We start from the raw sequence: 57,671 nt of genomic DNA on the forward strand, positions 1-57,671 counted from the left end.
GCGCGTGCCGCTCTGCGAGCGCCAACTCGGCGCGCCGAAAACGCGCCGGTTCCGTGGACAGCACGAGGAAGCCACCGTCGCTGCGCGCGAGCGCGGCGATGCGTTCTTCGAGCATGCGCGCCTCGTCCATCGCGTCGTCCAGTATGGGCGTCGTGATGGGAGAGAGGTGGTTCGGTGTGTGCGTCTGTGTCCCACTCGAGGTGAGCGAGAGGCGCGACGCCGGCGTTACGTACGCACGGTCCTCCTCACTCCACACCAGCGGCAGCCCAAGTTCCTCCAGCATGCGATCGAGATGCGGGCGCCCTGGCAATCGCTCGGCATCCGGGTAGCGGGCGGCGATGCGCTGGCGGACGTGGTCGGCGTCGATCTTCCGAACGCCGAGCAGTGCGCCGGCGCCAAGCGCCAGCGCGCGGGATGCGGCGAGCCCGCGCCGGTAGACTTCCTGGCGCGGCGTCGCGGCAGCGTGTTCAGATGCACCAACCACCAGCCGCAACAGTCAATCCGCCGACGGCGGTTCGAAACCAGGCGGGACGGGAATGGCTTGCAGCTCCTCTACCGCTCGTTGCGGTGGAAGTGGCGGGTCGGCGTCTGCAAGTTCGTCGGCCTTGGCGCCGAGCTGCTCCACCCAGCTGCGAATAGCTGCTGGGTCTGCGAGCGATTCCCCGTCGCCGCCGGGTACAGCGGTGCTCACGATTGCCAGCAGGCGGTCACCGCGCTGGAGTCGGTAGCGACACGTCGACTCTCGCGAGCCCTCCAGTTCCAACGCCGCCCAGAGGATCGCGCTCGCGGTCCGTAGCTGGTCGGCCTCGGTCGGCGAGGTGGTCCCGCGCGCCCTGGATCAGCGCACGCGCCACTTCACTATGCGTGGCGACGCCACCGAGTTGGCCGAGAACGATCGCGACGTCGTCGCGCAGCGTCGTCACCGACGGCTTCTTCCCCCAGCGGGTACGCGCCCGCGACACGACGTCGGCCACCTGCGTGCGGCTCAATCCCAGCGCCTCGGCCACGTCGCGTTGCGATGGCCACATGTCCTCGATCGTGGCGTCCGGGGGAGCATCGAGCCCCATCAGCAGGCGCAGGACGCGCTGGTCCGGATTGGCGAGGCGACTGCTGAGGATGTCCTTCTGCAGCAGCGCGATCGACAGGAGGGCGGGCTCTACTGCCTCACGCCCTCCCCCCGCTTCGTCATCGTCAGCCGCAATCGGCAGGAGCCCGCCGGCCGGCGTGTCAGCCAACCCTCGCTCGGCAAAGGCACGAGCGGCTGCATCGGTCAGCCGCCTTATCTCCCGCATGGTGGCGACACCGATCCCCGCGTGCAGGTAGAGCCGAGTCCGCGGCATGTCCACCAGGTCGCTCACGCTGCGCGCCTAACCGTTCCAAGGCATTGAGCACGCGCGGGGACAGCCCAAGTACCGAAAGCGGAGCGTGACGGTCCGCGGTAGCCAACGAAGCGAAGGCGTCGGCTTCTCCCCCTTCTGTCGAGGAATCGCCCGTGCTCGTCGGCTCGTCGATGGCGCTGAAGATCTCGCGCCACGCCGTTCGCATTGCTTCCGCGGTGTCGAATCGCCGCTTGGGGTCACGCCCTAAGGCTTTGCTGAAGAAACGACTCAGCCCGTCCCGAACGGCCGGGTCGAGACGGTCCACCGCCAGTGTCGGCTTGACGTCGGCGTCGAGTGTCATCGGGTGCTGACGGCCGTCGCCCCACACCGGGAGCGTTCCCGTTGCCATCTCATGCAGCGTCACCGCCGCCGAATAGCGCTCAGCGGCGGCGTCCCAACGGCGCGGGCGCCGTTCTTCAAGGAAGGGATCGAGGTAGCCCGGTGTCCCGGCTCGTATGTTGTCGGCAGGCGTGCTGCTCAGCGAGAAGTCGAAGAGGCGCAGCGTGAGCTTGCGCGAGGGCGTCGTGGCAACGCCGATGTTGTCAGGCTTGAGGTCGCGATGCGGGATCGCCTGTTGTTCCAGCCAGTCCACGACCGCCAGCAGCTCATCCCCGAAGCGCTGTAGCAATTCGAGCGTGAGCGCCCCCTCCATGCGGAGGCGATAGGCAAGCGTCTGCTCGCCAGCCATCTCCAGGAACAGTGCCCACAGGCCCGAGACCTCGACGACGTCCAGCAATTCGACCACATGCTGATGACGAAGCCGGCGGAGGATTTCCCCTTCCTGCTTGATGCGGTCGTTGAGCGATTCCTCGCGGGCGATCTTCAGGACGCCGATTCGTCCATCGCGCTCCACCTGCAACGCGAGCGCCGTGGAGCCCGAGCCGAGCCGTCGCTTCACGACGAATCCACCCTGCAGCTCGGCGCCTTGTTCCGCATCCATCGGGTGAACCCATCGGCCTGCATCGGCGGCGGCGCTCGCTTCCTGCGCCAGTGCCCCGATGATGCGCTCCGATTCCGCAAGGAACTCGCTAGCGCTAGGACGACCCCCGAGGTCCGGATCGGTGGCGAGCTGGATGAGCGCATCGAGGTCCTGGTCGACGCCATCCAGCGCCGAGGCGACGTGCAATCCCTTCCCGTCGCGGATGCGCTGCAGCAGCTCCTCCGGCGTCTGCGCCGGCGCGCGCCCCGTGAGGATGTGGAAGGCGATCGCACCTAACGAGAATACGTCGAGCAGTGCCGCATCCGGTCGCCCGCCGCCGCGAAGCTCCGGGGGCCAGATAGACCGCATTTGCGTCACGGCCACCGAGGCCCCACCTGGATGAAGTCGTGCCACGTCAGTGTCGAGCCGTCTGCCGTTCCTTCGGCGAGCGACCCGACCTGCCAGTTGAAGATCTTGACGGTCGGCGCTTCGCCATCGGGGTCGACGACGAGAACCGCGCTGGGCGTGAGCGTTCGGTGATGCAGCCCGTGCGCGTGAGCCCAGGTGAGCGCATCGGCGAGTTCGCGAACGAGACGCAGTCGCTGGCGCAGGTCCAGCGCTGGAGCGCGACGAAGGAGGAATGCGTCCAGCCGCTCGGAGGGGACCGGGTGCTCGAAGACGATCGCCGGCCCGCGCTCCGTCTCCTCAAATGAATAGGCCCTGAGGATCCCCGGATGGATGTCGGCGCGATCGAGCAGGCGGAACTCGCGGAGTGCCGCTTCACGGCGCGCCTTGCGTCCGGTGTCAGGACCGGATGCCGGCCACGGGTACACCCTGACGCGACGATGGCTTCCCGCGACCTTGGTGTGCTCGGCGACGTAGTCCTGATAGATGGCGGTGTCTTCGATGAGCTGTGCGAGCTTCCACTGCCCCGCCGCGAATTCTCGCTGGACCGGGCGGATGTTCAACTCATCCATCGCGCGAAGCACGGCGCCGATGTGCTTCCAGTCCATCCGCGGTCGAAGGACGTCGTCGGCGCAACTCGCGATGAAGGCGTTGAGGTCGCGGTCGGGCCTTGCGGCGCCGAGCGCACGAGACGCAGTACCGGCCGGGCCGGTGAACTCCGCCTTCGCATCGCGATTGCTGAGGAAGACCAGCTCCTCCACATACGGAGCGCCCTTTCCCTTCAGCGCGCGCGTCGACTTCAGCAGTCCCGCCAGACGTTTCGCCTTTCTGGATGCGAGGAAGAGCGGGTTCTCATCGACTGTCTGCCTGCCATCGGGCCACGACCATCGCCAGGCCCCGGAGTCAGCGCGGACGGTGCCCGGCGCGCTCTTGATCTCGATGAGGAGGAGTCGCGTCGGCGTGAGGATCAGCGTATCGACTTCGCTGACCGCGCCATCCTGGGCGACGAACTCGAAGTTGGACCAGCCGCGAAACGAATCCGACTCCGGGAGGCGATCGCGGATGTGGGCGATCGCCTCGGCTTCCCAGGGGAAGGCCGATTCGGAGACGGTGGTCCAGCGGGGGGAGGGCATCGAGATGTGATGGTCCTACCTAGTAGATGGGTCAATCTACGGCGCGGAGGTGACGCTGGCAGTGTGTGGCGGGAAAGCGACAGGACCGACAGGCGCACGCTCCGCGCCCTTGCTGGACGCTCGGTGACACCGGCTGCACTATCTTCGGTTCCTGGGCGCGGCAAGAATGGAGCGACATCATGCGAATGCTGATGCGTCAGCACGGCGTTCCAGATGCCGCATCGCCGACGAGCCCCACGATGTGGCCGCGTCGATTCGTCCCGCGACCACAAGAGCCGCCGAGACCCGACCACCCATGGCGTCGATGGCGTCGCACTGGACGTGCCCGGTCGTCCCGATCGCACTCGTTTCCCACTACGACGTCGCAACTCGAACGGAGAAAAGGCAATGTCCCACGCTATCCACGAAGTGATCGAGCCGCTCTCGGCGCATCTGCGGAAAGCCTACCCCAACAAGAGCCTCGAGCACGCATTCCAGCGCTGGTATGCGGAGATGCGCTTCGGCAAGAGCGGTCATGCCAACGTGACGCATCACTTCGTGGACGGGCCCGGGGACCTAGGAATCGACTATGTCGTCGAGACTCAGACCGGATTTGTCGTGCTTCAGGCGAAGTTCAGCCAGACAAGTCTCGACGTTGCCGTGCCCATGCACTGGTACAAGAACTTTGAAGCAGCTATGGATCACCTCGTGTACGCGACTGACGACGATGCGTTCGAGCGGTGGTTGAACGGCAGCAACAAGATGGCGACGCGCGACCTGTACCGGCGTATTCGGGATGCCTACGCGCAGAGGAGGCAGGTGCGCTTCGTGTTCCTGACCACGCGACCGAGAGGCCGTGGTACAGAGGAGCGCTATCGTATCGAGGCGCGCGAAGAGGTGGCCTACCTCTGGTCACTGCACCAGGAGGGGCTGGTCGCGCCGTTTGAGGAGCTGAACCTTGATCTCAGGAAGGTGCAGATTCACAAGACGCAGACCGGGAGGCTTCTGACAGCAGAAGTTCGCATCCGGGAGATCTTGTTGGCGATGCATGGTAGCAGAGCAGAGGGAGGCGCGCCTGATCGACTGTTCGACCAGAATGTGAGGTCCTATCTGGGCAGCTCCGCTCCGAACCGTGGGATCGTGGCGTCCTACAAAGGTGATCCCGACAGTTTCTTTGCCAAGCACAATGGCATCTATCTCATCGCACCCACGGTGACGAAGTTCTCGGGCCGGTCACGGTGGCACCTGCGCTATCCAAGCGTAATCAATGGCGCACAGACACTTTGGTCTCTCTACACGTCCGTGAATCGGGATGACCTGAACAACGCAAGTGTCCTTGTGCGAGTGCTGGAGACAACCAACAGGAAGAGCCGCGACGCGATCATTGCGGCCACAAACACCCAGAATGCAATGCAGACGTCAGCACTGCTCGCGCATCATGAGAGTCTTCCCGAGGTGGCACGTCGGCTCGATGGGTGCGCAATCTTTCTCGAACGGCAGCAGAAGTCCTGGGTCAACCAGTACAGAAGTGCGCTGGTGGACACCGGCCGGTCAAGGTGAAGGAGATCATTCAGTGGTCTCGCGCCGCAGCGTCACGCAAGGAACTCCGGAGCCTGCGGGCGAAGGTGGCGCAGTACATGCTCAGGGAAAGCGCTGACGATGCGCTACACCCGCTCGTCAGGAGCCACGCGGGTGTGGAGGCGGCGAGGCTGTTTGTGTGCGTGGCAGCTGGGCTGCTCGCGAGGCGCGTTCCGGGACGACTTCGGGCTGGCGGAGGGCTCGGACTCTCGTCCAGGGAGGCTGCGCGAATGCAGAAGGAGGCGCAGGTCGCCTCGCTCCTCCTCGTTCACTTGTTCTCGCAGGCCATCGGCTTCAGCGAGACGTCGCGACAATCGATGGTGCATGTTCTGTCGGAGCGATATGAAATGGAGATCCCGGATGCTCTCCTCATCGAGGTTCGAGATGCGATGCGCATCGCCAGAAGAGCGCAGGTCCGCTCCGATCTTGACTTTTCCAATTTCTTCAAGAGCGACGAACGCGTGGAGGCATTGGCCCGAGTCCTCTCGACCGCGCCGCGCAGGAAGCGCATGCGCGACGCATTGGCGAGGTGGTGTCGCCGCGATTGAGCCACGGGCGGGCACCGCAGTGTCCCGCACCGTTCGTCTCACAGCTCAGCTACTGAAAGAGATCGTCGTTGAAGCCATTCGATCAAACCAGCAGTAGGACGCGACGTAGAGACCAAGGCCAAGCTCTTCGCCCTAGCAGCGCGGACTGGAACGGAAGTGAAAGTCTATCGTAAGGGTCTCGGCGAGATCGTGATGCGAGGTGCCCGTTAACGCGACGCGACGATCCAGCATCTGCGTGTGGGACGATTGGCGAGTGTAGAGGTTAGCCCGGGTTGTGTACGGCGCGTTCTGCCCGTAGTAGTGTCATCTTCCGATCTCTTCCCGCGCCGCCGGTGTGCGACTACACCGATCGCCACCTCGCGAACGATCCGCGGGACGGGCGATGTCACGCACGACCACTGATTGACCAGCTTCTGGCCTCGCAGCGCACCCCGCTCTACTCGTGAACGTCGGTCAACTCGCGGCGACGGTTCCGCGGGCGCTTTAATGGGGCCGAGGGCGGACACATCACGGAATTCCCTGCGTGGCGTTAGGAAGAGTTGGGTGCAGCCGCATCGTCGCGTGGGACGGGAGGAGTACAAGGTGGCTCAGGCGCGTCCCGTGTGGGGATGCTCTTGACGATCACAAACGCACTCGCTGAGAGGTATCGATGATTCCTGACCCCTATGAAAAGGACGTAGCGCTGCCAGTGCGGGTGTTCGAGGACGGTACCGTGGAGTTCTTTTACGGTGGCCCACTGCCGGTCCTGAAGAAGGAATGCATTGGCGTGTTGCGCATTCCGCAGTACGCGATGGCCGACTCCATTCACCTTACTGCGCTAACCAGCGAGGCAGGGCGCGAGATACTCCCTGCGGGCGAGCGTTTACGCGTCACACTGTCCTGCCAACCCGACGGCCAGCGCTCGTACTCTCACGACGGCGGAATGGAATACGTCGAAGACCGCGGAGCGAGCTTCACGTGGATCAAGCTGCTATCGCCCGTGAGGCTGAGGATTTCTCTCGGGAAACGGGCGAGTCTTGAACCGTGCCGGGTGCTCCTCGAGAGTATTGCGACGGAAGCGGGAAGCCTCAATCAGGCTTTGACCATGCTGTCCGAGGTTCTAGAGCCCACGAGGTTGTCGCGGGGCGGCAATGCGTTTCGACGAATTCTCAAGGAAGGAAAGGGCCCACGAGGCGTTCGTTGGCACCCACTCGAGCAGCTTCGCGCCGCAGCGGAGGCAGAGCATGAGGAGTACTGGCTTGGGGAGCTCAAGAAGAATGGCGTGCCGATCAGGTACTAGTTGTGCCGCGTTCCCAGAAACGTGCATGCGTCCACCTGCGTTCACTCGCCGTCGACGCTGCAGAATTTGGTGATCTTCGTGTCGCGGCCGGCCGCGTGACAGCGTCAACTTGACGCAAGGAGCGCAGCTCCCACTGCATCTCCTCTACAAACGCAAGAATCCTCTCGTCGGTTGTCATGCTGGCTGGTCCAGATTGACCGAGGCCGGCGGGTGACCCTTGTGGCAGTCAGGTCCGCGCCACAATCGCTCCGGCGCATGGGTGCGCACCAGCCTCTCCCGCGCGCCGCGAGCGTCACGCTGCCCACAGCATCAGGAAGCGCTCCATGCTGACCACCGTCGACTCCTTCCGCCGGCGTGTTGCCCGCGACATGCCAGCCCTCGTCTCAGACCTGCAGCAACTCACGGGTCGCTATGGCGAGGCAGAGGCAGACGCTTGGCGCAATTCGCTGGGGAAGATGAGTCGCGTCTTTCAGGCCGACTCGTTCAAGCCGCTCCATCTCTACTTCGGCAGCAAGGGACACCTCGCGCTCGAGTACCAGCTCCCCGCGTCATCCTCCTGGTGCGATGTGGTGCTGCTGGGTGCGCACAAGTCGAAACCGGCCGCCGTCATCGTCGAGCTGAAGGACTGGCAGACGCGCGGCGACCAACCGGGACACTACGAGGGCCTCGTCTTGCGGCAGGGATCGCTCGAGTTGCACCCGTCCGATCAGGTGCGCGGCTACACCGAGTACTGTCGACGCTTCCACTCGGCGGTGCAGGACCATGCTGCCGACGTGCACGGGTGCGTCCTGTTCACCCGTGACCAATGGACCTCCGCCTACACATCGGAACCCAACGCTCGACTCGCGCGGGACTACCCCCTCTTCACGATGGCGGACGAGGACGTCGAGGAGGCGTTCCCGGAGTACTTCCGCCAGCGGCTGACGGAATCGCATGAGTCTTTCGCGAGGTCGTTTGAGCACGGCAAGTACCGCCAGAAGCGAGGCTTCGTCGCGCAGATTGGGGAGCAGCTGCTCGATCCCGCTACAAGTCCATTCGAACTGCTCGATGGCCAGCGCAAGGCATTCGCCGAATGCAACGGGCTCATTGGTGAAGCCTTTCACCGTGGTCGGAAGAAGACGCCGCAGAAGCGGGTCGTGATCGTGAAGGGTCCGCCAGGATCAGGGAAGTCGGTGATCGCGGCACGGCTGTGGGCAACGCTCGTCACCGATCCGAAGCTCCCAGAAGGCGACGTCGTCCTCGGCAGACCACGGCAAGCCAGAACCGCAACTGGTCGTGGTTGATCGAGAAGGCCACGAAAGACAAGGGTGCGCGAGGAGTGGTGCAGAAGGCCACCGGCTACACTCCCATCGACACGCAAACCCTCGGCAAGCTCCGCAAGAAGCGCGGCAAGGCGTGGCTAGGTGATGCCGCGAAATGGCGTGCCAATGTCAAGACGCTGCGGGCGCTCGGTGTCCCCTTCCGCGACGGTTCGGAGGATAGCACCCATCTCGTCTCCATCGTCGACGAGGCACACGCGCTCATCAATCCGGAGCACAAGGAGGGCCGCGGCCAGTACGGGTTCGTCGTGACCCTCGGGCCGCAGGCGTATCACGTGATCCGCAGCTCGATGCTCAGCGTCTTCCTGCTCGATCCTCTTCAGGGCTTTCGCTCCCGCGAGAACACCACCATCGAGGATCTGCGCACGTGGTCTCGAGAACTCTGCGGCGAGGATCCGCTCGAGGTGAGCCTGGAGGGAATGCAGTTCCGTTGTGCGGGTTCAGCGGAGTATGTGCGGTGGGTGGAGTCGCTCCTCGCTGGAGCGCCGACCGCGGAGAACGCGAACCTGGCAAGATCCTGGCACAGCGCGACGCCACGCGCACGAGCTAACGAGGGCAAGCGCGCAAAATCGGGGCGCATGGAGGTGACTCTCTTCGACGAACCCGAGTCGTGAGAGGCCTCTCTTCGGGCGAGAGTCAGGGAAGGCAGCAGTGTTCGCCTACTCTCCAGCTACTCGAGACCATGGAAGACCAAGGACGCCAATTCGCCGCACGATCTTGAGGCGAGCGAAATGGACTTTCGTGAGCGGTATAAGCGCGACGGCAAGTCTCGGTTCTGGTCGCGCATCTGGAACTACGTGCCAAAGGGCGACTACTCATGGTTCGTTGCCTCGCATCCCGCCAGCCAGGTCGCGCAGGACCCACTCTGCGAGGTGGGGTGCCCGTACGTGGTTCGCGGCTTCGACTTCGACTACGTGGGAATCGCCTGGCTCGACGACCTCGTGTGGCGCCGCGATCGCTGGGTGGTGAATCCGGCCAAGGTGCATGAGACGGGTTTCTCCGCGGTAACCAACGCGGCACAGAGGGAAGCGCGGCGCGGCGTCGAGGGCGAGAAGACCGCCGAGTTGATGGAGCGCGTAGGGCAGGCGTACCGGATCCTGTTCACGCGCGCGCTAAAGGGAGTCGCGCTTTGGATTCCGGATGCGGAGACGCGCGAACACGTCAGGTCGTCGATCGCATGATGGCTACCACCGAGTTCGATGCGCCGAAAAGCTTGCGCCTTGAGTCGATTCGCAAGGCGCGACGCATCAGGCTTCGCGAGCCTCACATATCGACGCTCACCGAGTTTGTCGAACAAGTGCGCGAGGAGCGCGAGTGCGTCGACCTCGTTCCGTATTTCGATCCTGCCGATGGCGGAATCGAAGCGGAGTGTTTGTTCCTCCTGGAGGCCCCTGGGCCACAGGCCGTCGCGAGCGGCTTCGTCTCGCGAAACAACCCGGACGAATCTGCAAAGAACTGGCATCAAGCGAACGCGCTCGCGAAGCTGCGGCGCACCCGCACTGCATCGTGGAGCATCATCCCGTGGTACATTGGCGATGGAGGCCGAATCAGGACACCGCGCCCGGCCGACATCGATGAGGGCTGGTCGTACCTGCAGGTGCTACTCGAGCTACTTCCACGACTGCGCCTGATTGCGTTGGTGGGCAGGCATGCCCAAGCCATGCACCCGCGGTTAGTGGCACTGCGCCTGCCGATGGTCGTTCATGCACACGCCGCATCGAGCCCGCAGTTCGTCAATCGGCAACCGGTAATCAGACATCCTGAACGCTTCAGTTCGAAATCGCGATCATGCTCGACCGCCTGAGGACAACATGACGCCGGGGATGAGTGACTGGTCGCTCTCGGCGTCGATGGATGTGAAGACGGATGGCTCGTCGTCCAAAGCGATGGAGATGCCCTCTCGGTCCGTATTGAGTCGACGCTGGCCGATATACTCGCTGCGAGCCCGGCCGGCGCCGTAATCGCCATCGACATTCCGATTGGCCTCCCGACATCGGGAGCGCGAAGATGTGATGTGGAGGCGCGTAAGTTGCTCGGGCGCATTCGAGGGAGCTCGGTCTTTCCGGCGCCGGTGCGCGCGACGCTGGGCGCCCGCACGTACGCCGATGCCTGCACCAGGCATCGGCGAGTTGACGGACGTGCGATCAGCCAACAGTGCTACGCCTTGCTCCCAAAGATCGAGGAGGTCGACGCGACGCTTCTGGCCCTGCCGGAGCCACAAAGATCAGTGAAGGAGATCCATCCAGAGGTGTCATTCGCGATCTGGAATGGTGGAATCCCCATGATGGACCCGAAGCGCACGCTTCGAGGCAGGACCGCACGTACAGCGATCATCGACCAGCACTGGCCGACGGCGAGACGCGACGCCAAAGCACAGCTACCGCGGAGGGGATGGGCTGCAGACGACCTGAATGATGCCCTCGCGGCAATGTGGACCGCCGAGCGAATCGCGGCCGGAACGGCGCTCTGCCTACCAGAGTCTCCGCAGGTTGATGAGGTGGGGCTTCGAATGGAGATGGCCTAATACGGGCCAGCGCCATCCCACTGTTCGCGCCTAGGCCAACTGGCGATGAGGCGAGTGTTCGGCGTCCGGGGGATCGTCGTAGGCTTGCTGATGGGTGGTTCGTGCCGGGGGTCTCGGCGGCGGTTAACGAGCCGGAGTTCGGGCGTCGTACTGCGCGAGAATCCAGTCGAGCACCTCCAGAAATCGTGCGAGTCGATCCCCGGCTCCAACTCCGCCAGCCGACGGCACTTCGCGTCAGCGCGAATCGACTGCCCCGTCGCTTCCTTGACCCGACGCACCAACTCGGCGATCATCTCCTCGCGATCGAACGGAGGCGTCATGACCGCGAACTGAAACTGTACATAGCCAGCCGCGTACCCCGTTCGCACCGCGACGGTGAATTGGCCGTGGCGTCCGTGGTCATACTGGACATAGAACGAACCATCGCGCGTGCCGCGCCCCCACCAGAGGCGGACGTTGGGACGCCTGGTCCATGAGAGAATCGCTCGCGCAACACGCGCCTCCGCCGGGTTGCTTCGGGCGTCCAGCACCTCCAGGAATCTCGCCTCGTCCCACTCGCGCCCGGACGACCCCGTCCCCTTCCGCTGCTCCGCTTCCGCCGTTTGCCCGATCACGCGCGGCACCAGCGATTGTACGCCTCCTCCCATGTACTGCTTGATCTCCACGCCGAGTACTTCGGCCGGATCCATCTGTTCATTCAGGAACTCGATGATCCGGCGCAACTCGACGGGAATGTCATCGGCCACGAAGACCATCCTGAGGCGGCCAGCCTGGAGATTGGTCTTCGCGCGACTCCAGAACGCCTCCGCTTCCATCTCTCCCTGCAGGAACTCGCGAAGCACCGTCGAAGGTTCGCCGCCCGCACGGCTGACCGTCGCCTCGAACTCCGCCTGCAGTCGCTCCGCTGGCCAGAACGCGACCGCATTCGCGGCGTAGTCCAGCATCTGCCCAACTACCTCGCGCCGGATGCGCGTGTCGGAGCTGCGCTTCACCTCGACGAGCGTCGGCACTGCGTCCTGATCGAGGAACATGTGATCCAGCGACCACCGGACCGCCGCGTTCTCTCCGTCCGGGATCCCGAGCTCCCGTTTCACCAAGAGCCAACGGCGCGGTCGCTCGGCGTCGACCTGATGCCCCGCGAGGAGGGCGGGGTAGCGCTCCAGCAGGAGCTGGAGGACGTCCTCCGAGTCGTACGGCGACTCGCTCAGCGCGAGGAGACTCCCATCGGGTTGGACGATGAAGATGCCGGCGGTCATGTTGGATCCCCCGTCTCGTTGACGCGCGGTCTCAGGGAGTTCCCACGCGCCAACTCCACCGGATGCCGCACCGCATTCGACTCGATCTTCTGCTCCACGGCCTCCAGCAGGTCGATCTCCGCCCCATTACAGAACAGCAGCAGCGAGATCGCCACGTCCGCCACCTCTTGCGCCACGCGCTCCTGCCCCGGCGACGTCCGCACGAACTCGTCCGATCGAGCCCCCTCGACCCACCGCAGCTCCGCCGCCAGCTCCCCCGACTCGCTCACCACCGCCATCGCCAGGTTCTTCGGCGTGTGGAACTGTGCCCAGTCGCGCTCCTCGGTGAACTGGCGCAGGCGATCGCGGATCTGCTCGAGCCGATCAGTCGTCATGACAATCTGTGGAAGTTGGTGTGGGAGGGCGCTCGTGGATCGGTGCCACTCTCCATTTCTCGGAGCACGCTGGTGATCTGCTCCTCGGCGACGCGCGTCCTGCCGATCGGGCCTCCCGCGGCGCCACCTCCCTTGTCCATCCGTATGCACTACGCGGTGGCCCCGCGGCGGCAAGGCGATCAACCTACTACTCGCTCCAGTAGCTGGATCCGCCCCTCCTCCCCCAGACGGAAGCCCTCCACTTCGTTGCGACTGCTTCTTCCACCAAGCCTCCTTCCGCGCTGTCCCAAGGCTCTTGCATCCCCTCGGCCGCCTGGACTTTCCACCAGCGCTTTAGGATTGCACCGACCTTGTTGATGGCACGCGCCTTCGACACTCCGAAGTGCCCGAGGGCAACGTCCATGTAGCCATGGGCATCGTCGGAATCGAGTGCGGCCGTAACCACGAACCGCTCAGGCGAGGGGACCCACGTCAGTCTATACTGCTCCGGCCATGACATGCCCGGACCCGAGTCCGCCCAGTTGATGGTCAGCAGGATCTTCGACATGAGCGTGAAACGGCGCTCATCCGGGATCTCCAGGTCGCGGGTATTCCTGAGTTGTCCTTCTTCATCGACAAAGTCCCAGGAGAGTTTCGGCCCCTCTACGAGGCCGTGAATGAGTACACCGGCAGCCACGTCGATGCGGCGAATGCCGAAGTCTCCACCCGAGTAGTCTCCCGCCAGCTTGTCCACGAGCGGACGGATGGGGTCCTCTTCCTCCGGATCCGACGCACCCTCCACGAAGTACCGGTCAATGATCGCCTGTGCCTCGGGAGGAAATGGCGTGAAACGAAGGGTCTTGCTCATGGCGCACCTATCGTGGGAGGAATCGATCGTTCCGTTGCTGCGGCGCGAGGTCCCATCGCAATCGCGGTTCGCCTCGCTAGCGGAGGCCCGTCACCGTCTCGACATCAGGCGGACGGAGGACAACAACACCCACTTCCCCTGCAGCTTCGCCAGCCAACCACCGGCGGTCTGGGCGACCGACGGCGCTAGCACGCGAGTCGTGCGAATTCTCCGGTAAGCGCATTGAGTGGTCCTGCAAGAAGCGAGAGCCCCGCCGGGCTCCTCCCCCGAACCCTGCACCGGGACCCGTTTCACGGGCGCAGGTCAAACTCTCTCTTTGGCGCACCTACTCCCGAAGGCGTAGCACCTTCTTCGCCGGCAGCGCGTCGAAATCGTCGAGTGAGAGCAGTGCCCGGATCGTCGCAAGTCCGACGCGAGGTGGTTCAGTCCGAGTAGACACCCTGCCAGTCATATGGGCCGGTGAGGTAGTCGTCCACGAAGAAGACCAGAAGCGCCTTCCGTCCATCGGAATGCGAGATCTCACCCACGACCGGCACGCCGGGTGGCACGACTACGTTGTCTCCCCAGAATGCCTGATCGCCGTCGAGGGCACTCGCCAGGGTGCGACGCCAGTGCGCCATCACTCGCTCCTGTGTGGCACGGCCCTCAAACGTCTGCGTCGCGACCATGACGAGGTGGTCGAGGTCCGGCGCAAAGACGAGGCTCTTACCTGAGCACAAGCACTCGTTGACGACGTCGCAATTGTCGTCGACAAATGCGCCGAGTGCAGTCAGGCTCTCGTGCTCCTTGATGACGCCAGTCTCCCAGGCGGCGTCAACTGCCGCATCGATGAGGGGTTGAATCTCGTCGTCTTGCGCGACGGCAACGAATCTGCGCGAGTGCTCCATAGTCGGATATGTGGACGTGGGTGCGGGAATACGACGCTGAGGGCAACTCGGTGTAGTGGGCTGACACGTATCTCGCCTAACCACGCGCGTGAGAGATCCTTGAGTCTGACAGCAAGGCGCTGCGGTCAATTAGGCAGCGCTCCGCGAGCACCACATCGGACCGGACGTGTCGTCCGTCAACTCGTCCTCCCGGTCATACGGCCGCCCGTACCACCGATGGGTTCCATCGCGCGATATGATTCTCACGCAGCGTCGCCTGATGCTGCCGCTGTTGTCGATCGACGCCTCCCACGTGACCTCGACTATCTGCAGGGCCGGCCAATTCCGCATGACGCCGTCGCAGGACCTTGCGCGGCGCTTCCTCCAGCTCCTCGAGATCCAGCGAGCCCTCCTCCTCCTCGATCGCGAGGGCCTCGTCGTCGAACTCGACGACCTCTTCAGCGTCTTCCGAGATGAGCCCGAGCGCGAACGCGCTCTTCCGCGCCTCCAGGGCCTCCTCTCGAGCGAGCGGTTGGCACACCTCCCAGTCCTCCAGTAGTGCCTCTAGTCTTTCGCTAAGCTCGTGATCGCTGCTCGACAGAATGCGTCTCGTGAAGGCCTTGGCGACGGGTCGCCCGGTTCGCTACGCACTCGCCACCGCACCGGCGACCACATTATCACGGAGCACTGACACCGTCTGCAGAGTCGCGCTCACTTCAACTTCAACGGTCGTCGGAGCTCGCTCGGAACATCAGTCTTCATTTTCCACCACACAGTGATCGGCTTATCGCCCTCCCACCGCTCGAATTCCAGTTCTCCCATATACGCGAATGGCTGTGTTACCCCGTTCACTTTTCCCGTCTGACGCACGAAGAGATGAACACCAATCCCCAGCTTCGCATGCTCCGCCAGCTCCCTTCCTGACCGACTGTCCCTTGAAGTCCGATTCTGACTCTGCCATCGAAACTCTGTGGGCGACAAGAAGGCGTCCTCATACTGATGGTCCTTCTGCATCGTCGTCTTGTCGAGCGTCACGAACAGGATGATCAACCTGGTCTCGTTATCACCCCTGACTGCGACTCCATCCCCTTGAAGTCGAACCCAAACAACTTTGGCACCTCGGCTCGCTTGTACTTCTCCCACAAGTGCGGCCCCGTCTTCTCGTCCGAACTCCATGGCGATAGGCGATAGCCGTTGTCTTCCTTGGTGAAGACTGCCTCCTGCTTCGTTCCCGGCTGTCCGGCCCGCGGACCGAACCACCGGCGCAAGAGATCGCTGAGGACATTCGTGTCGGAATCCACGCGGTGCATGACGTTCACCGCGATCTTCACGAAATTGGCCTGGTATTCCTCGCCGTCGGCCATCACGGTCACCCATCCCTCGGGGATCCCAGGGTTTCGATCGCGTGAGGGGAGAAAGAGGATCGCGTTGTCGCCCGCATGCGACACACGGCAGACAATGCGCGGCGCGCCATCGTTCAGCCCAGCGCGCCGCACGTAGACGGCAAGACGCCACTCGGCCAACTCACGAGCCAGAGAGGCGGCCACCTCTCGCAGCCCTGGCGCGACGGACATGGTGGTCGAAAGCACGCCGTCTTCATAACGGAAGTACGCGTCTCCTCCCGTCCCGCGCCCGCCTACCCACGCCTGGATGGGGTTCTGCTCCAGCAGCGTGCGCATCGCACTCGCGTCCTCGAGAGCCTCTCCCATTTCCGTTCGCACCGCCGACTGCCGGCGCGCCATCAGTCGAACGCGCTCGATCAGCTGCGCGATCGAGATGCTACCGGGGAAGGCCTCTTCCGCGATCATCGCCAGGAGCACCACCATCTTGAAGCTCTTGGTCATCGGGGTGATCTCGAGCGCTGCCAGGAATCCGCGCAAGTGATCCGCAGCTTGCCCTTCCATCACCGAGAGATCACCCATGGACTGCACGAACTGGAACCACGATCCGTACCGCTGGCGCACCGCCTTCGGATCGTATCCATCGATGAAAGCCTCGGCCGCCGTGGGGCGCCTATCAGTCCGCTCGCGGTACTCCCGATAGTACGCCTCGAAGACATCTCCCCCACGTCCCCGCTGTTCGAGGAGCTGCGTAAGGATGTCCAGCGCCTCGAGGTCGTAGGTCACCTCGCACCCCGGCGGGAGGAGCTCACTGCCACGCCCATCAGCGACGATCCGGAGCGCCTGTGAGACCTCGGCGTCGCCCCCGGTCAGAGCAAAGAGCGTCCTCGGCTTCAACAGGAATGTGCGATGATTCCCGATGTAGTCGATGACCTTGAGTCGCTTTCCTTCTCGGTAGCGGAGTCCGCGGCCGAACTGCTGAAGCCATAGGATCTGAGATTCGGTCGGCCGGAGCATCATGACGGTATCGATCTCGGGGAGATCGACCCCTTCGTTGAACATGTCGACGGCGCACAGCACATCGAGCTCGCCAGTCTGCAACATTTCCAACGAGTGCGCCCGAGGATCGCTGTCTGGCCCTGCGTATACAGCCGCCGCGCGCTTGCCGTTCAGAATGAAGAACTTCTTCATGAAGTCGGCGTGACGCTGCGAGACGCAGAAGGCCAGGGTCCGCTGTCCTCCACGGCGCTCTAGCTGGTCGAGTGCATTGCTGGCTCGAGATTGTGTGGCGACCGCGGTCGACAGGGCTTCTTCGTCGAATCGATTGCTCCGCCACGGAATGTTGGTGTAGTCCACCTCGTCTGGCACACCGTAGTACTCGAAGGGGGAAAGCAGTCCGCGTCGAATGCCATCCGCCACATCGCAGCGGTATACGAGATTTCCGCCACACAGCGACAGCAGGTCTGCACCGTCCGTTCGCTCTGGCGTCGCGGTGAGGCCGAGCAGGAAGTCTGGGGCAAAGTGATCGAGCAGGCGACGATAGGTCTCTGCCGACGCGTGGTGGAATTCGTCGACGACGATGTAGTCGAAGTGATCGCCGGGAAAACGATCGAGATGCCGCTGGCGTCCCAGCGTCTGAATAGACGCGAAGAGAACCTCCGCATCCGGCGCCCGTTCAGTCCCCGTATACTTCCCCAGAATCGCCGCCGGCCGCAGCATCCGATACGTCCGCAGCGCCTGATCGAGGATCTCCTCTCGGTGCGCGACGAACAGGATTCGCTTGGCCCTCGTCGCGAGAGTGTCGAAGGCGCTCAGCCAAGTCTTCCCTAGCCCGGTCGCCAGGACGACCAATCCAGCGGTGCTACCGCGGGCGCGTGTGTTTGCCAGCGCGGCTAGGGCTTCACGCTGGACCTGGTGTGGCATTGGTGGCGCCGGAGGCGTCTCCGGGACAACGCCAGTCACGGTCGGCGTTGCGACCCGCCGCGAAGCCTTGTACCGCGCTACCCACTCGGCGTCGATGCGAACTGCGAGCTCATCGCGAAAGAGCTCTTCGAAGCCACGCTGCACGTCGCGGAATCCCTCTCCGTCTCGCGACGTGAGAACGCGGTAGTTCCACTCTACGCCTTCCTTGAGCGCGCTCCTGCTGATGTTCGAACTGCCAACGAACGCTGTCCCTGTACCTTCCTTCGAGTGAACGATGTAGCTCTTGAGATGGAAGCTTGTAGCGCCGCCTTCGAAGACCTTGACGTCGGCTCCCTCACCGAGATCGAGTAGACGAAGCAGTGCCTCCGGCTCCGTCACTCCCAGGTACTTCCCGGTTAGAAGGCGAATGCGCCCGCCACGTGCGAGAACATCGCGCAGTCGCTCCTCAATGAGCCGTACGCCGCTCTCAAGGATGAAGGCAACGGCAATGTCGACGCGGCGCGCGTTGTCGAGGTGGGCGAGCAAGTGCGGGAGGAACGGATCGGTTGCTCCGCGAACAAGCGCGCGCGCGTGTGGCGCACCCAGCTGTTCCGGCGACTGCGTGTAGTTCGCTTTGTGCGGAATGACAAAGCGAACGCCACCCGTCGGGTCAACGACGTCGCCCCGGTACCTCGGTATGACGTGCACGTGGAGGTGGAACACCGTTTGTCCCGCTGCTCTCCCAACGTTGACGCCGATGTTGTAGCCGTCGGGCGAGTAGCGTTTGTCGACCTCGACCCTGACTCTATCCACCAGCCTTGTGATGGCGTCCTGCTCGTCGACTGAGGCGTCGAACCACGTGGGGATGTGCCGGCGAGGTATGATGAGCGAATGTCCCGGTGAGACCGGGAAGCCATCCCATATCGCCCGTACCGTCTCCTCTGCCAGGAGACATGCATCATCCGGGATAGCGCAGAACGGGCACGCAGACTCCGGCTCCTCCCCTCCAGCATCCTCGCTTGGCTTAGAATCGACATTCAACCCCATCACCCTCTCCACACTCGCCGTGTTACGACCAGCTCGCCCGACAGGCCAGCTGCAACGCATTCAGCACAGCGCCAGCGAGAGACCGGCCGCCGAGCTGTCCGCTGTGACTGGCACACCGGACAGCGATGGTGATAGGACGTCGTCGCCTTCCGAGGTGCCGGCCGTTGGACAGCAGTCGCTGGCAAGGGCATGGAAGTCCTGGGATCGAGCCCAGCCTGAGTCATGAGCGTTCGCCACTCCGCCCCGTGTGGCCGAACCCGGCCGAATCGCGCCCGCGCAACCAGGTGGGCCAGCTCGTGGCCAACGACCTCCGCGAGGAGTGCGCGATCAGCGGACTGCAATGCGTGGTGCAGTGAGATCTTCGCTGTACCCGGGTACCAACGCCCAAGCGCACGCTTCAGTCGTGGCGAAAAGCGAATCTCGACGTCCCGGCAGGTCTCGATCATCCTCCATCTCTTGGCGTACCGCCGCACAAGAGCGGCCACCCGCGCACTCGCAGCCTGCGCGCGGTTGTTCTCGGTTCCTGCCCGCCCGATTCGTGGCCTATGGTGAGCGGTCATGTCTGCGCCCAGGGCCCTCCTCCGTGTTGCCACCAGACGCCTGTCTCGTGTGGGTGTACTCGTTCGGCGACTCGCGCAGAGCGAGGAGTCTGCCATCTGGTTGAACGATGAAGGTGCTGGTGGTCATGGTGCGCTCGGGAGTCGCGTCGAGCGGCGGCCTCTCCGCCTTCCCCCGCGCCACCTCCACCGGATACCGCCCCGCATTCACTTCGATCTTCCGCTCGATCGCCTCCAGCAGGTCGATCTCCGCCCTATCACAGAACAGCAGCAGCGCGATCGCCACGTCCGCCACCTCCTGCGCCACACGCTCCCGCCCCGGCGACGTCCGCATGAAGTCATCCGACTGCGCCCCCTCCACCCAGCGCAGCTCCGCCGCCAGCTCCCCCGCCTCGCTCACCACCGCCATCGCGAGATTCTTCGGATTGTGGAACTGTCCCCAGTCTCGCTCCTCGGTGAACTGCCGAAGGCGATGACGAATCTGCTGCAGTCGGTCGGTGCTCATGGTCATTTGAGGAAGACGACGTCCGCGTGCCATTCGAGGTGCACCCGGTCGGGCCACTTCGACTTGTCCCCGGGTAGGTTGATCGCGAGGTCCTGCTGCGCGTAGTACACGTGCCCGTTGTTCCAGTCCGCGCGTAGCCGTGTGCTCACCCGGAACCTGTAGTCTGGCGTCACCGTCACGTAGCCGCGATCGAAGAGCGTGTGCACATCGGAGCGGAGCAGCAGGCCGTTGGTGATGGAGTGTACGCCCCCCTCTGACACCGGGCGGATGTGCGCCGCCTCGAGGACGGGGAGCGTGTGCTCGTTGGTGACGGCGCAGCGGCGATCGTACGTGTCGGTAACAGAGACGCGAAAGCCTCCCTGACCCAGGCGCCGGCGCGCGAGCACGGGATCCGAGAACATCCGCATCGTCGTTCCCTCTGCCACCATTGGCGCGGCACCAATGAGCGCCGCGGTCGACATGTTCGCCTCCAGCGCCCGCCAGAGGTCTCGCCCAGTGCCGGCGTCGAGGTCATACGTCTTCCCCTGCACCGTGTTCAGCGAGAAGTCCGGCGGCATCGGAATCCACGCGTCTCTTCGGAAGAAGAACGGATGCTGGAGGATGATGTTGCCGATGACCGGGTCGTCCCCGGTGCGCAGCGGCTCCCGGCGGTACTTCGCGATCCGCTCGCGCATCTCGGCGAGCGATCGGACGCCATTCCCATCCCGAAAGGTCTCCCACGCCAGCGAAACCGGCAGAAGCGACGCGGTCTCGAAGAAAGCGCCACCGACGATGTAGTTGTTGGGGCTGTGGAGCTTGAAGAGGAACAGGTCGCCCGCTGAGAGCACCTTGAAGAGGTGACGACCACCGGGCTGCCAGAAGTTGATTTCCTGGCAATCGCGCGCGTGCGCGAGCTGCTCGTACCAGTCGAAGTCGGTGACGCCGAGGTAGGCTTTGCGCATCGCGATCTGTGAGGTGGACAGGAGGACTGGGAGATCACTCCCGAGAATTCGTGCTTGTTTCGATTTCCTACCTCTACCGTCGGCGCCGTCGACTCGAGACCTCCCGAAGAACATCCAGGAGATCGCTGAGTCTTCCGCGAATCTGCGCGTCCGCTGCTTCTCTCGTCATCCCATCACGCTCTGCCACTTCACGCGAGGCCTCCTCCACCCCTGCGACTCTCCTCAGCACGGCATCCAGGCTGCTGATCGCCTTCGACACCACATGGCGGCCCGGCTTCGACATTGCCACAAGGTCGTGATGTACGAGCGCCTCGACGTCGGCCCCCGCCCCCATTACGTCGTGCAGGTACACGAGGTCCTTCGCTCGTTTCGGGTACACGGCGTCGCCTTCCATCACGCGCCGATCCTGAAACGTCGCCGCCTTGTTGAGGACGTAGGCGCCTAGCGTCGGGACACGAACCTCCACCAGCCGCGTGCTCCCTGCGGCGTCGAGCGCGGGAATCCGGAGTCGCTTGGTATGCCGTTGCAGCAGGTCGAGCCGATCCAGTGCGACGGCCCCGACCCCGGGTTGCTGCATGACACCAACGATCCGACCGAGCGTGCGGGATGTCCCCGCGTGGGGAACGAGGAACTCGATCTTCTCGCCCGACGCCGCATCGTTCGTCCAAACGGCCGCCGCGCTCGTGTTCGCGGTCGCCACGAAGCCGGCTGTCCGGAGAGTCTCGGCGATCGTGTCGCGCCCATCGGGAGGAATCTCGGATGTCACGAGCACGTCGACTTCCTGCGTCATCGAGAGTCGCCCGTGCCACGTCGAGAGACCGCCATACTGACGATACAGGTATGGCACCCATCCGCCGATGATGACGATCTCGCCCAGGTAGGGCTCCAACGCGGACACCACGCGCTGCAGTCCACGCTCGAACGACGAGCGGTTGATTTCCCCGTTCACACAGGCTCCTCCCACCGACACGCAAACACCACGCGCGGTAGCGCTCCACGCATTTCCAGCAGGTGATCCGCCTGTTCCCGCCCGCGGACCGGATATCGCCACAGGTCGACCAGCAGCTGCTCGATGCCCACCACGGGCAACCGGCCGAGTCGTGTGATCCCTGACCACAGGCTCCTGTCGTAGTACGGCGCCATCAACACCAACCGGCCATCGTCGCCGGGCTCCCAGTCACGTTCTGTCGCCACTGTGCGCAGTCGGTTGGCGCCCCCCGCGTCGACGTATACGTGCACGCGATCCCACGCGGCGTGCGGAGCGACGCGCGATGCCGCGGCCTGAAGTGCGAGCGCCCATCGCCTGCCTCGCAGCAGCTCAGGGAGTCGCGCCAGGAAGCGCTCCATGTTTCCGATCGGCGCGTGGACCGCGAGGCGACTATTCATGGTCCAGTCGTACGATGCGCTCCAGCGGTCGATCAGGCTCGCGACGTCGATGACGCGTGCCGTGACGGGACGTCCACGGAGCGAAACATTCCGCTCGTTCGAGACGAGCTTCCACGCATGCAGCTGACGGAGCACCTCGGATGTCGTCGTCCGATCCACGTGGCAAGTCGAGGCGAGTTCGCGTACCCCCCACGTGCGAGGTGCGGGACTCAGTGCGTCGCGAAGCAGCACGCGCACCACACCGCTGGCCCGATCGGCGAATGGGTCAGCCCCGGTGCGTGGTCTGGACTCCGACGCGTCGTCGGCCTCGGGAGGGAGGACGCGATCGATGAGGAGCCCCGGAATCGACAGGCGGACGGTCCGGCTCTCCAGGTCAATGAAGCTCGCGTTCGCCCGTCGTAGCGACTCCAGCTCGCGCCTTCCCTCGACGTCGGCGAGCACGCGAACTTCCGTTACCGACTGTCGCCTGCGCGACGGGGCAGGGGAGAGGCTCAGCCGAAGGCGAACGCTCGCACTCTCCCCGCGGTCGGCGGCGAGCGGCAATAGAGTTGCCCAAAGCGCGCGCTCGTCGCCGTGCGGCGGGAGTCCCAATCGCACGTCGGCGTGCCCCGCTACGGCCTGACCGATGAGGGCCAGCCCCCGCTGAGCCGGGCGTCGGAAGTGGGAGATTTGTCAGCCATCGCCATTTGTCAGCTCGATAGCTGACAAATTGCCACGCCGCTGACAAAGCCGCAATGGCTCGGCCCTACGCCGCCACCTTCACCTCCTCAGGGGTTCGCGCCGCGCCCGCTGTCAGTCCCCCCCGCTACACTCCAACCCGTTCACCCCACTCGACCCCAGCAGCGCGCTACGGCGATGCAACACGATCCCGTCGAGCAGTCCCCCGCCTATCTCGCCGTCGTACACCACGCCGAGGAGCTGGCGTGGCAGGAGTTGGACCGGCTCGGCATTCCACGCGGCTCGTTCGGAAGCTGCCACGCCTTCTGGGCGGCCAAGCAGCAGGTGCTGCACGATCGCTTTGGCATCGAGTGGAAGTCACCCGCGGAGATGAACCCGCTGATCATCTTCGACTGAGACCGTCGCGCGATGCATGCGCGGCGGCACGCCGGCGTCAGCGAGCGCGACGACCGGCAGGCGAAGCTCCTCGCCGTCATCACTACTCCCGATCCCCATGTGGCTCTTCACCCGCTACGGCTTCTTCAGCGCCGTCTGTGCCCGGCAGGGCGACGGCGCCTACCGGCAACCGGTGGACCCTGAGCGCATCATGGTCCGCGCCAGGGTGCGGGCGCACCTCGAGGCGCTCAAGGAACGCTTCCCGGACCTGTTGGCGCAGACCGAGATACGCGACTCGTTAGGGACCGACTACGCCTATCGATGCTTCGTCTCCAAGGCCACCTGGAGCGACGTCGTCGCGCGCCTCGCGGCCGAACTCGACTACGACAACTTCAAGAGCGAGGTCCGGCGCCACCAGGGACGGGCCGGTGCGGCCTACGAGGATGCCTTGCACGACGTGTGGTCGGTGATGCATCGACTCCAGGAGTAGCGTCAGCGTCGCGATTGGCTCGGGCGATGAGTTCGCACCGTCGTGCCGGCGGCAGGTTGCGGGGCACTGCCGATCGGCGCATGCGGAACGTCACTTCGCGCCCTCAGCGCTTCCCCACCGGCTCCAGCCGCAAGATCGCCGTCGGCGGCCCGTCCGCGTCACGCGTGCCGCCGTCGAGCGCAAGGTAGACCAACCCGTCTGGCCCCTGCTCCACGTCGCGCACGCGACCAATGTCGCGCAACAAGTCCTCCTGCCGCACAATGCGCTGCCCGTTGAGCCGCAGCCTGACGAGTCGCTGGCCGCTCATCCCGCCCACCAGCATGTCGCCCTTCCAGCCGGGGAATGCATTCCCCGTGTAGAAGATCATCCCGCTCACGCCGATGGACGGGACCCAGACGAACGCCGGGGGCTCCATCCCCTCGCGCAACGTCCCCTCGTGGATGGCGCGTCCGGTGGTGTAGTTCACCCCGTAGCCCACCACCGGCCAGCCGTAGTTGCGCCCCGAACGGAGGAGGTTCACCTCATCGCCCCCCTGCGGGCCGTGCTCGTTGCTCCAGACGTCGCCCGTCACCGGATGGACGGCCAGCCCCTGTGCGTTGCGATGCCCGGAGGTCCAGGTCTCGGGGAGCGCTCCGGGCGTGTTCACGAACGGGTTGTCGGCGGGGATGCGTCCGTCGTCGTGCAGGCGGACGGTCTTGCCGTTGTGAACGGAAAGCCGCTGCGCCGGGTGCGCGGTGAGGTCGCCGGTGGAGGGCCACTGGCGGTCGCCGAGCGTGATGTAGAGGTAGCGCTGTCGGTCGAAGGCGAGCCGACCGCCCCACATGGAGGCACGCGAGGTGCCGTTGCCGTCCGCGCGCGCGTGGAAGACCTCCTGCACGTTCGTCAGGCGGTCACGCTCGAAGCGCCCGCGGACCACGGCCAGGCTGCCTAACGAATCGGCGCCGGGCTTGACGTAACTGATGTAGAGCAGCCGGTTGGTCGCGAAGTCCGGATGCAGGACGACATCGCGCAGCCCGGCCTGCTCGAGTCCCGACATCTTCCGCGCGCCTCGGCCGAGTGCCTGGATGGGCGGGAGCCCCGCCACCGAGTCGGGGAGGAGGACTCCCTTGCGGATGATGCGCAGTCGCCCGGGGCGCTCGGTCACGAGCAGGTCCCCCTCCGGCGTGAACTCGAGGGCGGACGGGTTGACGAGCCCACGCGCCACCTCGACGACCCGGAAGTCGTGGAACGCGGTCTGGACGACGTCTGCCGGGAGCGCGGCGTCGTTAGGGCGCGCGGAGGTGCGAGCGGCGCAGGCCGACGCGGCGACGGTAACGGCCAGCACCAACGAGGAGGAGCGGATCATCCTGGGAGTGCTCCGTAGGGCGGGATTCGAGGTGGGGGCGGTGCGCGTGAAGATAAGATGGGCGTGCGACAGTTCGGGAAATCGGATCGTCGGGCAGCTTCTCCGACAACGCCGCGTTCACGATGCGAACATCGCACGCGTTGAAACCGATCACGCGAGCACGAATCATGGGGTCAGCATCCTGATGCTTTGATCCCGCGTTCGCGAGTTTAGCGATCGCCGATAAACTCGCGAATCTCGCTATAACCGGATGCTGCGCCCCCGCTGCCATGCTGCAGTGTCACCAGAAAAAGTCGTCGCACCGCCCACGCCTGGCCTACGGGCGCGCGGGGAACGGCGCCGCGACCTTCAGCCCGGTGACCGAACGGCGGATCGCGCCGAAGTCTGCGTCCCGTGTGACAATCGTCCACCCGAACTCGCGCGCCTGGCATGCGAGGAGCACGTCGTTGAAGCGATTGGCCGATGGGGCGGCCGTGGTAGCGCCAGTGACGGTCGCCGCTCGCCGCCACGCCGCGGCACTCGGCGCGAGAATGCGCCCGCGCCGCTCGAACGGCGCCAGGAACTGATCCTCGAGCGCCTCGCGGGCCTTCGCGGTGCGCGCGCCGGCCGTCAGTTCCGCGACGACGACGCTCGACAGAACGGTGGAAGGCAACGCCCAGCTGAGGAACGCCTTCAGGCGGTCGAGTTCGCCCGGTTGCCGAAGCGCGTCGACGAGAACGTTGGTGTCGAGGGTGTAGATCAACCGGCGCGGCGGGTGCGCGTGCCCAATCCCCCGGCCGCGACCAGCGCGTCGAGGCCGCGGAAGACTTCGGCACGAAAGACGACGAGGTCGAGGGCGGCGTCCACGGCGGCCGTCTCGGTCTCGGCGCCGAGCGCGGCCTTCGCGGCATCCAGCTTTCGCTGGTCGATGAGCATGTTTTTGCGGCGAATTACGCGGCGCGTCCTAGCCATGGCTCCCTTCCGGAAAGTGCCAAGGGAAGGTACGGCTCCATACAGCTCGGAGCAAGGTTCGGTCTGTATGACGACCGTCATGAACCGAGTGAGCGTCGCCGTGAGCGTCCGCGAGGACGCGCTCGACGAGCTGACCCGCCAGACGCAGGACATGGGACTCAGCCACTGACGGGCCCTTCGCTGTTGTCTACGACGCATGCGTGCTGCACCCCGCGCCGCTGCGGGACCTGCGCTTTGCGCCGAGAGGAAAAGCCGTCGACTCCTCGACCGCTCCCATAGCGCGCCGAATCCAAATGCAAGCGTCGCCATAGCATGGCCCTCCACGACTGCCATGCTATGCGCAGGCCATGACATGGACTCCGCCGGCCCGCTCAACCGAAACCGTCAGAAACCGTCAGAAAGGAAGAAGGACGAAGCGCTCCCTCCCGCTGAGCGCTCCGTAGGGGATCGGGCGAACGCCCCGCCGATTCACGCCCGGGCGAGGTATCTGTGGGACCACGCGCCGAGCAGATATGGGCCATGTATTAGCCCCTCAGCAGATATCGGCCCACTATCTCCCCATCGACGTCCTCAGCAGATCGTCGCTCCGTGTTCCTTCCCCCGCTCCCCACCGTCTCGAACCTCTACAACCTCGCCAGCTCCCCCTACTTCCAGGGGACGCTGGAGCGCCGCGAACAGTCGCAGCGCCCGCTCGCGCTCTTCGTTTGGCGCGGCGAGGAACTCCAGCGGTTGCGGGCCCGCGTGCACGGCTCACCCAGGGCGCGGTCTCGACCGCGCTCGCCTGGTTCATCGAACGCGGCTTCGTCGTCGCGCTCACGCGTCAGGGAGCGGGGCCGACGGAGTACGTGCTCTCCGGGACCAGCCGGCTGATCTTCCCGGCGGCGGCCAAGCCGTCGCGCGTCAGCGAGGGGCGAGCAAAGGGGCGAGCAAAGGGGCGAGCTCGGTCGTGACGCGCGAAAGCGGGCCTGTTCGAACGTCTGTTTGTGAGACCGGTGATGGGGTCACACGCGATCAGTGAAGCGCGCGCCGAATAGGAGCGCGAGGACTCGGGAAACGGCGCCGCGTCATATCGATCGTCCGGAGCAGCATGTGTAGGCCTCGATCGCATCCCCCACGACTTGCCGCCGTCGCCTGTGCGCCTCGCATCGTGCCCTCGCGACGCGACGCGGTCGTTCGAGCATCGCGCAACGTGACTTTGCGCTTCGACACGGCCGTTTGTGAATCGCGCAGCGTGACATTGCGGCTCGGCGCGGTCGTTTGTGCATCGTGCAACGAGTCCATGCGATGCGACGCGGTCGTTTGTGCATCGCGCAACGCGACCTGGCGACCCGACGCGGTCGTCTGTGCATCGCGCAACGTGACCTTGCCACTCGGCGCGGTCGTTTCTGCATCCTGCAGCGTGACTTTGCGATTCGACGCGGTCGTTTGCGCATCGTGCAACGTGACCCGGCGATCCGGCGCGGTCGTCTGTGCATCGCGCAACGATACCTGGCCACTCGGCGCGGTCGTTCGTGCATCGTGCAACGTGACCTGGCCACTCGGCGCGGTCGTTCTGTGCATCGCGCAACGTGACCTGGTCACTCGGCGCGGTCGTTTGTGCATCGTGCAACGGGACCTCGCCACTCCGCGCGGTCGTTTGTGCATCGCGCAACGTGACCTGGCCACTCGGCGCGGTCGTCTGTGCATCGCGCAACGTGACCTGGCCACTCGGCGCGGTCGTTTGTGCATCGCGCAACGTGACCTTGCCACTCGGCGCGGTCGTTTGTGCATCGCGCAACGTGACCTGGCCACTCGGCGCGGTCGTTTGTGCATCGTGCAACGCGACCTGGCCACTCGGCGCGGTCGTTTGTGCATCGCGCAACGTGACCTTGCCACTCGGCGCGGTCGTGTGTGCATCGCGCTTCGCGACCTGACACTTCAGCAAGATGACTTGGCAACGGCGCGCGATCATCTGTCCGTTGCGCGCAGTCCCTTTGCCCGTCCACACTGCTGGGTGGACGGTCAGCGCTGCGCCTTTGCACGCGCGCGCTGTTGGCTTTCTGGTCAGCAATGTGTCTTCGGCGAGTCGCGCGGTCGCTTGTGCGGCTAGCGCTGTGGCTTGTTTGGTGTGCGGAGGGCCCTTCCGCGCGGAGACGCGGGCTTGCAGGTCGGCGATGCCGCGTGTCGTTGCGATCATGTCCCTCCTTCCCTCTGCTCGGCCGACCCTCACCTCGCGCCGATGACCGCCGAGGAACTCCCGTGCGTCCGGCGCGTGTCCGGCACGTGCCCGCGCAGTCGCGGCGCACGTTCGCTCTTTCGCGCAGCGACGCGGCGACAAACGGGTCCGAGCTCGCGCTGGGACGAGGGGCCTCGCCGCATCGGAGCGCGAGGTCGCAACTCGGTCGCGCCGACTCTCCCAGGTGCGCCACGTCCCATCCAGACACATAACGCGGCCGTTCGCATGTTGACCCGCCGCGAAACACCGAACAGATATGGCGCACCCCGCCCCAACCGACGCACCACCAGCACCTCCCAGCCTCACCGCGCCCCCGTCATGTCCGCCCTCACGCGCCGCTCCCTCCGCGCGCTGCTCACCACCCTCGCCCTGCTCGCCGGGCCGCAACTGGCACCGGCGCAACAGCCCGCGCCCGCGCCCACCGCGCTCGGCGCGCCGCCCCGCGTCCTCCTCATCGGCACCCGCCCCGAGGACGAGGACAACGCACTCATCGCCTGGCTCTCGCTCTTCCGGCACTACGACGTTGGCGTCCTCTCGCTCACCCGCGGCGAAGACACGCCGAACCTGGCCGGTCCCGAGCACGAGGCACCGCTGGCGGTGGTGCGCACGGCCGAGCTGCTGGCGGTGCGGCAGCGCGATGGGGCGCGGCAGTTCTTCACGCGCGCCTACGACTTCGGCGCCACGCGCGTGGACTCGATCGTGGCGCGCGAGTGGCCGCGCGACTCGCTGCTGCGCGACGTGGTGAGCGTGATCCGCGCCTTTCGCCCGCACGTGATCATTGCGCTCACCAGCACCTCCGACACCATCGATGCCACGCGGCGCCTTTCGGCGGAGCTGGCCGCCGAGGCGTTCGCGGTGGCCGATGATAGCGTGCGCATGCCAGCGCTGCTCACCGGTCGACTGCCGCGCTGGCGGGTGGGGCGGCTGTACACGCTGGACCGCGGGGGCGCCGCGGGGGGCGCGCGCACCCTTTCCATAGATGTAGGCGCCTTCGACGGGCGCTCCGGCAGGAGCTACGCGGAACTGGGCGCGACGTTCCGCCAGCTGCAGCGCACGCTGGGGCCGCCGGTGGCCCCGTCGGTGGGGCCGATGCTGCGCACGCTGCGCCTGGACAGCACGCGCGTGGGCGACGCGCCCTCGCTCCTGGCCGGCGTGGACACCACCTGGGCGCACTTCGCCAATGGGGTGCCTGACGAGGCCGTGGCACAGCTCGACACCCTGCAGCGGGAGATAGCGGCCGTGCGGGCGGCGGTGCGCGATGCACCCATGGCCGCCGAGGGCGCCGAGCGCGCGGGGGTGAGCGCGGCACTCGCGGAGGCGCTGGCGCGCGTCGCGGCGCGTACCACGGCGGTGCGCGTCGCACTCCCCTGCCGGGACGAGTCGGGGGTCCCGATCTGCGAAGGGGATACCGGTGACCTGGCGATGTCACTCGGCGCCCTGCGCGAGCGTGCGACGCGCGGCATGCTCGCGGCGGCCGGTGTGGTGCTCGACGGAACGGTCGCGCGGGCGTTGGTTGCGGCTGGCGACTCGGTGCCGGTCACGGTCGCGATCTACAACGGAGGTCTCGCTCCAATCACGGTCCGCCGGGTCGCGGCCTTCAACGGTAACGCGCTGTCGGTCCTCGCGCGCGAGGCGACCATCACGATCCCGCCCGACAGCACGGCGCGACTCACGGGATGGGTGCGCGTGACGGCACCGACGTTTCATTGGTGGCAGGTCGATGGGCTCGTGACCGGAACGTCGCTGCACGTGCGGCGCGCGCGCTCGCGTGGCGCGGTGGTTCCGCAGCTCATCGCGGGTGAAGAACGCATCCGCACCTCGGGGGTGGAGGCGACGATCGCCCTGGGAGGCGTCGACGTGCCGGTGATCGCGGCGCCGCTCGCCTATCGCGACCGCGACATGCTCCGCGGCGACGTGTCGTACCCGCTCGCCGGCGTCCCGCCGGTGTCGATCCTGCTCGACCGCATGTCGGAGTTTGTCCGCGCCAACACCCCGGTCGATCGCTTCTTCCGCGTCTTCATCCGCTCGGCGCGCGCGACCCCCGATACGCTGGCCGTGCGCCTGCGCCTCCCGGTTGGACTCACCGCCGATTCGCTCACGCGCACGGTGGCGCTCCCGCCGTTCGGCAGCCGCAACCTCTTCTTTCGCCTGCGAGGGACGCTGCGTCCCGGCACCGACACGATCGCCGCGGCCGCGCTGAGCCTGGTGCGGCGTGCGCGCGAGCTCTCACCCGGCGTCATCAGCATGGACCCGGTGGGCGAAGTGCGACACGGCAGCATCACACGCGAGTATCCGCACATCCCCAGGCAGCAGTTCGTGCGCTTCGCCAACGATCGTGTCGAAGCGGTCGACCTGCGTGTCCCCTCGCGGCTCAAGGTGGCCTACGTGCGGGGCGCCGAGGACCTGCGCCTGACGCTGGCCCAGCTCAACGTGACGCCGCAACTCCTGGAGCCGGCGCTGCTCTCGGTCGTCAACCTCTCGGCGTTCACGACGGTGCTGGTGGGGAACGGGGCGCTGGCGTCAGACGCCATGCAAGCGGCGGTCCCCGCGCTGCAGCGCTTCGTGCAGGGCGGCGGCACGCTGGTGATCCTCTCCGGCGGGCGCGAGGTGGGGGAGAGCGCGCTCCTCCCGTTCCCGATCACCTTCGACAGCACCCCGCGGCGGTTGCGCGACGTGACCCAGCCTGTGCAGCTGACGGCACCGCGTGCGCGCCTGCTCACCTGGCCTAACGCGATCACGGCGCGGGACTTCGAACGCTGGGAGGGGGATCGGGCGCGCAACGTGCCTCGGGCGTTCGACGCGCGCTACGACGCGATCCTCTCGATGCGTGATGCCGCGGACAGCCCGGTAACCGGCACCCTGCTGACCGCGCGCGTGGGGCGGGGGACGGTGGTCTTCTCGGCGCTGTCGCTCGATGCGCAGCTCGAATCGTCGGTGCCCGGCGCGGCGCGCCTGCTGGTGAACCTGCTCTCGGCGGGGCTGGCGGCGGGGGGGTGAGGGGGGGAGCGCCCCGCGTCACGACGCCGCGTCGGCACCGAACTGTTCGAGACTCACCTGCGGGAGCTGCGCCACCTGCGCCGCGTGCTCGATGGTCATGCTCACGAGATTGCCGTCCTTGTCGAGATCGACACACACGTTCTCCGAGATCTCGCGTGTTTCGTCGACAATCTCGTCGGAAAACTCCAGGAGCGCGGTGTCGGTATCCTTGAAGTACTTCACCTTCATGGGCGGAACCTTCGGTCGAAGAACGCGTTGTGGACGGTCGTAACGTCGGAGAGGAGGACAACCCTCGGCGGTGAGTGAACGGCTCGAGATCCCTCGAGTTTTGCGGCGAATTCCGACGAGAGGCGCGGCGCTCACGCTGCATCACCCCACCGCCATCAGGTCACGCCACACCCCGCCGCCTCGGTGCGTGCAACGCTTCCGCCACCGCCTGCGGGTTCCGCGCCGCCACCCTGAGCAATGCCAGCGCCGGGCCGTCCGGCGTCCGCCGTCCCTGCTCCCAGTTGCGCAGCGTGGAGACGCTCACGCCGATCATCAGCGCGAACTCGGCCTGCGTCGTCCCGAGCTTCTGGCGCACGGCGCGTACGTCGGCCGGTCGGAACGTCGTCACGCGTCCCCGAGGCGATGCTCCGCGTCGCACACGACCGGCCTGGCGAACGCTCGTCAGCAACTCCGCGAATGCGTCTGTCTTCACCCGAACTCCTCTTCGACGACGTGGCGTAACTGCTTCACCTGCGATGGTGTCAGGTCGCCGTGTTCGCTCTTCTTGTAGAGATACAGGAGATAGAGCGTCCCGCTCACGGCGTCCCAATAGTAGATGACCCGTAGCCCTCCACGCTTCCCGCGTGGCGGAAGCGCGACGCGCAGCTTCCGCAGTCCGCCCGATCCGGCGATGATGGCGCCCTGTTCCGGGCGCAGCAGCAAGGCGAGCTGCAACGCGCGATACGAGGCGTCATCAAGCGTACGCCGGAGGAGGGCGGTGAAGACCGGGGTCTCGATGAACCGCAAGGTGGAGTGTACGCCAATGGCGCAGTGAGATCAACGGGCGTGACGGCGGGAAGTCGATCGCTCCGGCGCAGCGAACGCGCTGCCTGTCGGGCCCGTGAACGATGCGGAGACTCCTGTCAGTACTCGTCATCCTTCCATTGCGAGTTGTAGCGAACGAGTGCCCTTGCGCCGCGCGCGAAGAGTTGGCGCTTCGCGCGTCGCTGCCATGCGGGCCGAGGAACAACTGGCTGGCGACGATTCGATCGAGTGTGCTTGCCACGGGGCGTGGTCAGCCCGTCCTTTTCCAGCTTGCGCTGGGAAGGGGCGACCCGGCACCCATCCGCCCTCCAACCTCACTCCGTCCCCCGTCCCCCCCTTCGCGCCCCCTGCACCTTCCCCCCCATTCAGGGTATCTCTGCACGTCACCCTCTCCCCAGCCTCCCGCCCACCCCGCTCGTGCGATCGCCCCGCTCCGCCCGCCCCCTGCTCAGCCTCGCCGCCCTACTTGCGCTCGCCGCACTCCCAGCCGGCGCCCAGTTGGCCACGGGAGAGGGTTTCCTCTTTCGCGCCCCCTCGGTGCGGCTGACCCTCTCCGGTGGTTTCGCGGCCCCCCGCGCCCGGAGCGACATCTTCGACCTGGTCACCGACGAACTCACGCTCGACCGCGGTGACTTCGCCTCGCCCGCCTTTGCCCTCTCGGCGGCGGTTCGCGTCGCCCCTCGCGTGGAGGTCGGGATCAGTACCTCCTACGCCGGCCGCACCGCCGACTCCGAGTCGCGCGACTTCACGGGGGAGGACGACCTCCCCATCCTCCAGTCCACCACGCTCGACCGCGCGACGATCATGGCGACGGGGCGCCTCTCGCTCCTCGCCCCGGGGCGCGCCATCGGGCGCTACGCCTGGATCCCCCGCCGCGTGGTCCCCTACGTGGGGGGCGGGGGGGGCGCCGTCTGGTACCGGCTCCGCCAGAACGGCGAGTTCGTCGACCGGGAAACGCTCGACATCTTCGAGGACTCGTTCGAATCGAAGGGGTGGTCGCTGGGCGCCACCGGCTTTGGCGGGGCCGACATCTCGCTTGCCCCCCGTTACGGGCTTACAGTAGAAGGGCGGTACCTCTGGGCCCGCGGGCCGATGAACGGCGATTTCAGCACCTTCAACAAGATCGACCTTTCGGGGTATGATGCCTCGATCGGGGTGTTCGTCAGGTTCTGATGGGGGAGACACGCATGCATCGACACATCGCACGACTGGTCCTGCTCTCGGCCGCCCTCACCGCGGCACCAGCCGCCGGCGCGCAGGGGACGAGCGAACCGTGGGCCCCGTGGATCGGCTGCTGGGACCTGGTGCCGCGCCCCGGTTCCGCGGAGCGAAGCGAACGAGTCTGCGTCCTCCCCACGGAGAACCCGGCGGCGGTCGACCTGGTCTCGCTCGCGGGCGACAGCGTCACCACGCGCCAGCGGCTCGACGCCTCGGCCGACAAACGCGCCGTGCAGCAGGGGAGCTGCGCCGGGGTCGAGACGGTGCAGGGGACGGGGGCGCGCGTGTACCTGCGCACCACCATGCGCTGTGGCGAGGAGAACCGCCTGGTGAACAGCGTGATGGCGATGTCGCGCGATGGAGAATGGCTCGACGTGCGCGGGGTGGCCTTCGGCTCCAACGTCGGCGTGCGCGCCAACCGCTATCGCGAGGCGCCGGCCACGGCGCAGCTCCCGGCCAGCGTTGCGGCCGCCCTCCGCGGGCGCCCGAGCGGGATGCACTCGGCGCGCCTGGCGGCGTCGGGCCCGGTGCAGCTGTCGGACGTGGTGGAAGCGTCCCGCTTTCTCGAGGTAGGGGTGCTGCAGACGTGGCTGGCCGAGCGGGGGCAGGGGTTCGGGCTCGATGCCGAGCGGCTCGTCTCGCTCGAAGCGTCGGGGGTGTCGCCGTCGGTGATCGACATCATGGTCGCCCTGTCGTACCCGGACGTCTTCGCGCTCGATCGCACGCGCCTGGGTGATCCGCCCCCTGATACGCGCGGCGAGATGCGTGGCGGCGACTTCGGCGGCGACGACTACTACGACGGCGGCGGCTGGGGCTACGATCCCTACGGCTACGGCTATGGCCGCGGCTCCGGCTGGTACTCGGGACGACGCCCGGTGGTGGTGGTGCAGCGCCCGGCGGGCGACACCGAGGACGAACACGGCAAGGTGGTGAAGGGGCGCGGCTACGTCTCGGGGCGCAACGACTCCTCGGGATCCGGGAAGGCGAGCGGTTCGTCAGGCGGTAGCTCCTCCGGATCGGCGGGGCGCGCGAGTTCGTCCGACTCGGAGAAGAAGGGGTCGAGCACCGGCCGCAGCCCAGGCGAAGGCCTGCCGGTGGCCAAGTGCGCGGGGGGGGGGGGGGCCCGGCCGGGGGGGGGGGGAAAGGGGCGGCGCGGGGCCGCCGCGCACCTCCGGTCCCCTCCCGGCAAGCGGCGCGCCCTGAACTCGGCGACCCCTGTAAATGCGCCTGCAGCAAGGCCCCCCCGCGCGGGGGGGGGGGGGCGGGCGCATCGCGGGGGGGGGGGGGGGGGGGCGGGGCCAAGCGGGAAGGGCGGTCGTCTCGCCTCGGCGCGGGGGGGCGGGGGCGCCCGCCCAGTGCAAACAGGGGCCGCCCGAAGCTGCGCCCTGCGGGGCCAGGGGCCGTCGGCTCTCTCGCCCGGGGGTTCCGAGCGCCGTCCCCGCCGGTTGGGGCGTGAGACACAGGCACCCTCCCCTGCGCACTCGCGTCCTCGCGAGACAGCGCAAACAGTGCGGCAGCGCCGGTGGCAGCGCGCCGCCGGCTGGTCCCGGCCGGGGACTGGTCACACTCGCCGCGCAGGCGCGGCGGGGGTGCCCGGTGAGCAACTCGTACGCGATGAGCCCGAAGGCGTAGATGTCGGTGCGATGATCGGTGCTGGGATCGCCCGACGCCTGCTCCGGCGACATGTACGCCGGCGTGCCGATCGCGATCCCCATCGACGTGAGCCCCGACGAGCCGTCGATCGTGGCGTTGGAGAGCGCCTTGCCGAAGTCGGTGATGACCGCGTGAGCGTCGGTGAGCAGGATGTTTTCGGGCTTTATGTCGCGGTGCACGACGCCCTGGCGATGCGCGTACGCCAGCGCCGAGGCCACCTCGCGCAGCAGTCGCACGGCGTCGGCGACGGGATACTCGCCGGAGTGCCGCAACCGCTCGCGCAGCGTGAGCCCTTCGATGTACGGCATCCGAAGGGCCGCGACGCCGCCAGGCGGGAGTGGGATGCCAGGGAGAGGCTGATCTGCGCTTAAGGCTGGCCGACACGCGTCGGCTCGGCGGGAGCACTTAGCCAGCGGCGGGAGAGGGACATGCACGCGCCACTACGGTAATGGGAGGCAACGCGAGAGGCACGCGCCCGGGCGTCAGGACGCCTGCGGCAGTGTCCTGTTGGTCCGGGGCGCCGGGGACCGGGGCGACGGTGGAGCGAGCGCACTACAGCGCGGGGAAGCGCGCCAGACAAGGCAGCGACACCACGCCCCACGCATCTCCAACCTCCAACAACGAAAAGCGACAATTGTAACGGCGGCGTTCATCACCCCGCGCGCGACCATCACTGTGGCGCGCATGCCACGTTGATTGACAGGTGGCGCAAGAGCCTATAAGCTGGCCCCCTCTCGCGCAGACCGGTGCCATGCCGACACGGGACGAGTGGCAAGCGGAACAGGAACGTCTTCTCGCGCTGTATCCTGAAGCGCGCGAGACGTTGGGCCGCATCCCCGGTGTGGTCGAGGTCGGTGTGGGGCTGCGCCATCGCGCCGGCGCGCTCGTGGAGGAGGCGGCCTTCGTCGTCTTCGTGGAAGCGAAGCGCCCCCGCTCGGAGGTGGCGCCTGACGAGATGATCCCGGCGACATTCCGCGGCATACCGGTCGACGTCGAGCCACGGCGCCCCGACATCCCGTTGCTGGGCTTCGGCGACGAGCGCGATCGCAAGAACTACAAGACAAAAGTCGGCGGTACCGCCATCGGCTCAGAGGGATCGCGCGGGACGGGGACACTCGGCTGCTTCTGCTCGATCAACAACAGCACCGCCATCGCCCTGCTGAGCTGCCATCACGTCCTCTTCGACGGTGACGCCGAGGAGGGATCCGGGGTGGGGCAGCCGGCCTATGATGCGTCGTGCTGTTGCACCTGCAACGAGATCGCCAAGGTCACCACGGGGAACAAGAACATCGACTGCGCGTATGCGACGCTCAAGGACAAGGTGGCCTTCTTTCCCAAGGTCAAGCGCATCAAGCGCGGCGATGGCACGGTCGAGGACGAAGGGCTGATCAGCGGCACGGCGACGGCGGTGATCAACCAAGCGGTGCACAAGGTGGGGTACAAGACCGGGCTCACGCGCGGCATCGTCTCGATGGTGCTGCCGCGGGTGGAGGTCGACGTGGCGGCGGGCTTCGCGCGCTTCTGCGATCGCGGCGACTCGGGGTCGGTCGTCATCGACACCGCGAGCCGCAACGTGGTGGCCCTCTTGCGCGCGATGCCTGACGACGATGGGAAGAAAGGGCTCGCCGTCCCGATCGCCACGGTCGAGGCGGTGCTCAAGATCAAGGTGCTGGCGAGCGACCCGACGGCGACGTATACCGAGCGTCGACTGGACGAAGACGAGGACGAAGAGCTCTTTCCCCTCCCGCCGGCGTCGCCGTTCCAGGCGCTGGTGGAGCGGCTGCGGGGATCTGAGGCGGGGCGCGACGTCCTCGCCCTGTTCGACCGTCATCGCGACGAGTGCCTGGCGATCGTCAACGCCCGGCGCACCTTCACCGTGGCCTGGCATCGCCACAAGGGGCCGGCGTGGCTGGCCGCCCTGGGGCGCAGTGCGCGCGACCCGATCTATGAAGTCCCGACCGCGATCGACGACGTGACGCGTGCCGAGGCGGTGACGGCGATCGATGCGGCGCTCACGGGCGAGGCGAGTGCGGCGCTGCAGGGCGACCTCGATGCGATGCGCGACGCGCTGGCGCCGGCGCTGATTGCGGCGCGCACGGTGGACGAGGCGCTGGCGCTGCTCGAAGCGAGCGGGAGTCGCACGTGAGCACGCACGAGCAACGCCGCGTCGAGTCGGAGCGACTGCTCGCCCTCCTGCCGCAGGTGCAGGAGGAGCTGCAACGCTTCGCGGGGGTCGAGCGCGTGTCGGTGGGGCTGCGCGAGCGCGGCGGGGCGATCGTGCGGGACGAGATGGTCTTTCGCGTGCACGTGGTGCGCAAGCGCCCGTCGTCGGAGCTCGCGCCGGGGGAGCTGATCCCCGCGTCGATTCGCGGCGTCCCCATCGACGTCGTCGTGCGGCGCATGCCCGAGGCGGAGACGGGGTTCAACGACGAGAACGACTCGAAGCAGTACCGCCCGGTATGCGGCGGGATCAGCATCTCGGCCGACGACGCCGTCCCCGAGATCGGGGCGACGCTGGGTTGCATCTGCCGGACGACGGACGGCAAGGTGGTGGCGCTCTCCAACTGGCACGTGCTCATCAAGCCCGACGGGGCCAAGGGGAAGCGCGCGGGGCAGCCACTGTTTCGCACGTCGTGCTGCTGCGCCTGCGATGTGATTGGCGAGATCCTGGACTTCGACCAGACGCTGGACTGCGCGATTGCCACCATCAAGTCGGACATCGGGTGGGCCCCCAAGATCCGGCGCATCATGCGCAGCGATGGCACGGTGGAAGAGGAGGGGATCATCAAGGGGAGCGGCGTCCCCGTCCCCGGTGACGACGTGTACAAGATCGGGATCCGCACGGGGCTCACGCGTGGGGTGGTGACCGATATCCATCCCGACCGCGTGGAGGTGACCCCCGACGCCGAGTTCCCGCGGATGAGCAACAAGGGAGATTCGGGCTCGGTGTACATCAGCCAGTTCACGGGGCTGGTGATCGGTCTTCACAACGCGGGGGACGGGACGCGTGGCTTCGGCATCCCGTTCCCGCTGGTCAAGGCGCGCCTCAACATCGACGTGATCCCGACGCCGCCGGACACGCACTACGACGTGCTGGAGTTCGCCGCCGACGAGATCATCCTCCAGCCGCCGTACGACGCGCTGGCGGCGCGGCTGCGCGAGCGCGAGTCGGGGCGGCAGCTGTTGCAGCTGATGCGCACGCATCGGGACGAGGTGCTCTCGCTCATCAACCATCGCCGGCGGGTGTCGGTGACGTGGCAGCGCACGCAGGGGCCGGCGTGGCTGGCGGCCTTCGGGCGGAGCGCGGGCGACCCGGCGTACACGATCCCGCGCCAGATCGACGGCATCGACCGGCGTGATGCGGTGCGGTACGTGGGCGATGCGCTGGCGGCCAATGCCAGCCCGGCGCTGGCCGCAAGCTTCGCCGAGTTTGGCGGAGCGTTGGCGGCGGTGCTGAGCGAGAGTGCGAGCGCCGACGACCTGGTGCGTCTGTGGAACGACGCCCTCTCGGCCCCGGTGGGCTAGCATGGCCAACGCCACGGGGACGCTCGCCACCATCGCCGACGCGGCGGCCGCGCTGCTGCAGCCGCTGGACGATCGCGTGCAGGGGGGCGACCTGCGCACGCTGCTCGCGGAGTTGGGGCTCTCGCTCCCCGCGTCGGTGGACGGCAACGCGGCGCTGGTGGGGGCGTCGCAGTCGCTGCTGCAACGCCTCAAGGACCTCCCGGCCATCGTCACCGCGCTGGCGAAAGCGGTGGAGGCGGAGGACATCCCGCAGGTGATCGCCAAGGCGTTGCAACTGGCGACGACGGTGGGCAACACCATCAAGGATGCCGACGCCCTCGCCAGCGCCATCCGCACGCTCCCCGGGACCGGGCTGCCGGCCGGCGAGTTGAACAACTTCGCGAACGAGCTGGCCACGCGGCTGGTCGACTACCTCGTGGTGCGGAACCTCGAGGGCATTGGCGGGGTGGCCGAGATCCTCGACGTGCTGGGGGTCATCGAGCGGGTCGACGTCCCGGCGGCCGATGCGGCGCACCCGGCCTACACACGTCGTGCGCTGCACATCGACCAGCTCTCCGTCGTTCCTCGGCGATCCGCTCAACCATCTCAAGACGAAGTTCCAGTGGGGCGACCCGGGCTTCACCGGTGTGGCGTTGCTGCAGAAGGTGGCCGCGGTGTTGTCGCGCGCGGGGATCCCCGCCATCCTCGACACGTCGGGGCCGGCGCCGGTGCTCGACGTCGTCTTCCTCGAGATCATCCCCAAACTCGATGAAACGCCGCGCGGGTTGATCCTCCGCGTCGCGCACCCGGTCACGATCGACACCGCGACCCCGTTCACCCAGGACGACTGGACGCTCACCGTCGGGCTCAACGCGGCGTTCGATCTGGGGCTCGAGGTTGTGATACGCCCCGACGATGGTGTCTCGATCAAGCCGGCGGTGAACACCCCGGTGCAGGGCGACCTCGCCCTCACCTGGTCGGCCGGCTCGCCCTCGTCGACGCCGTATCTCCTGCTGGGCGAACCGAACGGGAGTCGCATCGAGGCGCGGCAGTTCGTGGCGCGCGCGGTGGCCGGCTTCGCGTGGAACGCCGCGACGGGGCGCGGCGAGGGGTCGCTCAAGATCTCCGGTGAACTCAAGGGGGGGAAGTTCATCGTCTCGCTGGCCAATGCCGACGGCTTCCTCGGGACGATCCTCGGCGGCTTCGGCCTGGAATCGGACTTCGACGTGGGGATCGGCTACTCCACGCGCGACGGCGTCTTCTTCTCCGGCTCGGCGACGCTCGACATCCAGCTCCCGATGCACGTGCAGCTCGGGCCCGTCGAGTTGAGCGCGTTGACGCTGTCGATCGGCATTGCGGGGAGCACCTTCCCCATCGGGCTGCGCACCAACATCAAGGCCGCGTTAGGCCCGCTGCAGGGGGTGGTGGAGCAGATCGGGATCGGCGCCGACCTCTCGATCCCGAACAACCGTCGCGGCAACGCCGGCCCGCTCGACTTCTCGCTCCGCTTCCTGCCCCCCAAGGGGATCGGGCTCTCGCTGGACGTGGGGGTGGTGCGGGGCGGGGGCTATCTCTTCATCGATCCCGAGCGCGGGGAGTACGCGGGGGCGCTGGAGCTGTCGCTCTTCGAGGTGGTGACGATCAAGGCGATCGGGATCATCACGACGAAGATGCCCGATGGGTCGAAGGGCTTCTCGCTCCTGATCATCATGTCGGTGGAGTTCGGCACCGGGATCCAGCTCGGCTTCGGCTTCACGCTCCTGGCGATTGGCGGGCTGCTGGGGCTCAACCGCACGATGAAGCTCGACGCGCTGGCCGCGGGGATCCGGAGCGGGGCGATCGAGTCGGTGATGTTCCCGCGCGACATCATCGCCAACGCGCCCAAGATCATCAGCGACCTGCGCAGCTTCTTCCCGCCGGCCGACGGCAAGTTCCTCATCGGCCCGATGGTGAAGCTCGGCTGGGGGACGCCGACGCTGGTGAGCCTGTCGTTAGGGATCATCATCGAGATCCCGGGGAACATCGCCATCGTCGGCATCCTCCAGATCGCGCTGCCGACCCCTGATGCGGCGCTGATCAAGCTGCAGGTCAACTTCATCGGGGCGCTCGAGTTCGATAAGCAGCGGCTCTGGTTCTTCGCCGCGCTCTACGACTCGCGCATCGTCTTCCTCACCATCGAGGGGGAGATGGGGCTGCTCGTGGCCTGGGGAGACGACGCGAACTTCGTGGTGAGCGTGGGGGGATTCCATCCGCGCTTCTCGCCGCCGGCGCTGCCGTTCCCCTCGCCGCGCCGGATCGCGGTCTCGCTCCTCAGCACGCCGGTCTCGCGCCTCACGGTCGAGGGGTACTTCGCCGTCACCTCCAACACGGTGCAGTTCGGGGCGCGCGTGGAGGTGTTCTTCGGGCTCGACATCCTGAACGTGAAGGGGCACCTGGCGTTCGATGCGCTGTTCCAGTTCTCCCCCTTCTTCTTCATCATCGAGATCTCGGCGTCGCTGTCGGTCAACGTCTTCGGCGCGGGCCTCTTCTCGGTGAGCATCCGGGGGTCGCTCAAGGGGCCGGCCAAGTGGCAGGTGAAGGGGCACGGCTCCATCTCGATCCTGTTCTGGGACATCGACGTCGACTTCGAGGAGTCGTGGGGCGAGGAGCAGCGCGATGAGGCGCCGCCGATTCGCCTGATCGACCTCGTCGTGGCGGAGTTGACGAAGGCCGATGCGTGGCGCGCCATCCTGCCCGCGTCGGCGTCGCAGCCGGTGTCGCTGCGCAAGATGCCCGAGGCCGAAGCGGCGCTCCTGTTGCACCCGGTGGGGACGCTGCGGGTGTCGCAGCGTGCCCTGCCGTTGCAACTGACGGTGAGCAAGGTGGGGGCGCGCAAGCCCGAGGATGTGAAGCGGGTGACGGTCGCCGTGGCCGGCGCCGGGCTCACGCGCACGGGCGACGCGATGGAGCAGTTCGCCCCCGCGCAGTACCAGGACTTCTCCGACGCCGAGAAGCTCTCGCGCCCCGCCTTCGCACCGGAGCGCGGGGGGCTGGAGCTGTCGGCGGCCGGCAACGACCTGCGCTCGTCGAAGATGATCCGCCGCGTGGTGCTGTACGAGGAGATCATCATCGACAACAACTACAAGCGCTTTGCCCGGCGCTTCCGCGGCTTCTTCGGCTCGCTCTTCGAGTTCTTCCTCAAGGGATCGGCGGCGGCGCGTTGCGAGGTCTCCATGGCCACACGCAAGCAGACGCGCCCCTTCGAGGAGCGCATCACGGTGTCGGGGGCCACGTTCACGGTGGCGAGCCAGCAGAACAACCGCGCAGTCGCCGAGGAGGCCGTGGCCTTCCATAGCGAGGCCGCGGCGCGCGAGTACCTGACGGCGCGCGTGGCGGCCGATCCGTCGCTGGCCGAGCAGTGGCACGTGATTCCCAGCGTGGAGCAGGCCGCATGAGCAAGCCGATCGCGACCTACTCCTTCCTCCCGTGGCTGCGCCAGGGGATCGCGAACCAGATCACCAGCGCCGACTTCGATGCCGGGGTGAAGGTCCGCGCACAGGTGCGCGTGGCGCTCGACGTGACGGGCGACAACGTGAGTGGAGGAGGGACCACGACCCAGGGCGTGTCGCGCGACGTGAGCCTGTACGGGCCGGGCGACATCGTGGGGATCGACCGCCGGACGATCGTGCGCGTGGAACCGCGGGACTGGATCGCGAACTTCGAGCCGAACTACCTCCCGCACATCGAGTTCTACGACGAGGACTTCCCGTGGCGCTACACACCGGCAGCGCCCGATGGCGTGAACGGCCGGCTGCGCCCGTGGCTCGCCCTCATCATCCTGGCCGAAGGGGAGTTCACCGACGGGCGCAACATGAAGGACCGCCCGCTCCCCTACGTGGACGTGGCCGACCTCACGGTCTTCCCGCGCGCCGACGAGCTGTGGGCGTGGGCGCACGTGCACGTGAATCGCGGCCTCGCGGCCAGCGAGACGGAGTACCTGTCGACCGACATGAACGCGGTGCTCCCCAAGCTGCAGGCGGTGCTGGCCGAGAACCCCGACCTGGCGTATTCGCGCCTGCTGTCGCCGCGCAAGCTGGCCGAGAACACGGCGTATCACGCCTTCCTGATGCCGACGTTCGAGGCGGGGCGTCGCGCGGGGCTCGGGCTCGACCTGGGCGACGTGGCGGCGACGCTGTCGGCGTGGGACAGCGGCGCGCGCCCCGAGGCGCTGAGCTTCCCGTACTATCATCGCTGGTTCTTCCGCACGGGGCTCAGCGGCGACTTCGAGACGCTGGTCAAGCTCCTCGTCCCCAAGCCGGTCGATCGGCGGGTGGGCTTTCGCGAGATGGACGTGCAGGAGCCCGGATCGACGGTGCCGGGGGTCGACAACGCGGCGCTGGGGGGGATCCTCAAGCTGGGCGGGGCGTTGCAGCCGCCGGCCACCGTCCCGCCCACCCCGCCTGACGTCTTCGAGACGTGGGACGATCCCTTCCCGCGCCCGCTGCAGGAGCGGCTCGCGACGCTGGTGAACCTCCCCGAGACCTACAAGCGCGAAGGGGAGGCCGACCCGATCGTCGCGCCGCCGCTGTACGGGACGTGGCACGCGCTCACCGATCGCGTGCTCACCGGGCAGGACGGTGTCACTCCCGCCGATCACCTCGACAACTGGGTTCATCGGCTCAACCTCGACCCCCGCTTCCGCGTGGCGGCGGGGATCGGGACGCGCGTCATCCAGGACCAGCAGGAGCGGTACATGGATGCGGCGTGGGAGCAGGTGGGGAAGGTGCTGGAGGCGCAACGCCGCGTGCGATGGGGGCAGTTCGGGCTCCTGACGTCGCAAGTCTGGTTCGACCGGCACCTGCTGCCGACGGTTGGCGTGAGCCGCCAGCAGGGGCTCCTGCTGATGGCGCCGCTCAACAAGCGCCTGCTCACCGACGGGGGGAGCACCGTCCACTTCACGATGACGACGAGCCTCGTGCAGCCGCCGATGACGTCGACGGCGTTGCGACGCATGGTGCGTCCGCGTGGCCGGCTGGTGCGTGCCCTGCCATTCACCGCGGCTCGGCCTGCCACGCAGCTCATCGAACGGGTGAACGCGGGCGAGGTGAGCGCGGCCCCGCCTCGCGTGACCCCGCCGGGGATCGTCACCACCGCCGACGTGGCGGGGGCCGTCGAGCCGACGGGGATCCCGTCGTGGCTCGTGGACCCGATACGCAGCAATCCGTGGTTGGGGTGGCTGATCCTGATTGCCGGGATCATCCTGGCGCTCCTGCTGTTGTTGCTCCTTCCGGGGGCGATCGGCATCGCCATCGCCTTCGCGGTGGTGAGCGCGGCCTTCGTGGCCATGCGACGGCTGGCACAGTGGCGAGACGAGCTGTCGGCGGCCGCCAGCGTGACCGAAGAGGCGCAGACCCCCGCTGCAGTACAGGCACTCCCGACCAATAGCGGCTTTCGCATCACCGAGCCGTTCACCAGCGCGCCGACTGCGCCGGGAGGGACTGATTCGGCCGAGGCCACGCGATTCAAGACCGCGCTGCGCGACGCCTTCGGGGTGGTGCAGGCGGCCAAGGGTGCGGGGGTGGTGGCGCCGTTGCGCCCGCTCGATCTCGCGCGTGTGGCGCGCGACCAGGTGGAGGGGGCGCGCCCGTCGCGCACCATCCCGCGACGGGTGATGGCCGGGATCTTCGTCCCTCCGCGCGTGGGGAAGGACCTCATCCCGCGTCCGGGAGAGCACTTCGTGGAGCCGATGGCGTACCCGGTCATCGACCAGCCGATGTACGAGCCGCTCAAGAACCTGGGCTCCGAGCTCTTCCTCCCCAACATCAACCTGATCGAGCAGAACAGCATCACCCTGCTGCAGACCAACCAGCGCTTCATCGAGAGCTACATGGTCGGGGTGAACCACGAGTTCTCGCGCGAGCTGCTGTGGCGCGAGTACCCGACCGACCAGCGGGGGACGTCCTTCCGGCAGTTCTGGGATGTGCGCTCGTTCTTCGATCCCGGCAATGCCACCGACGAGGCGCTGCGCGAATCGCTCCGCGACATCCCGCCGCTGCACGAATGGTCGCTGTCGTCCGCGTTAGGCGATCACGACCATCGCGAAGCGGGACGGGAGAACGAGGAGGAGCTGGTGCTGGTGATCCGCGGGCGAACTGCTCAAGCGCTACCCAAACGCGGTGGTGTACGCGCACCGTGCGTGCTGGCAGCGGAAGAGCACCACGCCGGCCGATGCGGGGGCGCTGCCGTGCGACCGCTCGGGGGCGATCGACAACACCGTGGAGCGCCGCTTTGCCACGCTCACCGCGGCGGAGGAGGAGAAGCCACCGCGCAGCAAGGTGTTGACGCCGCTCTATGAGGCCAAGGTCGATCCCGACATCTACTTCTTCGGCTTCGACCTCACGGTCGACGAAGCGAAGGGGGGGAGTGGGGCCGACCCGAACGACGATCCGGGGTGGTTCTTCGTGATCAAGGAGCGCCCGGGCGAGCCGCGCTTTGGCCTCGACAACGAGGCGTCGCCGACGATCCAGGTATGGAACGACCTGTCGTGGCCCGTGGTGCAGCCCGCCGCCCCGGGGGCGAGCATCGTGCTGGCCTCGGCCCCCGCCACGCTCACGGTGAGCGACCCAGGGGCGTCGGACGAGAAGCATCCGCAGTATCTCAACGACAAGGCCGTGACCTGGAGTCGCAGCTCGATGAGTGCGGCGGAGATTGCGTACATCTTCTATCAAGCGCCCGTGCTGGTGGGTGTGCACGCCAGCGAGATGCTCCCGAAATGAGGCGCCATGGCTGACTTTGCCGAGATCCGGGACCAGCTCCGTCTGGCGCGCGACGCCCGCGATGGCGCGGCGGCCGATGTCGCGCGGACGGTGCAGGCGCTCAAGCGCCTCGCGACGGAGCGCACTGCGCTCGATCGCCGGGCAGACGCGCACGGCGACGAGGCGACCGGCAGGCGCAAGGCGCTCGAGGCACGGGAGAAGGAGCTGCGCGCTACGCTCGACTCGGCGCGCGAGCGGCAGCGCGCACTCGACTCGGCGGCGCTCGACCTCTCGGGGCGCTTCGCCGCCTTCACCGACCCGCGCAAGGGGATCAACCGCCTCGACGACGACACGCCACTCCTGCTGATGCCGTTGCGGCTGGAGACGCGCTTCAAGCGGAGCGCGCCGCCAGGTGCGGCACCGCGCGACGAGTTGTGGGTGCGCGTCTTTCCCGACGACTGCTGGATCGACTCCTTCGATCCCATCCTCACCGAAGGGGAAGTCGCGTCGGCGGCCGCGTACTGGCGCGCGCTCTGGGCATCGGGGGGCGACCCGGCGCTCGATCGTGCGGCGTGGACGACGCTCGCCACCGGGCACGGGGCCAATCGCGCCGCGTGGATCGTTCGCAGCTACCAGCCGACCAACCTCGCCGACCGCCCGGTACGGCTCGATGCGAGCGACGTGTTCCTCCCGATCACGCTCGAGGCGGCGCTTGCACCTGGCGAGGCGACCGCGTTGGCGGCGTTCTGGCGCGCGGTGTGGGTCGCTGCGGGCGATGCGACCGCGGTGGGGGTGGCCACCACCACGCTCGAGTTGGCGGTCGGCGCTGCGCGCGCTGCCGAGCTCATTGCGGCGCACGTTCCCTCCAACCTCGATGCGGCTCCGCCCGATGGTGTGTCGCGCGAGGACGTGACGGTGAGCGTCCCGTTCCTGCTCCTGCCGAGCGTGGAGACGAAACGCGAGACGTGGTCGCAGGCGCCACGCGCGCGTATCCTCCCCGATCGCTTCGTCTTTGTAGGCTACGAGCGCGAGAACGACCCCACGCCGGTGACGGTCGTGGGAGGGGCGGTCGCCTCCCCGCTGCAGGTGGGCCCCGATCCCACCGCCCCGGAATCGGAACAGCTGCGGCACGATGCCGAGGGGAACCTCATCGTCCCCGACGAGCTGCTCTGGCTCACCGACTTCGATCGCGCGGTGCAGGTGGGGATGGGGATGCGTGTCCCGCTCACCCCCTCGCAGGCGGCCAACGGCTTTGCCCGCGTCCTGGTGGTGGGGGTGCGGCTCAACGCGACGGCCGATGTGGCGCAGCAGGAGTTGGAGACGCTGCTCTCGCACCACCGGTACAGCAGCAGCGGCCTGGCAATCCTCCCGCAGGGGACGCCGACCAACAACACGGAGGCGCAGCCCGCCGGCTACGATCGCTTTGACGATGCGGACGCCGCCTTCGACGATGCGGTGGCCCCGCTCTTTGCCCCAGCCAGCGCGTGGCGCGACAAGCGCGACGGCGAGTGGCTCGCCCAGTGGTTAGGCATCGACCCGTCGCTATTGGCCAACGTGCATGGCGCCGGGACGACGGACCAGCGCGTGATGCGCGCCATGCACACCGCACTCTGGCCGGCGACGCTCGGCTACTGGATGGAGTCGATGATGTCGCCGGTCTTCTCCGACGAGGTCGTCGAGCGGACGCGCGAGTTCTTCACGCAGCATGTGATCCCAGGCGGAGCGGTCCCGGTGGTGCGCATCGGGGCGCAGCCGTATGGCATACTGCCGACGACGGCATTCTCGCGGATGCGGTGGTTCGAGCCGCGTCCGTCGAACGACCGGCTGGCGCTGGTGGTCGAACGCGACCCGATGCTCTCGTGGTTGCGTGCCTTCTATCCGATCCTGCGCACCATCGACGACGACTTCCGCTCCCTCGCGCGAGACGTCGCGCACGTGGGGAAGCCGGGTGACCCCCATGCGCTGCTGCTCGATGTGGTCGGGTTGCATCCGGGGTCGGTGGATTGGGTGCAGCGGCACGCCGAGCATCTCAAGACGCTGTACAATCGCCTGTCGCTGCAGGGTTTCGGTGGCAAGCTGCAGGCGCTGATCACGGCGTTCGTGCGCCAGCAGGCGCGCGCCCGCCTCACGACACTCGGTTACTCGGGTGACAAGGATCCCCCGATCCTCGACCTGATCTTCAACCGCGCCCACAACCAGCTCACCGGCGGGGTGGTGGATGCGATCCCGGTGTCGGAGACGCAGGCGCTGCGCGCGGCGACCACCGACGGGCGCAACTACCTGCGCTGGCTCCTCGACGCCTCGTCCACGTCGCTCGACGCGCTGTATGCGCAGGCGGGCTTCACCGACGACCGTCCGCCGTCGTCGCTGCTCTACCTCTTCCTGCGCCACGCATTGCAGCTGGGGTATCACGACACCGGGATTCGCCTGCACCAGCGGGCGGGGCTCTACGATGCAACCGCGATGCAACGCGCCCGGCAGGACGACCCGTTCCTGCACGTCCGCGCGGGAGACGGGGTGAGCGAGTCGCGCTACCAGCCGCTGTACGAGCGCGTCCCGGCGATCACGGGGAGCCCGACGCTCTCCGTGCACGAGTTCATCGCCGCGTCGCTCACGACGCTGGCTGATGCGCGCAACCTCACGCAACAGCGCGCGGCCCTCGCGGTGCTCGAGCACGAGTCCACCGCGCGGCTGGAGCGCGCCTTTGCCGATCACATCGACGCCTGTTCGTACCGGCTCGACGCCTGGCTGCTGGGCTACGTGCACGTGCAGCTGGCGCGCATGCGGGGGCTGTCCGACGGCTCGGCCCAGCCCGCACGCCGCGGCATCTACCTGGGCGGCTACGCCTGGCTCGAGCGGCTCGTTCCCGACAAGCGCGTGCTCACACCGGTGCGGCTCGACGACCCTGCGCTTGCCGAAGAATTCACGCCGGCAGGGGCAACGCCGTTGCTGCGCGACAGCACCAACCAGGGGTACGTACACGCCCCGTCGCTCAACCACGCGGTGGCGGCGGCGGTGCTGCGCAACGGCTTCATCTCCAACGCCAGCCCGGCCAATCGTCAGGCGCTGGCGGTAAACCTCACCTCGGAACGCGTGCGCGTCGCGCTGGCGATGATCGAGGGGATTCGCGGCGGACAGTCGCTCGCCGACCTGCTCGGCTACCAGTTCGAGCGTGGCCTGCACGACCGCCACGGGTTGGCCGAGGTCGACAAGTTCATCTACAAGCTGCGTCGGGCCTTTCCGCTGCGCGCCGACCGCATGGCGTCGACCAAGCCTCCCGAAGGGGTATCGATCGAGGCGATCGAGGCGCGCAACGTCGTCAACGGCCTCTCGCTCGTCGAGCACGTGAAGGCGACGGGGAATGCGCACTATCCCTTTGGCAAGGCGACGCTCCCGCCGGCCAGCGCCACCGAAGCCGCGGCGATCGACGCCGAGGTCGATCGGCTGCTCGAATCGCATGACGCGGTCGCCGATCTCGCCCTGTCGGAGGGCGTCTACCAGGCGGTGTTGGGGAACTACGATCGCGTGGCGTCCACCTACGACGCCTACGCGCACGGGCCTTTCACCAGAACCGGACATCATTCGCACGCCGTCGGTAGGGACCGGGCTCACACACCGGGTGGCCTTGCACCTGGACGCGGGGGCGAGTCATCTCGTCTCGCCCGTCGCTCCCATCGCGATGACGCCGCGCGCGCAGGCCGAGCCGGCGGTGAACGCATGGCTGGCGACGGTGCTGCCCAAGCTGGACGAGGTGGCGTGCATGGTGCAGTTCCGCGAGGCCGCCACCGGGTTGGCGCGGTCACGCCAGGTCACGCTGTTCGACCTCGGCTTGCAGCCGGCGGACGTGCTGGCGCTGGTGGGGGATGACGACTCGCAGGCGATGGGCGAGCTGGACGACCGTATCGTGCGACGGGCGCTCGACGCGTTCGGGGCACGCCCGGACCTGCAACCCCCACCATTGGCTATCGCGAGAAAGACACCGCCCCGTATTCGATCTTCGAGTGCCTGCCATTGCTTCGCGCGCTGCGCACGCTGGTGGGCGGGTCGCGCCCACTGCGCGCGACCGACCTGACGCTGATGAACGAAGCGTCGTCGACGCAGGACGCCACTCCGTTCGTCGATCGGGCACGACTGGATGCCGTGGTCGCGGCGATGACCACGTTGCGCACCGACTGGACGACGTTCCTCGCACCCATCAATGCCGAGCTGGCTGATACGGTCGCCAATCGTGCGGCGCTGATCGCCGCGACCGATGCGCGCGTTGCAGCCGCCACGGCGCTGCTGGCCCGCACGGCGACGTGCGCCGTCCCGCAGGCCGGGTGGGGGTTCGTGCGCGACTTCACGCAGCGGACGTATGCGGCGATCCTTGCACAGTGTGCCACGGTGGTAGAGCGCTGGGACGCCAAGCTCGTCGAGTTCAACGCACGACTCGTTGACGAGGCGGCGGCGACGACCGATGAGGCGCGCTTTGACCTCCTGACGCAGGCGGAGCGCGCGATCTCGACGGTGATGACGGTGCCGCTCCCGGCCACGCCGGCGCTGTACCGGACCACACTCACGACCGTCACCGAGCCGGCGTTCAGTGCGCGCCGCGCACTCCTCGATGCCATCAAGGAGAGCACGCGAACGGCGATCGTCCCCCTGCTTGGCGATGTGCAGGGGTTGTTGCCGGTCTCCGACTTCGACAGCGAACCGTTTACCCTGGCCGCGCACGAAGACGAGATGATCCGCTTCGCCGAGGACGTGGGGCGCATGGGCGGCGCGATGGTTACGGAGCTGGGGAAGCGGCTGGACGAGGGGGCGGTGGCGCTGGCCGCACACGATGTTGCGGCGGCGCCGGCCGATCGTGTGGCTGCGCTGCAGCGGTGTGCCCAGGCCTTGCTAGGCCAGGCGTGCGTCCTTGTCCCCCAGTTCACCCCGAGCAATGCGCAGGGGAGCGAGCTGGCGATGGCGCGCGCCGACGCCCAGTCGGGGGCGACCGTCGTGCACCTGACGGCACCGGCCGACCCGGCGGTCGACCCGGTCGATGATCCGGTGGACACGTGGCTCTACGGCACGGCCCGGGTGCGGGCCAAGATGCGGGCGTGGGAGGGACTCGTGATGCACGCCGGTTCGCTCGGCCGCAGCGAGCCCGTGCTCGACGCGTTGCAGCTGCCGTATGCCCCTGGGGATGCCTGGCTCGGGCTGGAACTCCCGCCGGGCGCGGTGCTCGATCGGGATCGATTGCTGTACACGGCACACTTCGCCGCCGGCTTCACCATGGGGACGCCCCAGTGCGGGCTCCTGCTGGACGAGTGGACGGAGGTGATACCTGGCGATTCGATCGAGACTGGACTCGCGTTCCACTACGACCGGCCCAACAACGAAGCGCCGCAGTCGATGCTGCTGGTGACGCCCACGGAGTTTCGCGGCGCGTGGCAGTGGGAGGACGTGATCGATGCGCTCAACGAGACCCTCGACCTCGCGAAGCGCCGGGCCGTGGAGCCCAAACACGTCGACGCGTCACCGTATGGTCCCTACCTGCCGGCGACGGTGATTGCGACGCAGGCGTCGCAGCTGACGATCGCCCTCGAGCTGGCCATCAACAACCGCATCGCCCTCGCCACGTCCTGAGATGCCCGCTCCCTGATCACGCGCGACCTCGCGACCGTCATCCGGCAGAAGGCCCGCCCGGGATCACCCTGTGGAACCGCCTGGAGGGCGGCCGCGCGCGACGAACTTCGAGCGGGCGCTGCGCGCCAGGTGCGCGATCCGTTGTGGATGCTGTGCCGGCGGTGGCAGGTAGGGAGTTCCAGGGCGACGACGCTGGTTCTCCGGTGGAGGCCGCGTGCAGCTGGCGACGACGCGGCTACGCCGATACCAACCGTGTGATGGGGCGGCCGAGGCGTTCGACGACCAGACGCCGCTCGAGGCGAAGGTGGAGGCGCTTCCGGTGGCCTTCGCGCAGCGACAGGCCCCCCTCGGCGTCGCCAGTGCGCTCGCCATCGCGCTCGACTTGCGGCTGCTGATGGGGCGGCAGTGGCTCAAGATGATTGGCCGGGTGTCGGCGCTCGCCGTGCCGCAGTTCATCACCGCCTATCGCATCGCGACTCCCGATCCGTTGCAGCAGGCGGACCTCCCCATCACCGCACATCCCGACGCCTGGTCGACGCATGCGGCGGTGGCTGGGCGCCGAATGGCGGTGGGGCACTGTACGCGCACCTCAAGGCGGGCGGGCTGGCCTCCGACGGGATCGCCGCGCTGGCGGGACTCGACGCGACGGTCGATCCCATCGCCGCGCGATGGGTGCGGTGGTTCGAGAAGCTGATTCACCAGCCGGCGGCCGAGGGGGCCTGGGAGCCCGACCGCTTCGAGTACCGCTTTGCCACTTCGGCGCCTCAGGGAGACGCCGAAAAGGTCATGGTCGCCGAGCAGTATCACCAGGGGCACCTGGACTGGTACAACTTCGACGTCGACCCGCAGCGCACGTCGTTAGGCGATGGGGCGCCGCCGCCCGAGCCGGCGGAGGTGACGACGCTCACCATGCTCCCCACGCAGGCGACGTTCAACGGGATGCCGCACTCGCGCTGGTGGAAGTTCGAGGATGGCCGGACCAACTTCGGCGACGTCAAGCCCGACACGACCGACCTCGCGAAGTTGCTGCTGATGGAGTTCGGCCTGGTGTATGCGAACGACTGGTTCCTCGTGCCGTTCACGGCGCCGGCGGGGAGCCTGGCGACGGTTCGTGGCGTTGCGGTGCGCAACGTCTTTGGCGAACGGACCTGGATCGAGGCGGCGGGGCGCGGCGACGATGAGGACTGGCAGCGCTGGGCGATGTTCCTGAATTCCATCGTTGGCGACGAGCATCGACCGGCCGACCTGACGCTCATGCTCCCCCCCGCCGCGCAGAAGGTGCAGGAGGGGGGCGCCGATGGAGGAGGTGCTGCTGGCGCGCGACGAGATGGCGAACATGGTGTGGGGGATCGAGCGCACGATCACCCTGCCGTCGGGAGAGCCGCGGCGCGGCGGCGAAGCGGCGACCGAGCTGCGACATGCATGGGAGCGCGACCTCGAGCGGCGACTCGGGGCACCACCCGCGCCGTTGCCGCCGGCGGAGGGGGCGAAGATCCGGTACCAAGTGATGACCAGCGTCCCCGAGCACTGGATCCCGATGCTTCCCGCACATGTCGAGGGGAGCAACCGCGAGGTACAGCTGCAACGGGGCGCCATGCTGCGGATCATGACCGGCGATCCGTCGCCGACCCCCGATGCGGTGCGCCCGCGCAGCTGGCTCCTGCGCCCAGGGCTCGACGCCGATCCGGCGACCGGCTTCGTCGTTCACGAGGAAGAGGTCACGCGTGCGGGGACGCGGGTGACGCTGAGCTATCAACGCACGCGCTGGCGCGATGGGCGCGTGTGGGTCTGGCTGGGGGCGCGGAAGCTCACGGGGCGTGGTGAGGGGTCGAGCGGACTGGCGTTCGACCAGATCATCGATGTCCCGACCAAGGGGTGAGCGGCGCGTCGAGCGATCGGTGCGGGCAGCCGGACCTGATTAGCTTTCGCCGTCCCGCTGCGCCTCCCCGCTCTTGGACCTCCCGTGAGTTCAACACCGCCCTGCCCGACGTGCGGCTCCACACTGTCCTACTCCGACGGATTCCAGTTCGTGTGCCCCGAGTGCGCGCACGAATGGCCGCTCGTTGACGCCGACAGCTCAGCGGCCGCCGCGTCACCCGCGACCGAGCGCGTGTGGCGCGACGCCAATGGGAACGTGCTGGCTAACGGCGACTCGGTCACCGTGATCAAGGACCTCAAGATCAAGGGATCGTCGAGCGTGGTGAAGGTCGGCACCAAGGTGAAGAACATCCGCCTGGTGGACGGCGATCACGACATCGACTGCAAGATCGACGGCGTCGGGGCGATGCAGCTCAAGTCGGAGTTCGTGCGGAAGTCGACGTAGGGCTCACGCGCGCACGTCCGCCCCTCCACCGCAGCCGTAGTCCCACTCCGAGCAGCACGTACGAGTTGGAGAGATTGACCTTGCCTCCGTCAAACCGGCGCGTCGGCGTGGCGAGCGGCGCCATGTCGTTGGAGACATCGCGCGCCGCCAGCTGCACGTCGCCCATGGCGGCGTAGACCCAGCGGCCGCTCACGAGCGACCCGCGCCAAAGGGGAAGGGTGAGGCCAACACTGCCGATCCCCCCGAGCGGGGTTAAGCGCTCCTGCCACTGCCGGTTCTCATCGATGTACGGCATCGACTGGATCGTCACGCCGTGCCTCGCCGGCCCAATCCCGAGGCGCAGGGGGCCAAACTCCCCTTCGGCGAGCAGCGCGAGCGAGCTGACGTGCGGGTCGATCCCGATGTGGTAGCGCGGCCCGTAACCGAAGTCCTCGGCGCACACCTCGTTGGGGCACGACCCTCCGATCACGCCGCCTAACGTCGCCTCCCCGGCCACCAGCGCCGTGACGCGCAGGTGCGGTCGCAGCTGCGCCGAGAGCGTGAGGACCCGCGCCGACCATCCGGGCAGGTCGACGTGGTTCGGGTACTGGTACCACTTGAATCCCGATGGCCCTCCCATCCCACCGCAGAGCAGGCCGCAGGAGTAGTACGGCGCGTACACCTGGTCGGCGAAGCCGGTGCGCGTGAGCAGCTCATCGACCGATGTGTACACGTGCGACTGCTGGACGCGCCCATAGACCACGAGCTCCGGTTTGGCCTTGCGGACGCGCTCGAGCCACGATTGCGCGCGTGCGGTCGACGGAAGCGCGAGCCCGGCGAGCATGGCGACCGCGAGCGCGATGTGTGCGAGGGGAGAGTAGGGGGCGAACGGTGGGCGTGTGGCGCCCGCGCCGGAGGATGATGGTGACCGCATGCGGCACCTCGTGCGTGATGCACACCACGGTGGCGGGAGGGACCCCGGGGGGGCGTGGTGTGTCCGCGACCTGCACGTGAACGCTAGCCAGTCCACCGGACTCGGCCATCGGGCGTGTTCCTCGATCGGACTCGGTACGGGGATGACGGTTGTCCACCGGCTCGTTCATCGCGCCTCTCCGCTCGCCCCCGGTGAACGAGTACGTGACGAGCGTTCATCGGCCGCCCGGGCGACTTTGCTCGCTCTCGCCCCCGCCGGCCCCCGACCCCGCCCGCCCTCCCCGCCCCCCTTCCACCGCCAAGTGCCCCCCCGACCCAACGGCTGGCCCCCCGCTATCCTATAGAAAGGCGCCGGACCCAAGCCCCGGCCGCCGCCCTTCACTGCACCGACCATGACCCAGCATTCCACGATCATCTGGACCCAAATCGACGAGGCGCCCGCGCTGGCGACGTACTCGCTCCTGCCCATCGTCCAGGCCTTTACCGCGGGCACCGGCGTCACGGTCGAGACGCGTGACATCTCATTGGCCGGGCGCATCATTGCCAACTTCCCGGACTACCTCACCCCCGAGCAGCGCATCCCGGACCACCTCGCGGCCCTGGGCGAGCTGGCCACGACGCCCGAAGCGAACATCATCAAGCTCCCCAACATCTCGGCGTCGATCCCGCAGTTGCAGGAGGCCATCGCCGAGCTGCAGTCGCACGGCTATGCCATTCCCAACTATCCGGAAGCGCCGGCGAGCGACGAGGAGAAGGCGTTGCAGCTGCGCTTTGCGAAGGTTCTGGGGAGTGCGGTGAACCCGGTGCTGCGTGAAGGGAACTCCGACCGCCGCGCCCCGCTCTCGGTGAAGGAGTTCGCCCGGAAGCATCCGCACAAGCTCGGCGCCTGGTCCCGGGAGTCGAAGTCGCACGTGGCCCACATGAGCGACGGCGATTTCTATGGAAGCGAGAACTCGATCACGCTCGACGCCGCCACCAGCGTCCGCATCGAATTCGCCGCGGCCGATGGCACGACGACGGTCCTCAAGAAGGGGATCGCCCTCATCGCCGGTGAGATCCTCGACACGGCGGTGATGCGCGTCGCCGCGCTGCGTGCCTTCTACGCCGAGCAGATCGCCGACGCACTGGCCCACGACCTGCTGCTCTCGTTGCACCTGAAGGCGACGATGATGAAGGTCTCCGACCCGGTGATGTTCGGGCACGCGGTGACGACCTACTTCGCCGACCTCTTCAGCCGGCACGCCGAGACGTTCAAGGCGTTAGGCGTGAACCCGCGCAATGGGCTGGGCGACGTGTACGCGAAGATCGCCACCCTCCCCGAGGCGCAGCGCGCGGAGATCGAGGCGGACATCGCGGCGACGTACGCCAAGCGCCCCAAGCTGGCGATGGTCGATTCGGGCAAGGGGATCACCAACCTGCACGTCCCCAACGACGTCATCATCGATGCCTCGATGCCGGTGGTGGTGCGCGACTCCGGGAAGATGTGGGGCCCCGACGGGGCGCTGCACGACACCAAGGCGCTCGTCCCCGATCGCTGCTACGCCGACCTGTACCAGGCGGTCTTCGACGACTGCCGCGAGCACGGGGCGTACGACCCGCGCACGATGGGCGACGTGCCGAACGTGGGGCTGATGGCGCAGAAGGCCGAGGAGTACGGCTCGCACGACAAGACGTTCATCGCGACCGGTGCTGGCGTGATCCGCGTGGTTGACGAGACCTCCGGCGCCACGCTGTTGCAGCAGACGGTCGACGAAGGCGACATCTTCCGCGGCTGCCAGACGAAGGACCTCCCCATCCGCGACTGGGTGAAGCTCGCCGTGCGCCGCGCGCGCGTGACCGGGAACCCGGCGATCTTCTGGCTCGATCGCCACCGTGCGCACGATGCGCAGGTGATCGCCAAGGTCGAGCGCTACCTCGCCGACCACGACACCAACGGGCTCGATATCCGCATCCTGTCGCCTGTGGATGCGATGAAGCTGTCGCTGGCGCGGATTCGCGAGGGGAAGGACACGATCTCGGTGACGGGGAACGTGCTGCGCGACTACCTCACCGACCTCTTCCCGATCCTCGAGATCGGGACGTCGGCCAAGATGCTATCGGTGGTCCCGCTGCTGGCCGGCGGTGGCCTCTTCGAAACCGGCGCCGGTGGCTCGGCCCCCAAGCACGTGCAGCAGTTCCAGGACGAGGGCTACCTGCGCTGGGACTCGCTCGGCGAGTTCTCGGCGTTAGGCGCGTCGCTCGAGCACGTGGCGCTCACCACGGGGAACACCAAGGCCGGGGTGCTGGCCGACACGCTCGACCAGGCGATCGGGAAGTTCCTCGACACCAACAAGTCGCCGGCCCGCAAGGTGGGCGAGATCGACAACCGCGGCTCGCACTTCTACCTGGCGCTCTACTGGGCGCAGGCGCTGGCGGCGCAGGACAAGGACGCCGAACTCACGGCGCGCTTCACGCCGGTGGCGCAGGCGCTGACGGAGAAGGAAGCGACGATCAACGCCGAGTTGATCGGCGCGCAGGGGAAGCCGGTGGACATGGGGGGCTACTACCAGCCCGATGCCGGCAAGACGCGCGCGGCGATGCGCCCGAGCGCGACGTTCAACGCGGTGATCGATGCGCTGCTGAAGTAGCACGGGCGCGGGAAGGCGAACGGGTCAACGGCGGTGGCGTGAGGCTACCAGCCGTTGACCTTTCGCTTTATGCCATCGCGGAGGTGCACCGTGTGGAAGTTGATGAGCAACCCGATGCGCCGATTCGAGAACCGCAGGTAGGTGAGCAACTGCGCCTCGTGCACCGGCAAGAGCTTCTCGACCGTCTTCACCTCGACGACCACCTCGTCGTCGACGAGCAGGTCGATCCGATAGCCGTGCTGGAGTTCCAGCCCTCTGTACACGATCGGAACCGCGACTTGCGCACGCACCTCGTGGCCGCCACTACGCAACTCCTCAGCAAGACACGCCTCATAGGTAGTCTCGAGCAACCCGGGCCCTAGCTCGGAGTGCACCCGCATCGCCGCCACGACCACCTGTTGCGACCGCTCCCAAAGCACCCGCTTCATCCCCCGTGTTACCTCCGTGAACCCCCGTGTCATGCTTTTCGTCCGACAGGCGACCGCAATCTGGGAACGGTGCGTCACGCGGGCGTCACTTCAACAAGCTCGACACGGAGGACACGGGGGGTACACGGGGGTTCACGGGGGACTGCAACTACGGCTTCTTGGCCTCCAGTTCATCCGCGATACGGCCGGCGTCGTAGATGGCGCGCAGCGCCGCGGTGATGGCGCGGGAGTGCACGCTCGCCGAGCGCGCCACCTCGTCGGTGAAGAGGAAGTTGTTGGGGAGCTGCCGGATGTTGCTGTCGAAGGTCAGTCCCACCATCGCGCCCGCCGCGGGCTACAGCTCCAGCGCCATCCCCACCTGCTCGACCGCGGCGACGCCCGGCGGTGTCACGCGCCCCTGCTCGAGGTAGCGGGCGATCGACTCGGGGGGCATGGGCTTGGCGAAGAGGTACCCCTGCGCCTGCGTGCACCCTAACGACGAGACCCAGGCCA

At 67.3% G+C, this 57,671-nt stretch carries 45 protein-coding genes and 4 pseudogenes (1 of these 49 running past the window's edge); 21 read left to right on the plus strand and 28 right to left on the minus strand.

All coding sequences use genetic code 11. The features are described from left to right. The 4 genes from IPN47_19030 to IPN47_19045 all read right to left on the minus strand — a co-directional run. On the minus strand, window positions 1–493 hold a 493-nt coding region (locus IPN47_19030), incomplete at its 3' end, for a hypothetical protein (protein MBK9410097.1). 214 nt (window positions 494–707) lie between these two features. Then, window positions 708–1,235 carry a hypothetical protein gene (locus IPN47_19035; protein ID MBK9410098.1) on the minus strand — a complete coding sequence of 176 codons (528 nt, stop codon included), beginning with the start codon at window positions 1,233–1,235 and terminating at the stop codon, window positions 708–710. Continuing rightward, complete coding sequence (locus IPN47_19040; GenBank protein ID MBK9410099.1) at window positions 1,228–2,505, minus strand: protein kinase; 1,278 nt, start codon at window positions 2,503–2,505, stop codon at window positions 1,228–1,230. Before IPN47_19040 ends, IPN47_19035 begins: the two co-directional genes overlap by 8 nt. A 167-nt stretch (window positions 2,506–2,672) precedes the next feature. Beyond that, entirely contained in the window at window positions 2,673–3,836 is a 1,164-nt protein-coding gene (locus IPN47_19045; protein MBK9410100.1) for an NERD domain-containing protein, read from the minus strand. Window positions 3,837–4,223: 387 nt separating this feature from the next. Here IPN47_19045 and IPN47_19050 point away from each other — a divergent pair, with 387 nt between their 5' ends. From IPN47_19050 to IPN47_19085, 8 genes and pseudogenes are all read left to right on the plus strand, one after another. Further along, window positions 4,224–5,375, plus strand: coding sequence for an AIPR family protein (locus tag IPN47_19050; protein MBK9410101.1), 1,152 nt, complete (start codon window positions 4,224–4,226; stop codon window positions 5,373–5,375). Between the two features lie 248 nt (window positions 5,376–5,623). Continuing rightward, window positions 5,624–5,941: a hypothetical protein gene (locus IPN47_19055; GenBank protein MBK9410102.1), complete on the plus strand. Its 318-nt coding sequence runs from the start codon at window positions 5,624–5,626 to the stop codon at window positions 5,939–5,941. 649 nt (window positions 5,942–6,590) lie between these two features. Next, window positions 6,591–7,220 (plus strand): hypothetical protein, encoded by a 630-nt coding sequence (locus tag IPN47_19060; GenBank protein MBK9410103.1) that lies wholly within the window; start codon window positions 6,591–6,593, stop codon window positions 7,218–7,220. Window positions 7,221–7,543: 323 nt separating this feature from the next. Then, on the plus strand, window positions 7,544–8,503 hold the full coding sequence (locus IPN47_19065) for a hypothetical protein (GenBank protein MBK9410104.1): 960 nt from the start codon (window positions 7,544–7,546) through the stop codon (window positions 8,501–8,503). Next, window positions 8,500–9,153, plus strand: coding sequence for a DUF2075 domain-containing protein (locus IPN47_19070; protein MBK9410105.1), 654 nt, complete (start codon window positions 8,500–8,502; stop codon window positions 9,151–9,153). Before IPN47_19065 ends, IPN47_19070 begins: the two co-directional genes overlap by 4 nt. A 9-nt stretch (window positions 9,154–9,162) precedes the next feature. Then, a pseudogene (locus tag IPN47_19075) lies at window positions 9,163–9,720 on the plus strand (DUF2075 domain-containing protein). After that, window positions 9,717–10,343 carry a uracil-DNA glycosylase gene (locus IPN47_19080; protein MBK9410106.1) on the plus strand — a complete coding sequence of 209 codons (627 nt, stop codon included), beginning with the start codon at window positions 9,717–9,719 and terminating at the stop codon, window positions 10,341–10,343. Before IPN47_19075 ends, IPN47_19080 begins: the two are co-directional and overlap by 4 nt. 27 nt (window positions 10,344–10,370) lie before the next feature. Then, window positions 10,371–11,063, plus strand: a complete 693-nt coding sequence (locus IPN47_19085) for a DUF429 domain-containing protein (GenBank protein ID MBK9410107.1) — start codon at window positions 10,371–10,373, stop codon at window positions 11,061–11,063. Here IPN47_19085 and IPN47_19090 read toward each other — a convergent pair. From IPN47_19090 to IPN47_19145, 12 genes are all read right to left on the minus strand, one after another. Then, entirely contained in the window at window positions 11,060–12,319 is a 1,260-nt protein-coding gene (locus IPN47_19090) for a hypothetical protein (GenBank protein ID MBK9410108.1), read from the minus strand. The genes IPN47_19085 and IPN47_19090 overlap by 4 nt on opposite strands. Continuing rightward, window positions 12,316–12,693, minus strand: coding sequence for a nucleotide pyrophosphohydrolase (locus IPN47_19095; GenBank protein ID MBK9410109.1), 378 nt, complete (start codon window positions 12,691–12,693; stop codon window positions 12,316–12,318). The genes IPN47_19090 and IPN47_19095 overlap by 4 nt, the downstream gene beginning before the upstream one ends. A gap of 187 nt (window positions 12,694–12,880) precedes the next feature. Next, on the minus strand, window positions 12,881–13,540 hold the full coding sequence (locus tag IPN47_19100) for a hypothetical protein (protein MBK9410110.1): 660 nt from the start codon (window positions 13,538–13,540) through the stop codon (window positions 12,881–12,883). Between the two features lie 422 nt (window positions 13,541–13,962). Next, window positions 13,963–14,427: a hypothetical protein gene (locus IPN47_19105; protein MBK9410111.1), complete on the minus strand. Its 465-nt coding sequence runs from the start codon at window positions 14,425–14,427 to the stop codon at window positions 13,963–13,965. 193 nt (window positions 14,428–14,620) lie between these two features. Beyond that, window positions 14,621–14,947 carry a hypothetical protein gene (locus tag IPN47_19110; protein ID MBK9410112.1) on the minus strand — a complete coding sequence of 109 codons (327 nt, stop codon included), beginning with the start codon at window positions 14,945–14,947 and terminating at the stop codon, window positions 14,621–14,623. 170 nt (window positions 14,948–15,117) lie between these two features. Then, window positions 15,118–15,456: a DUF3427 domain-containing protein gene (locus IPN47_19115; GenBank protein ID MBK9410113.1), complete on the minus strand. Its 339-nt coding sequence runs from the start codon at window positions 15,454–15,456 to the stop codon at window positions 15,118–15,120. Then, the gene (locus tag IPN47_19120; protein MBK9410114.1) at window positions 15,453–18,695 is read right to left on the minus strand and encodes a DEAD/DEAH box helicase family protein; all 3,243 of its coding nucleotides are present in this window, start codon (window positions 18,693–18,695) and stop codon (window positions 15,453–15,455) included. The genes IPN47_19115 and IPN47_19120 overlap by 4 nt, the downstream gene beginning before the upstream one ends. Then, on the minus strand, window positions 18,695–19,141 hold the full coding sequence (locus IPN47_19125) for a SprT-like domain-containing protein (protein MBK9410115.1): 447 nt from the start codon (window positions 19,139–19,141) through the stop codon (window positions 18,695–18,697). Before IPN47_19125 ends, IPN47_19120 begins: the two co-directional genes overlap by 1 nt. Window positions 19,142–19,238: 97 nt before the next feature. Next, window positions 19,239–19,757 carry a nucleotide pyrophosphohydrolase gene (locus IPN47_19130; protein MBK9410116.1) on the minus strand — a complete coding sequence of 173 codons (519 nt, stop codon included), beginning with the start codon at window positions 19,755–19,757 and terminating at the stop codon, window positions 19,239–19,241. 2 nt (window positions 19,758–19,759) lie between these two features. Beyond that, window positions 19,760–20,698 (minus strand): HNH endonuclease, encoded by a 939-nt coding sequence (locus IPN47_19135; protein ID MBK9410117.1) that lies wholly within the window; start codon window positions 20,696–20,698, stop codon window positions 19,760–19,762. Between the two features lie 73 nt (window positions 20,699–20,771). Further along, entirely contained in the window at window positions 20,772–21,647 is an 876-nt protein-coding gene (locus IPN47_19140) for a hypothetical protein (GenBank protein MBK9410118.1), read from the minus strand. Beyond that, a complete protein-coding gene (locus IPN47_19145; GenBank protein MBK9410119.1) occupies window positions 21,644–22,525 on the minus strand; it encodes a hypothetical protein in 882 nt (293 codons plus the stop codon). Before IPN47_19145 ends, IPN47_19140 begins: the two co-directional genes overlap by 4 nt. Before the next feature lie 414 nt (window positions 22,526–22,939). On the opposite strand from IPN47_19145, the gene IPN47_19150 reads away from it, so the two are divergent. Together IPN47_19150 and IPN47_19155 are read left to right on the plus strand one after the other, a co-directional pair. Continuing rightward, window positions 22,940–23,158, plus strand: coding sequence for a hypothetical protein (locus IPN47_19150; protein ID MBK9410120.1), 219 nt, complete (start codon window positions 22,940–22,942; stop codon window positions 23,156–23,158). A 97-nt stretch (window positions 23,159–23,255) separates the two neighbouring features. After that, window positions 23,256–23,627, plus strand: a complete 372-nt coding sequence (locus tag IPN47_19155) for a hypothetical protein (GenBank protein ID MBK9410121.1) — start codon at window positions 23,256–23,258, stop codon at window positions 23,625–23,627. Between the two features lie 103 nt (window positions 23,628–23,730). On the opposite strand, the gene IPN47_19160 is transcribed toward IPN47_19155, so the two are convergent. The 4 genes from IPN47_19160 to IPN47_19175 form a co-directional block, all read right to left on the minus strand. Further along, on the minus strand, window positions 23,731–24,972 hold the full coding sequence (locus IPN47_19160; GenBank protein MBK9410122.1) for a PQQ-dependent sugar dehydrogenase: 1,242 nt from the start codon (window positions 24,970–24,972) through the stop codon (window positions 23,731–23,733). Window positions 24,973–25,288: 316 nt separating this feature from the next. Beyond that, window positions 25,289–25,714, minus strand: a complete 426-nt coding sequence (locus IPN47_19165; protein ID MBK9410123.1) for a PIN domain-containing protein — start codon at window positions 25,712–25,714, stop codon at window positions 25,289–25,291. After that, window positions 25,711–25,887: a hypothetical protein gene (locus IPN47_19170; protein MBK9410124.1), complete on the minus strand. Its 177-nt coding sequence runs from the start codon at window positions 25,885–25,887 to the stop codon at window positions 25,711–25,713. Before IPN47_19170 ends, IPN47_19165 begins: the two co-directional genes overlap by 4 nt. Before the next feature lie 1,047 nt (window positions 25,888–26,934). Continuing rightward, entirely contained in the window at window positions 26,935–27,405 is a 471-nt protein-coding gene (locus IPN47_19175) for a hypothetical protein (GenBank protein ID MBK9410125.1), read from the minus strand. 1,051 nt (window positions 27,406–28,456) lie between these two features. Here IPN47_19175 and IPN47_19180 point away from each other — a divergent pair. Further along, window positions 28,457–31,135, plus strand: coding sequence for a PIG-L family deacetylase (locus IPN47_19180; protein MBK9410126.1), 2,679 nt, complete (start codon window positions 28,457–28,459; stop codon window positions 31,133–31,135). Between the two features lie 18 nt (window positions 31,136–31,153). Here IPN47_19180 and IPN47_19185 read toward each other — a convergent pair whose 3' ends face one another. From IPN47_19185 to IPN47_19195, 3 genes are all read right to left on the minus strand, one after another. Continuing rightward, window positions 31,154–31,363 carry a DUF2283 domain-containing protein gene (locus IPN47_19185; GenBank protein ID MBK9410127.1) on the minus strand — a complete coding sequence of 70 codons (210 nt, stop codon included), beginning with the start codon at window positions 31,361–31,363 and terminating at the stop codon, window positions 31,154–31,156. Between the two features lie 160 nt (window positions 31,364–31,523). Continuing rightward, a complete protein-coding gene (locus tag IPN47_19190) occupies window positions 31,524–31,835 on the minus strand; it encodes a helix-turn-helix domain-containing protein (GenBank protein ID MBK9410128.1) in 312 nt (103 codons plus the stop codon). After that, complete coding sequence (locus IPN47_19195) at window positions 31,832–32,149, minus strand: type II toxin-antitoxin system RelE/ParE family toxin (GenBank protein ID MBK9410129.1); 318 nt, start codon at window positions 32,147–32,149, stop codon at window positions 31,832–31,834. Before IPN47_19195 ends, IPN47_19190 begins: the two co-directional genes overlap by 4 nt. A 435-nt stretch (window positions 32,150–32,584) precedes the next feature. Between IPN47_19195 and IPN47_19200 the strand changes: the two genes are divergently transcribed. Continuing rightward, window positions 32,585–33,340: a hypothetical protein gene (locus IPN47_19200; GenBank protein MBK9410130.1), complete on the plus strand. Its 756-nt coding sequence runs from the start codon at window positions 32,585–32,587 to the stop codon at window positions 33,338–33,340. Window positions 33,341–34,971: 1,631 nt separating this feature from the next. Here IPN47_19200 and IPN47_19205 read toward each other — a convergent pair. Next, window positions 34,972–35,346 (minus strand): annotated as a pseudogene (locus IPN47_19205) (serine/threonine protein kinase). A 443-nt stretch (window positions 35,347–35,789) separates the two neighbouring features. Here IPN47_19205 and IPN47_19210 point away from each other — a divergent pair. The 8 genes and pseudogenes from IPN47_19210 (at window position 35,790) to IPN47_19245 (ending at window position 53,212) form a co-directional block, all read left to right on the plus strand. Further along, window positions 35,790–37,184, plus strand: a complete 1,395-nt coding sequence (locus IPN47_19210) for a hypothetical protein (GenBank protein ID MBK9410131.1) — start codon at window positions 35,790–35,792, stop codon at window positions 37,182–37,184. Next, complete coding sequence (locus tag IPN47_19215) at window positions 37,181–38,563, plus strand: hypothetical protein (GenBank protein MBK9410132.1); 1,383 nt, start codon at window positions 37,181–37,183, stop codon at window positions 38,561–38,563. Before IPN47_19210 ends, IPN47_19215 begins: the two co-directional genes overlap by 4 nt. Before the next feature lie 530 nt (window positions 38,564–39,093). Beyond that, window positions 39,094–41,976, plus strand: coding sequence for a hypothetical protein (locus IPN47_19220; protein MBK9410133.1), 2,883 nt, complete (start codon window positions 39,094–39,096; stop codon window positions 41,974–41,976). Continuing rightward, window positions 41,973–45,297 (plus strand): annotated as a pseudogene (locus tag IPN47_19225) (hypothetical protein). The gene IPN47_19220 and the pseudogene IPN47_19225 overlap by 4 nt, the downstream one beginning before the upstream one ends. Window positions 45,298–45,303: 6 nt before the next feature. After that, a complete protein-coding gene (locus IPN47_19230; GenBank protein ID MBK9410134.1) occupies window positions 45,304–49,143 on the plus strand; it encodes a hypothetical protein in 3,840 nt (1,279 codons plus the stop codon). 144 nt (window positions 49,144–49,287) lie between these two features. Continuing rightward, window positions 49,288–50,889, plus strand: a complete 1,602-nt coding sequence (locus IPN47_19235; GenBank protein ID MBK9410135.1) for a hypothetical protein — start codon at window positions 49,288–49,290, stop codon at window positions 50,887–50,889. Further along, window positions 50,886–52,768, plus strand: a pseudogene (locus IPN47_19240) (hypothetical protein). The gene IPN47_19235 and the pseudogene IPN47_19240 overlap by 4 nt, the downstream one beginning before the upstream one ends. An 84-nt stretch (window positions 52,769–52,852) precedes the next feature. Then, window positions 52,853–53,212 (plus strand): alkylphosphonate utilization protein, encoded by a 360-nt coding sequence (locus IPN47_19245; protein ID MBK9410136.1) that lies wholly within the window; start codon window positions 52,853–52,855, stop codon window positions 53,210–53,212. Here IPN47_19245 and IPN47_19250 read toward each other — a convergent pair. Continuing rightward, complete coding sequence (locus IPN47_19250) at window positions 53,181–54,125, minus strand: hypothetical protein (GenBank protein ID MBK9410137.1); 945 nt, start codon at window positions 54,123–54,125, stop codon at window positions 53,181–53,183. The two genes, IPN47_19245 and IPN47_19250, sit on opposite strands and share 32 nt — an antisense overlap. A 391-nt stretch (window positions 54,126–54,516) precedes the next feature. Between IPN47_19250 and IPN47_19255 the strand changes: the two genes are divergently transcribed. Continuing rightward, window positions 54,517–56,751 carry an NADP-dependent isocitrate dehydrogenase gene (locus tag IPN47_19255; protein MBK9410138.1) on the plus strand — a complete coding sequence of 745 codons (2,235 nt, stop codon included), beginning with the start codon at window positions 54,517–54,519 and terminating at the stop codon, window positions 56,749–56,751. A 44-nt stretch (window positions 56,752–56,795) separates the two neighbouring features. On the opposite strand, the gene IPN47_19260 is transcribed toward IPN47_19255, so the two are convergent. The 3 genes from IPN47_19260 to IPN47_19270 form a co-directional block, all read right to left on the minus strand. After that, window positions 56,796–57,179: a GxxExxY protein gene (locus tag IPN47_19260; protein MBK9410139.1), complete on the minus strand. Its 384-nt coding sequence runs from the start codon at window positions 57,177–57,179 to the stop codon at window positions 56,796–56,798. Window positions 57,180–57,327: 148 nt separating this feature from the next. Further along, the gene (locus tag IPN47_19265) at window positions 57,328–57,498 is read right to left on the minus strand and encodes a S46 family peptidase (protein ID MBK9410140.1); all 171 of its coding nucleotides are present in this window, start codon (window positions 57,496–57,498) and stop codon (window positions 57,328–57,330) included. Window positions 57,499–57,513: 15 nt separating this feature from the next. Then, window positions 57,514–57,671, minus strand: the 3' portion of a protein-coding gene (locus IPN47_19270; protein MBK9410141.1) for an EAL domain-containing protein. Its footprint extends 2,200 nt past the window's final position; only the last 158 of its 2,358 coding nucleotides appear in the window; its start codon lies beyond the right edge, outside the window — the gene reads right to left on this strand; the stop codon is at window positions 57,514–57,516.

The sequence above is a fragment of the Gemmatimonadota bacterium genome, assembly GCA_016719105.1.
Taxonomy (GTDB): Bacteria; Gemmatimonadota; Gemmatimonadetes; order Gemmatimonadales; family Gemmatimonadaceae; genus SCN-70-22.

Coding starts and splice junctions, on each gene's coding strand:
- IPN47_19045 (MBK9410100.1), bottom strand. CDS start 3,836: ATGCCCTCCCCCCGCTGGACCACCGTCTCCGAATCGGCCTTCCCCTGG.
- IPN47_19050 (MBK9410101.1), top strand. CDS start 4,224: ATGTCCCACGCTATCCACGAAGTGATCGAGCCGCTCTCGGCGCATCTG.
- IPN47_19055 (MBK9410102.1), top strand. CDS start 5,624: ATGCAGAAGGAGGCGCAGGTCGCCTCGCTCCTCCTCGTTCACTTGTTC.
- IPN47_19060 (MBK9410103.1), top strand. CDS start 6,591: ATGATTCCTGACCCCTATGAAAAGGACGTAGCGCTGCCAGTGCGGGTG.
- IPN47_19065 (MBK9410104.1), top strand. CDS start 7,544: ATGCTGACCACCGTCGACTCCTTCCGCCGGCGTGTTGCCCGCGACATG.
- IPN47_19080 (MBK9410106.1), top strand. CDS start 9,717: ATGATGGCTACCACCGAGTTCGATGCGCCGAAAAGCTTGCGCCTTGAG.
- IPN47_19090 (MBK9410108.1), bottom strand. CDS start 12,319: ATGACCGCCGGCATCTTCATCGTCCAACCCGATGGGAGTCTCCTCGCG.
- IPN47_19095 (MBK9410109.1), bottom strand. CDS start 12,693: ATGACGACTGATCGGCTCGAGCAGATCCGCGATCGCCTGCGCCAGTTC.
- IPN47_19100 (MBK9410110.1), bottom strand. CDS start 13,540: ATGAGCAAGACCCTTCGTTTCACGCCATTTCCTCCCGAGGCACAGGCG.
- IPN47_19105 (MBK9410111.1), bottom strand. CDS start 14,427: ATGGAGCACTCGCGCAGATTCGTTGCCGTCGCGCAAGACGACGAGATT.
- IPN47_19120 (MBK9410114.1), bottom strand. CDS start 18,695: ATGGGGTTGAATGTCGATTCTAAGCCAAGCGAGGATGCTGGAGGGGAG.
- IPN47_19125 (MBK9410115.1), bottom strand. CDS start 19,141: ATGATCGAGACCTGCCGGGACGTCGAGATTCGCTTTTCGCCACGACTG.
- IPN47_19130 (MBK9410116.1), bottom strand. CDS start 19,757: ATGAGCACCGACCGACTGCAGCAGATTCGTCATCGCCTTCGGCAGTTC.
- IPN47_19135 (MBK9410117.1), bottom strand. CDS start 20,698: ATGCGCAAAGCCTACCTCGGCGTCACCGACTTCGACTGGTACGAGCAG.
- IPN47_19150 (MBK9410120.1), top strand. CDS start 22,940: ATGCAACACGATCCCGTCGAGCAGTCCCCCGCCTATCTCGCCGTCGTA.
- IPN47_19155 (MBK9410121.1), top strand. CDS start 23,256: ATGTGGCTCTTCACCCGCTACGGCTTCTTCAGCGCCGTCTGTGCCCGG.
- IPN47_19160 (MBK9410122.1), bottom strand. CDS start 24,972: ATGATCCGCTCCTCCTCGTTGGTGCTGGCCGTTACCGTCGCCGCGTCG.
- IPN47_19170 (MBK9410124.1), bottom strand. CDS start 25,887: ATGCTCATCGACCAGCGAAAGCTGGATGCCGCGAAGGCCGCGCTCGGC.
- IPN47_19180 (MBK9410126.1), top strand. CDS start 28,457: ATGTCCGCCCTCACGCGCCGCTCCCTCCGCGCGCTGCTCACCACCCTC.
- IPN47_19185 (MBK9410127.1), bottom strand. CDS start 31,363: ATGAAGGTGAAGTACTTCAAGGATACCGACACCGCGCTCCTGGAGTTT.
- IPN47_19210 (MBK9410131.1), top strand. CDS start 35,790: ATGCCGACACGGGACGAGTGGCAAGCGGAACAGGAACGTCTTCTCGCG.
- IPN47_19230 (MBK9410134.1), top strand. CDS start 45,304: ATGGCTGACTTTGCCGAGATCCGGGACCAGCTCCGTCTGGCGCGCGAC.
- IPN47_19250 (MBK9410137.1), bottom strand. CDS start 54,125: ATGCGGTCACCATCATCCTCCGGCGCGGGCGCCACACGCCCACCGTTC.
- IPN47_19255 (MBK9410138.1), top strand. CDS start 54,517: ATGACCCAGCATTCCACGATCATCTGGACCCAAATCGACGAGGCGCCC.
- IPN47_19260 (MBK9410139.1), bottom strand. CDS start 57,179: ATGAAGCGGGTGCTTTGGGAGCGGTCGCAACAGGTGGTCGTGGCGGCG.
- IPN47_19265 (MBK9410140.1), bottom strand. CDS start 57,498: ATGGTGGGACTGACCTTCGACAGCAACATCCGGCAGCTCCCCAACAAC.